General features: G+C 62.4%; 49 protein-coding genes and 1 tRNA gene (1 of these 50 cut by a window edge). 27 read left to right on the forward strand and 23 right to left on the reverse strand.

All coding sequences use genetic code 11. The features are described 5' to 3' along the window. Window positions 1–94 precede the first annotated feature (94 nt). The 4 genes from CEW89_RS08810 to CEW89_RS08825 all read right to left on the reverse strand — a co-directional run bounded on the left by CEW89_RS08810 (window position 95) and on the right by CEW89_RS08825 (window position 4,806). The gene (locus CEW89_RS08810; RefSeq protein WP_066706594.1) at window positions 95–1,027 is read right to left on the reverse strand and encodes a putative B6 ABC transporter permease subunit 1; all 933 of its coding nucleotides are present in this window, start codon (window positions 1,025–1,027) and stop codon (window positions 95–97) included. A gap of 1 nt (window position 1,028) precedes the next feature. Continuing rightward, window positions 1,029–2,096 carry a putative B6 ABC transporter permease subunit 2 gene (locus tag CEW89_RS08815; RefSeq protein WP_198403524.1) on the reverse strand — a complete coding sequence of 356 codons (1,068 nt, stop codon included), beginning with the start codon at window positions 2,094–2,096 and terminating at the stop codon, window positions 1,029–1,031. A gap of 11 nt (window positions 2,097–2,107) precedes the next feature. Further along, window positions 2,108–3,691: a putative B6 ABC transporter ATP-binding protein gene (locus CEW89_RS08820; protein ID WP_096805645.1), complete on the reverse strand. Its 1,584-nt coding sequence runs from the start codon at window positions 3,689–3,691 to the stop codon at window positions 2,108–2,110. Window positions 3,692–3,768: 77 nt separating this feature from the next. Then, entirely contained in the window at window positions 3,769–4,806 is a 1,038-nt protein-coding gene (locus CEW89_RS08825; protein WP_198403525.1) for a putative B6 ABC transporter substrate-binding protein, read from the reverse strand. 105 nt (window positions 4,807–4,911) lie between these two features. Here CEW89_RS08825 and CEW89_RS08830 point away from each other — a divergent pair, with 105 nt between their 5' ends. From CEW89_RS08830 to CEW89_RS08865, 8 genes are all read left to right on the forward strand, one after another. Then, window positions 4,912–5,397, forward strand: coding sequence for a hypothetical protein (locus CEW89_RS08830; protein ID WP_096805646.1), 486 nt, complete (start codon window positions 4,912–4,914; stop codon window positions 5,395–5,397). A 599-nt stretch (window positions 5,398–5,996) separates the two neighbouring features. After that, on the forward strand, window positions 5,997–7,490 hold the full coding sequence (locus CEW89_RS08835) for a 4-hydroxyphenylacetate 3-hydroxylase N-terminal domain-containing protein (protein ID WP_096805647.1): 1,494 nt from the start codon (window positions 5,997–5,999) through the stop codon (window positions 7,488–7,490). 63 nt (window positions 7,491–7,553) lie between these two features. Then, on the forward strand, window positions 7,554–7,955 hold the full coding sequence (locus CEW89_RS08840; protein ID WP_096805648.1) for a nuclear transport factor 2 family protein: 402 nt from the start codon (window positions 7,554–7,556) through the stop codon (window positions 7,953–7,955). A 3-nt stretch (window positions 7,956–7,958) separates the two neighbouring features. Then, window positions 7,959–9,398, forward strand: a complete 1,440-nt coding sequence (locus tag CEW89_RS08845) for an amidase (protein ID WP_096805649.1) — start codon at window positions 7,959–7,961, stop codon at window positions 9,396–9,398. Next, complete coding sequence (locus CEW89_RS08850) at window positions 9,395–10,699, forward strand: amidase (protein WP_096805650.1); 1,305 nt, start codon at window positions 9,395–9,397, stop codon at window positions 10,697–10,699. Before CEW89_RS08845 ends, CEW89_RS08850 begins: the two co-directional genes overlap by 4 nt. Continuing rightward, window positions 10,696–11,817 carry an AbrB family transcriptional regulator gene (locus CEW89_RS08855; RefSeq protein WP_096805651.1) on the forward strand — a complete coding sequence of 374 codons (1,122 nt, stop codon included), beginning with the start codon at window positions 10,696–10,698 and terminating at the stop codon, window positions 11,815–11,817. Before CEW89_RS08850 ends, CEW89_RS08855 begins: the two co-directional genes overlap by 4 nt. Continuing rightward, window positions 11,814–12,332 carry a flavin reductase family protein gene (locus tag CEW89_RS08860; RefSeq protein WP_198403526.1) on the forward strand — a complete coding sequence of 173 codons (519 nt, stop codon included), beginning with the start codon at window positions 11,814–11,816 and terminating at the stop codon, window positions 12,330–12,332. Before CEW89_RS08855 ends, CEW89_RS08860 begins: the two co-directional genes overlap by 4 nt. Before the next feature lie 12 nt (window positions 12,333–12,344). Continuing rightward, on the forward strand, window positions 12,345–13,382 hold the full coding sequence (locus CEW89_RS08865) for a 2,5-dihydroxypyridine 5,6-dioxygenase NicX family protein (protein WP_096805652.1): 1,038 nt from the start codon (window positions 12,345–12,347) through the stop codon (window positions 13,380–13,382). Between the two features lie 64 nt (window positions 13,383–13,446). Here CEW89_RS08865 and ppaT read toward each other — a convergent pair whose 3' ends face one another. Then, window positions 13,447–14,631 carry a pyridoxamine--pyruvate transaminase gene (ppaT, locus tag CEW89_RS08870; RefSeq protein ID WP_096805653.1) on the reverse strand — a complete coding sequence of 395 codons (1,185 nt, stop codon included), beginning with the start codon at window positions 14,629–14,631 and terminating at the stop codon, window positions 13,447–13,449. A gap of 211 nt (window positions 14,632–14,842) precedes the next feature. Between ppaT and CEW89_RS08875 the strand changes: the two genes are divergently transcribed. Next, a complete protein-coding gene (locus tag CEW89_RS08875) occupies window positions 14,843–15,562 on the forward strand; it encodes a FadR/GntR family transcriptional regulator (RefSeq protein WP_198403527.1) in 720 nt (239 codons plus the stop codon). Then, the gene (locus CEW89_RS08880; RefSeq protein ID WP_096805655.1) at window positions 15,552–17,108 is read left to right on the forward strand and encodes a GMC family oxidoreductase; all 1,557 of its coding nucleotides are present in this window, start codon (window positions 15,552–15,554) and stop codon (window positions 17,106–17,108) included. Before CEW89_RS08875 ends, CEW89_RS08880 begins: the two co-directional genes overlap by 11 nt. Window positions 17,109–17,166: 58 nt before the next feature. On the opposite strand, the gene CEW89_RS08885 is transcribed toward CEW89_RS08880, so the two are convergent. After that, window positions 17,167–17,243, reverse strand: a tRNA-Arg gene (locus tag CEW89_RS08885). 71 nt (window positions 17,244–17,314) lie between these two features. After that, entirely contained in the window at window positions 17,315–17,626 is a 312-nt protein-coding gene (locus CEW89_RS08890; protein WP_066706626.1) for an ETC complex I subunit, read from the reverse strand. Between the two features lie 400 nt (window positions 17,627–18,026). Between CEW89_RS08890 and uvrB the strand changes: the two genes are divergently transcribed. Next, entirely contained in the window at window positions 18,027–20,222 is a 2,196-nt protein-coding gene (uvrB, locus tag CEW89_RS08895; protein WP_096805656.1) for an excinuclease ABC subunit UvrB, read from the forward strand. Window positions 20,223–20,236: 14 nt separating this feature from the next. On the opposite strand, the gene CEW89_RS08900 is transcribed toward uvrB, so the two are convergent. The 3 genes from CEW89_RS08900 to CEW89_RS08910 all read right to left on the reverse strand — a co-directional run bounded on the left by CEW89_RS08900 (window position 20,237) and on the right by CEW89_RS08910 (window position 21,805). Further along, entirely contained in the window at window positions 20,237–20,782 is a 546-nt protein-coding gene (locus CEW89_RS08900) for an NYN domain-containing protein (protein ID WP_066706633.1), read from the reverse strand. Between the two features lie 109 nt (window positions 20,783–20,891). Beyond that, window positions 20,892–21,488 (reverse strand): rhodanese-like domain-containing protein, encoded by a 597-nt coding sequence (locus CEW89_RS08905; RefSeq protein WP_096805657.1) that lies wholly within the window; start codon window positions 21,486–21,488, stop codon window positions 20,892–20,894. Further along, complete coding sequence (locus CEW89_RS08910) at window positions 21,488–21,805, reverse strand: antibiotic biosynthesis monooxygenase family protein (RefSeq protein WP_066706639.1); 318 nt, start codon at window positions 21,803–21,805, stop codon at window positions 21,488–21,490. Before CEW89_RS08910 ends, CEW89_RS08905 begins: the two co-directional genes overlap by 1 nt. 419 nt (window positions 21,806–22,224) lie before the next feature. Here CEW89_RS08910 and CEW89_RS08915 point away from each other — a divergent pair, with 419 nt between their 5' ends. The 3 genes from CEW89_RS08915 to CEW89_RS08925 all read left to right on the forward strand — a co-directional run bounded on the left by CEW89_RS08915 (window position 22,225) and on the right by CEW89_RS08925 (window position 24,504). Continuing rightward, the gene (locus tag CEW89_RS08915; protein ID WP_198403528.1) at window positions 22,225–22,917 is read left to right on the forward strand and encodes a response regulator transcription factor; all 693 of its coding nucleotides are present in this window, start codon (window positions 22,225–22,227) and stop codon (window positions 22,915–22,917) included. A 106-nt stretch (window positions 22,918–23,023) separates the two neighbouring features. Then, entirely contained in the window at window positions 23,024–23,908 is an 885-nt protein-coding gene (locus CEW89_RS08920; protein WP_096805659.1) for a type IV pili methyl-accepting chemotaxis transducer N-terminal domain-containing protein, read from the forward strand. 98 nt (window positions 23,909–24,006) lie between these two features. Then, window positions 24,007–24,504 carry a HugZ family pyridoxamine 5'-phosphate oxidase gene (locus CEW89_RS08925; RefSeq protein ID WP_096805660.1) on the forward strand — a complete coding sequence of 166 codons (498 nt, stop codon included), beginning with the start codon at window positions 24,007–24,009 and terminating at the stop codon, window positions 24,502–24,504. A 51-nt stretch (window positions 24,505–24,555) separates the two neighbouring features. Here the strand turns inward: CEW89_RS08925 and CEW89_RS08930 are convergent, their stop codons facing one another. Then, complete coding sequence (locus tag CEW89_RS08930) at window positions 24,556–26,844, reverse strand: glycosyl hydrolase family 28-related protein (RefSeq protein WP_096805661.1); 2,289 nt, start codon at window positions 26,842–26,844, stop codon at window positions 24,556–24,558. Between the two features lie 276 nt (window positions 26,845–27,120). Between CEW89_RS08930 and CEW89_RS08935 the strand changes: the two genes are divergently transcribed. Further along, entirely contained in the window at window positions 27,121–28,008 is an 888-nt protein-coding gene (locus CEW89_RS08935) for a CHAD domain-containing protein (protein WP_157779807.1), read from the forward strand. A 64-nt stretch (window positions 28,009–28,072) separates the two neighbouring features. On the opposite strand, the gene CEW89_RS08940 is transcribed toward CEW89_RS08935, so the two are convergent. Continuing rightward, a complete protein-coding gene (locus CEW89_RS08940) occupies window positions 28,073–29,716 on the reverse strand; it encodes a lysine--tRNA ligase (RefSeq protein WP_096805663.1) in 1,644 nt (547 codons plus the stop codon). A 113-nt stretch (window positions 29,717–29,829) separates the two neighbouring features. Here CEW89_RS08940 and CEW89_RS08945 point away from each other — a divergent pair, with 113 nt between their 5' ends. Both CEW89_RS08945 and CEW89_RS08950 read left to right on the forward strand, forming a co-directional pair. After that, a complete protein-coding gene (locus CEW89_RS08945) occupies window positions 29,830–30,264 on the forward strand; it encodes a tellurite resistance TerB family protein (RefSeq protein ID WP_066706667.1) in 435 nt (144 codons plus the stop codon). An 8-nt stretch (window positions 30,265–30,272) separates the two neighbouring features. Then, entirely contained in the window at window positions 30,273–31,721 is a 1,449-nt protein-coding gene (locus CEW89_RS08950) for a class I adenylate-forming enzyme family protein (protein ID WP_096805664.1), read from the forward strand. Between the two features lie 67 nt (window positions 31,722–31,788). On the opposite strand, the gene CEW89_RS08955 is transcribed toward CEW89_RS08950, so the two are convergent. From CEW89_RS08955 to CEW89_RS08965, 3 genes are all read right to left on the reverse strand, one after another. Then, window positions 31,789–32,403, reverse strand: a complete 615-nt coding sequence (locus CEW89_RS08955; RefSeq protein WP_096805665.1) for an outer membrane protein — start codon at window positions 32,401–32,403, stop codon at window positions 31,789–31,791. Between the two features lie 108 nt (window positions 32,404–32,511). After that, window positions 32,512–34,011: a D-alanyl-D-alanine carboxypeptidase/D-alanyl-D-alanine endopeptidase gene (gene dacB, locus CEW89_RS08960; protein ID WP_096805666.1), complete on the reverse strand. Its 1,500-nt coding sequence runs from the start codon at window positions 34,009–34,011 to the stop codon at window positions 32,512–32,514. Between the two features lie 103 nt (window positions 34,012–34,114). Then, a complete protein-coding gene (locus CEW89_RS08965; RefSeq protein WP_096805667.1) occupies window positions 34,115–34,720 on the reverse strand; it encodes a nicotinate-nucleotide adenylyltransferase in 606 nt (201 codons plus the stop codon). 120 nt (window positions 34,721–34,840) lie between these two features. Here CEW89_RS08965 and CEW89_RS08970 point away from each other — a divergent pair, with 120 nt between their 5' ends. Beyond that, entirely contained in the window at window positions 34,841–35,716 is an 876-nt protein-coding gene (locus tag CEW89_RS08970; protein ID WP_096805668.1) for a helix-turn-helix domain-containing GNAT family N-acetyltransferase, read from the forward strand. 9 nt (window positions 35,717–35,725) lie between these two features. On the opposite strand, the gene CEW89_RS08975 is transcribed toward CEW89_RS08970, so the two are convergent. Continuing rightward, on the reverse strand, window positions 35,726–36,886 hold the full coding sequence (locus CEW89_RS08975) for a hypothetical protein (RefSeq protein ID WP_157779808.1): 1,161 nt from the start codon (window positions 36,884–36,886) through the stop codon (window positions 35,726–35,728). Window positions 36,887–37,025: 139 nt separating this feature from the next. Here CEW89_RS08975 and ettA point away from each other — a divergent pair, with 139 nt between their 5' ends. After that, window positions 37,026–38,681 carry an energy-dependent translational throttle protein EttA gene (ettA, locus tag CEW89_RS08980; protein WP_096805670.1) on the forward strand — a complete coding sequence of 552 codons (1,656 nt, stop codon included), beginning with the start codon at window positions 37,026–37,028 and terminating at the stop codon, window positions 38,679–38,681. A 244-nt stretch (window positions 38,682–38,925) separates the two neighbouring features. Next, on the forward strand, window positions 38,926–39,735 hold the full coding sequence (locus CEW89_RS08985) for a DUF3800 domain-containing protein (protein ID WP_096805671.1): 810 nt from the start codon (window positions 38,926–38,928) through the stop codon (window positions 39,733–39,735). Between the two features lie 141 nt (window positions 39,736–39,876). Here the strand turns inward: CEW89_RS08985 and CEW89_RS21410 are convergent, their stop codons facing one another. Continuing rightward, entirely contained in the window at window positions 39,877–40,254 is a 378-nt protein-coding gene (locus CEW89_RS21410; protein ID WP_096805672.1) for a BrnA antitoxin family protein, read from the reverse strand. 282 nt (window positions 40,255–40,536) lie between these two features. Here CEW89_RS21410 and CEW89_RS08995 point away from each other — a divergent pair, with 282 nt between their 5' ends. Together CEW89_RS08995 and CEW89_RS09000 are read left to right on the forward strand one after the other, a co-directional pair. Next, window positions 40,537–40,743 carry a cold-shock protein gene (locus tag CEW89_RS08995; RefSeq protein ID WP_066708083.1) on the forward strand — a complete coding sequence of 69 codons (207 nt, stop codon included), beginning with the start codon at window positions 40,537–40,539 and terminating at the stop codon, window positions 40,741–40,743. Between the two features lie 130 nt (window positions 40,744–40,873). Beyond that, on the forward strand, window positions 40,874–41,380 hold the full coding sequence (locus CEW89_RS09000) for a hypothetical protein (RefSeq protein ID WP_096805673.1): 507 nt from the start codon (window positions 40,874–40,876) through the stop codon (window positions 41,378–41,380). A 15-nt stretch (window positions 41,381–41,395) separates the two neighbouring features. On the opposite strand, the gene CEW89_RS09005 is transcribed toward CEW89_RS09000, so the two are convergent. Together CEW89_RS09005 and CEW89_RS09010 are read right to left on the reverse strand one after the other, a co-directional pair. Further along, window positions 41,396–42,346 carry a class I SAM-dependent methyltransferase gene (locus CEW89_RS09005; RefSeq protein WP_096805674.1) on the reverse strand — a complete coding sequence of 317 codons (951 nt, stop codon included), beginning with the start codon at window positions 42,344–42,346 and terminating at the stop codon, window positions 41,396–41,398. A 145-nt stretch (window positions 42,347–42,491) separates the two neighbouring features. Further along, entirely contained in the window at window positions 42,492–43,001 is a 510-nt protein-coding gene (locus tag CEW89_RS09010; RefSeq protein WP_096807180.1) for a PhnA domain-containing protein, read from the reverse strand. Between the two features lie 190 nt (window positions 43,002–43,191). Between CEW89_RS09010 and CEW89_RS09015 the strand changes: the two genes are divergently transcribed. From CEW89_RS09015 to CEW89_RS09035, 5 genes are all read left to right on the forward strand, one after another. Further along, a complete protein-coding gene (locus tag CEW89_RS09015) occupies window positions 43,192–44,976 on the forward strand; it encodes an autotransporter assembly complex protein TamA (protein WP_157779809.1) in 1,785 nt (594 codons plus the stop codon). Then, on the forward strand, window positions 44,973–48,281 hold the full coding sequence (locus tag CEW89_RS09020) for a translocation/assembly module TamB domain-containing protein (protein WP_096805676.1): 3,309 nt from the start codon (window positions 44,973–44,975) through the stop codon (window positions 48,279–48,281). The genes CEW89_RS09015 and CEW89_RS09020 overlap by 4 nt, the downstream gene beginning before the upstream one ends. A 73-nt stretch (window positions 48,282–48,354) precedes the next feature. Next, on the forward strand, window positions 48,355–49,062 hold the full coding sequence (locus CEW89_RS09025) for an ABC transporter ATP-binding protein (protein WP_096805677.1): 708 nt from the start codon (window positions 48,355–48,357) through the stop codon (window positions 49,060–49,062). 3 nt (window positions 49,063–49,065) lie between these two features. After that, window positions 49,066–51,432, forward strand: coding sequence for an ABC transporter permease (locus CEW89_RS09030; protein WP_096805678.1), 2,367 nt, complete (start codon window positions 49,066–49,068; stop codon window positions 51,430–51,432). A 4-nt stretch (window positions 51,433–51,436) separates the two neighbouring features. Then, complete coding sequence (locus tag CEW89_RS09035) at window positions 51,437–52,645, forward strand: efflux RND transporter periplasmic adaptor subunit (protein ID WP_096805679.1); 1,209 nt, start codon at window positions 51,437–51,439, stop codon at window positions 52,643–52,645. Between the two features lie 12 nt (window positions 52,646–52,657). Here CEW89_RS09035 and CEW89_RS09040 read toward each other — a convergent pair whose 3' ends face one another. The 4 genes in view from CEW89_RS09040 to CEW89_RS09055 are tightly spaced (at most 1 nt apart) and all read right to left on the reverse strand, a layout consistent with a single transcriptional unit that may run on beyond the window. Then, the gene (locus tag CEW89_RS09040) at window positions 52,658–53,659 is read right to left on the reverse strand and encodes a glycosyltransferase family 2 protein (protein ID WP_157779810.1); all 1,002 of its coding nucleotides are present in this window, start codon (window positions 53,657–53,659) and stop codon (window positions 52,658–52,660) included. Window position 53,660: 1 nt separating this feature from the next. Then, window positions 53,661–55,985, reverse strand: a complete 2,325-nt coding sequence (locus CEW89_RS09045) for a sulfatase-like hydrolase/transferase (protein WP_096805681.1) — start codon at window positions 55,983–55,985, stop codon at window positions 53,661–53,663. After that, complete coding sequence (locus CEW89_RS09050; protein ID WP_096805682.1) at window positions 55,975–56,706, reverse strand: hypothetical protein; 732 nt, start codon at window positions 56,704–56,706, stop codon at window positions 55,975–55,977. Before CEW89_RS09050 ends, CEW89_RS09045 begins: the two co-directional genes overlap by 11 nt. Continuing rightward, window positions 56,706–57,671: the 3' portion of a hypothetical protein gene (locus CEW89_RS09055; protein ID WP_096805683.1), read on the reverse strand. The gene runs 417 nt beyond the window's last position; the window shows 966 of its 1,383 coding nt (coding positions 418–1,383); its start codon lies beyond the right edge, outside the window — the gene reads right to left on this strand; the stop codon is at window positions 56,706–56,708. Before CEW89_RS09055 ends, CEW89_RS09050 begins: the two co-directional genes overlap by 1 nt.

Consider the following 57,671-nt stretch of genomic DNA (forward strand, 5'->3'; position numbering starts at 1 on the left):
TCGCTCAACCTGATGATGTCATAACATGTATCTGTCGCGGAACAATCGTCGCGCCACGCGACAAGACGACACCCGTGCGCCCTCTCCCGGTCTCTTAGCGCTCGCCCCGCACATAGGCCGCCCCCAGAGCGGCGGGCAGTTTGGCGTTGCGCCCGGCGATCAGCAGCACCAGCATGACCGCCACGAAGGGCAGCATCTGCACCACATCTGTCGGAATATCGACACCTGCGACCTGAAGCGCGGTGGCCGCCGACAAGCAGGCGCCGAACAGCACCGCCCCGAACAGCACCCAAAGCGGACGCCCGCGCGCCAGCATCGCCAGAACGATGCCGATGAAGCCATTGCCATGGGTCATGAAGGGCACGAACACCCCGGCCCCGACGATGGACATGAAAGCCCCGCCAAGCCCGACCATCGCGCCACACCCCAGAACGGCAAAGCTGCGAATGGCCAACACGCTCTGGCCTGCAGAATCGAGCGCCGCCGGTTTGTCCCCAGCCGCCTGCACCGCAAGGCCCAGATGGGTGCGACGATAAACATAGACGAGGATCGGCACCAGCGCGACGGCCAGATAGACCACGGGTTCGCGGTCGAACAAGGCCGGGCCGATGATCGGAATATCGGCGAGACCGGGAATGCGCCATGTGGCAACATCGGAGAGGCGCGGGTACAGACGGCTGAACTGCACATGATGCAAAAGCGCCGTCGCCCCCTCGGCCCCGAGCGTCAGCGCGATCCCGATGACGATCTGGTTGAGCCCCATGCGCACGCAAAAGAGCACCATGAGAGAGGCAACCAGCATCCCGCCCAGAATGCCGCCGAGAAACCCGAGCCCGGTGCTCTCCGTCGCCCAGGCGATGTAAAATCCGAGATAGGCACCGCCGAGCATCATGCCTTCGATGCCGACATTGAGCACGCCGGCTTTCTCGGAAAGCTGTTCGCCAAGGCCCGCAAGCAGGAGCGGCACGCCCGCCGCGGCGATCCCTGCGATCAGGGCGATCAGGAAGGTGTCCGTGAACAGGGTCATGTCAGGCTCCCGCTTTCTGGCGCTTGGCGCTGTAATATTCGGAGACCGCGAGCATCACGAGCAGAATGCCGATGGTCACGAGGGTGAAGTAATTCGGCACGCCGGTGCGCCGCGCGGCACTCTCCGCACCGATCGAGAGGATCGAAAACAGGCCGACAAAACCGATGGCGGCAAAGCCGTTGAACCGCGCAAGGAACACCAGCGGCACGATGGACAGCGAATAAGCCGGATTCCAGTCGGCGCGCACATTGCCGTATTGGCCGAGGATCGCGACCCCGCCCGACAGCCCCGCCAGACCGCCCGAAATGGCAAAGACCGCGATGGTCAGGAGCGGCACGGCAAGGCCCGCGTGCACCGCCGCACTGGCATTGCCGCCCACGACCCGAAGGCGCAGCCCGAAAGCCGTGCGGGTCATCATGAAATGCACCACCAGAATGGCGACAAGCCCGATGATCAGCCCGCTCGAAATCGTCGTCCCGAACAGTGTCGGCAAACGGTCCTCGACGGCAAGGGTGCGGGTCTGCGGCACGGTGGTGGCCGGGTCGAGGAAGACGAGTTTGACCAGAACCGAGGCCAGGGAAATGCCGAGGAAGTTCATCATCAGCGTGGTGATGATCTCGTTGAGCCCCTGATAGGCACGCAGGAAAGCGGGCACCAGCGCCCAGAGCGCGCCGAATATGGCCGAAATCGCTGCGCCTGCCAGAAGACCGAGCCAGATCGGCACATGCGGCGCCATCAAAGGCGTGGCCGCGGCACAGAACACCGCACCGACCAGAAATTGCGCGTCCCCGCCGAGGTTCCAGATCCCCGCCCGAAAAGCGACGATCAGCGCCGCAGCGATCAGCAAGAGCGGCCCCATGCGCGTGAGCGTCGCCTGCACACCCGTCGGCGACAAAAGCCCGCGCCCGAAGACATAGCCGTAATAGGAAAACGGGTTCACCTTGAGGATCAGAAGGATGACGCCCGAGAGGAGAAAGGCCATCAGGACCGGCCCGAGGCTCATCATCAAAACGCCGACGATGGCACGCAACCTCTGGCCTGCATCGGTGGTTTGAACTGTGTCTGTCATGCTCTGTGTGCTCATTTTGCAGCCCCGCTCATCAAGGCCCCGATGGTGTGGCGGGCGCCGTCTTCATTCTCGACGATGCCCGCGATCCGGCCCTGATCCATCACGGCGATGCGGTGGCTCAGCGCCAGCAACTCGTCGAGTTCGGTGGAAATCAGGATCACCGCCGCCCCGCTTTTGGCCGCCTCACGGATGCGCATCTGGGTCGCGGCGATATTGGCGAGATCGAGCCCGTAGGTCGGTTTCTCGAAAATCACCACCCGGGAGCTGCCCGCCAGCTCGCGTGCCAAAAGCACCTTCTGGATATTGCCGCCCGACAGCTTGCCCACCGGCGTGTCGATGGAAGGCGTGCGGATGTCGAAGTCCGTCACCTTCCGACGGGCGTTTTCGCGGATCGCCTCGGGCTGCTCAAGACCGCCGCGCCAATAGGGGGCCTGTCCGATTTCCTTGAGCAAGAGATTGATCGACATGGGAAACGTGCCCACGGTTCCCTCGCCCAAGCGGTCGTCGGTCACGTAACGCAACCCCTTTTCCCGGCGCTGACCGATGGTCATCCTGTCGATGTAAGCCCCATCCAGAACGATGCGTCCGTCCGACACCGGCGCCTGCCCGGAAATGGTTTCCGCCAGTTGTTTCTGGCCATTGCCGTCGATCCCGGCGATGCCGAAAATTTCCCCCGGCCAGACCTTGAATTCGAGATTCTGAAGCGGTACGCGCCCGGCTTCGGCATAAACGGCCAGAAGTTCGAGCGTCGGTTTCGCGGCGCGGTCGACGGTCGTGCTGTCGGGGTGCTCCTCCTCCGCGCCCGCGGCGTCGCGCGTGCCGAACATCAGCCGCACCACCTCATTGGTGGCCTCCTGAGGATCGAGCGTTTTGAGCGCGTCAGGGGTGAGCCCACCGACCTTCTTGCCGAGGCGCAGCACAGAGATCCGGTCGCCGTAAGCCACCGCCTCGTTGAGTTTATGGGTGATGAACACCACCGCCATACCCTCCGCTGCCAGACGCCGCATCAGCTCGCCCAAACGGGCGGCATCGTTGGGCGTCAACATCGCGGTGGCTTCGTCGAGAATGAGGAAACGCGCCCCCCGCATCAGGGCGCGGGTGATCTCCGCCTGCTGGCGTTCGCCAAGGGACAGATCGCCGGTCACGGCCATGGGATCGAGGTTCACGCCAATGCGTTCAGCCGCGGCCTTCATTGCCTGTGCCGTGCCCGCACGGTCCGGTCTCTGCCACCATGCCCGCCCAAGCGTGGCATTTTCCACCAAGGTCAGGCTCGGCACCAGCATGGAGTGTTGAAACACCGTCGAAATCCCGATTTCCAGCGCCTCCGACGGCGAACCGACGGGCCGTTCGACACCGTCGATCAGGATGCGCCCGCCGTCGGGCTGTTGCAGGCCTGAGAGCATGGAGACGAGGGTCGATTTGCCCGCGCCGTTCTCGCCCAGAAGCACATGCACCTCGCCCGCGCGGAATTCCATGTCGATGCTGTCATTGGCGATGATGCCCGGATAGCGTTTGGTCACCCCTTCAAAGGCGACAATCGGCGGGGCCTCCGTGCCGGAAGGGCGGGCGGTTGCGCGGGTCTGTGCGTCTAACATATCGGTCTCCAGAGTTCTGGACGGGCCCCGACGGGCCCGCCCGATCATTTCCAAGCGTCGGTTTAAACGCTTACAGGTCACTCTCCGGTGACGAGCGCATGCACCGATTCCGCATCGAAATGCGGCTCAATCACCAGCGCGCCGGACACGATCTCGTCCTGCACGGCCATCACCTCGGCCCAGACATCGTCGGGGATATGCGGCGATTTCAGCAGCGCCACGGACCCGTCGGCCAGGTTGATGCCGTAGTTCCGGGTGCCGAACGCATCGGCGCGGATGTCTTCGATCATCGCCTCATAGACCGGCGTCAGGTTCCAGAGCACGGAAGACAAGAGGTAGCCCTTGTCGATCGGGGTCTTGTCGCCAATCACGTCGATGAACATGACCTTGCCACCATCGGCGGCGGGCGTGGTTTCCACAGCCTGCAACATGCCAAAGGACGAACCGTTGCCCTGACCGAAGATGATGTCCGCCCCTGCAGCAATCAGGGATTCGGTCACGCGCTTGCCGCCCGCAGCGTCGGAGTAAGCAGCCGGGCCAATTACCGCATAACGGATCACCAGCTCCGGGTTGGTCGCCTTGACGCCCTCGGCGAAAGCGGCGGATTGCGAGTTCCATGACGGCGGCTCACCGGAGGTAACGATGCCAACGGTGCCGGACCGGGTCATCTTCGCGGCAAGCACGCCAGCGAGATAGGCGCCTTCGTGCCCGGAGGCGGTGTAATCGACCACCGCACCTTCGCTCAGCGCGCTCGGGCTGTCGACGATGGCGACTTTGACACCGGTTTCGGCACCGATCTCGGGGGCGGCCGTGTTGTAACCGCTGGCATGGGCGATAATCAGGCCCGGCTCTTCTTCCGCCAGTTCGCGCAGGGTCGGACGCACATCGCCATAGCCGAGGTTCTCGGCCACGATCACCTCGACGCCCATCGCCTCTCCGGCGGCTTTCGCGCCGTCGATGCCTTGCTGGTTCCAGCCGTAATCCGTCCCGGTTTCCGGCGTCAGAATGGCCATGGAAGTGATTTCTTCGGCCAGCACGGCGGTGCTCATGCCCGCCGTGAAAGCGAGCGCGGTCATCAGCCGCAATGCCCCTTTCGTCGTCTTTGTCATCGTCATATTTCGCTCCATCTGTTGACAAATTTTATTTTTAGTCTTCCGTTTCCGGCACACTCGCCGTGCTCTTGCACCGCGAATTTCTCTCCCCCAACCGAGGATTCCATCGTGTCCCATCTCCCCCGCACGCTCGCGCCCACAGCTCTTTGCCTGTCGCTTTTCGCCTCTGTTTTCAGTGGCATGTCTGCTAGCGCACAGGGCCACGGCCCGACGCCGAAACGTGGCACCGACGGGCTTTCGCCTGTGGCCTTCAAGATTGCGAACACCGGGGAGATCGCGCTGTCGTGCAGCGTGAAGCTGGCACATTGGTATTCTCTGGAGCTTGGCCAGGCCGCCCATGGCGTCTCGCTCTCTGCGATGCTCTGGTCGAACCCGGAGACCGGCGAGGTCTTCATGCTCAACCCGATCGGCGACCAGATGCCGGTGGAGCGGTTGTGGTGCGGGGTGAGCGGGCGTAGCTGGGACACCCGGTTCGAAATGCCGCTGCTGCGGACCGCCGGGCGCGCCGAACCCGATCTGCGCTTCGATTGCGCCGCCGATCCGCTGGGTGCCGTCCCCGAAGAGGCAAGCGCAACGCTTTGCACAGCGCGGTAATCTGGCCCATCACTTGGCACGGCCCCGTCCGCCTCCCCCAAACGGGGAGGTGACCGGTCCCAAGCGTTTCTACGGTCCACCAGCCTCTGGTTCACCATCGACATCCCTGCCATTCGCGTTCCTGAAAAATCCGGACACCGAGCCATTGGCCAAGCCACCGGAATGTGCGTGGGCTGGCTGTTCTGCCTGTCGCCTCTCTGCGGAGCGATCACGCGCCGGGACAACCCGACCAAAACAACCAATCTCGACTCAACCATAACGCCGATCAAACAGCCGTCAACAAATCTCAACCGTTTTATTGGTTGTTTTATCAACCAAACCAAACCAAACCACCCAAAAGCACAAATTTCAGACGAACGGTGCAAAATTCGCTGTATTTAGGGTATTTTTTCGGCATTTTGCGAAAAAAACACCGCTTATCCCTGCTGATATTCTACGCAGCCCACTCCAAAATTTTTAAAAATATGACTCAACCATTCTTTTTTGGTTGCGCATAGTTGGTTGCGCGATCTAGCGTAACTCATCAGTCGGCGGTCCGAAACATCTCGACTCGGATGACAACGCCAGCAGCCCCACCAACAGGGACTTCAGGAGAAGCAATGACAGTGCAAGATACATCCACCACGGCGAGCAAACCCGCGCACCGGCTCAAGACCGGCGCCGAGTTCAAAGCCTCGCTCGATGACGGTCGCAACATCTGGATCGGCAAGCGCAAGCTCGACAAGGTCACCGACGAACCCGCGCTCGGCGCCGGTGTCGATCTTCTGGCCGAGATGTTCGACGATCAGTTCAAACCGGAATTCGAAGATGCGACCACCTATATCGACCCGCAATCCGGCGAGATCGTCAGCCGCGCCTGGCAGGTGCCGACCACCATCGAAGAGCTGGCCGACCGTCGCAAGATGATCGAATACACCAGCCTCAAAACCGCTGGCACCTTTGGCCGCCCGCCGGACCTTTCGCCCGCAATCGTCGCGGGTCTCATGGCCTATCAGGATGTTTTCAAACAGAAAAAATCCATGATCGACGGCTGCAACCCGGATTTCGCGGAAAATATCGAAGCCTATATGGACTTTGGTCGCAACACCAACCTCACCGCCTCCGAGAGCCTCGCCGGTCCGCAGACCGACCGCTCGAACCCGAAGGCGGCGGAGATGGCCTTCCTGCGTGTGACCAAGGCGCAAGCCGACGGCATCTATGTCTCCGGCGCGAAAACCGTTGGCTCGATCGCGGCGCAGGCCAATGACATTTTCTTCACCAACCTCGGCGGTCTGACCACCACCCCGCCGGAGGCCTGTGTCTGGGGCGCCGTTCCGATCAATGCCGATGGCATCACCATGATCTCGCGCGAGATGGTGTCGCAACCGGGCGCCAACAAGTTCGACCATCCGGTCTCCTCCATGGGCGAAGAGGCCGACCAGTTCATCGTCTTCGACAATGTCTTCGTCCCGAAAGAGCGCATCTTCAACCTCGGCGATCCGGACGGCATGTCCTGGTATGGCCGCGCCACGGTGTTCGCACACTGGCATGTGCTGACCCGCATGGCGGTGAAATCCGAGCTTTTCGTCGGCGCCGGTCAGATGGTGCTCGACGTGCTCGGCACCGGCAAGATCCCCGCCGTACAGCAGATGCTGGGCGAGCTGATCCAATATGCCCAGACGCTCCGCGCTTTCGTGATCGCCGCTGAAGCCAAAGCGACGCAGCTCGCCTCCGGCGTTGTCACCCCCGATGTGTCGATGCTGACCGCCGGTCGCCTCTACTCGATCGAACATTACCCGCGGATCATTCATATCCTTCAGGAAATGTGCGGTCAGGGTCTCGTCATGCGCTTCGGCAAAGACGCGTTTGAGAACCCCGAAATCGGTCATTACCTCAATGACTTGCTGCCGGGTCACGGCGTCTCCGCCATGCAGAAAGAACTGTTGATGAACTTCATCTGGGACATGACCAGCGGGTCGCTTGCGGGTCGCGTGGCGCTCTTCGAGAACGTCAACTCCTCGCCCGCCCCGCGTCTGCGTGCCCGCCTCTTCGACGAAGTGAGCCGCGAGGCCTTCGTCGATCAGGTGAAAACCATCGCCGGCATGGACTGGTAACCCCGTCCCCTACGGGCGCGCCTGCCCTCTTCCGGGCGCGCCCTCCTTCACAAGAGCAGACTGATGACCGATTGCCCCCTCATCGACGCGTTTTACGCCGCCTATAACCGCCACGACGCCGAGGCCGCCACCCGGCTTTATGCGACAGAGGGGCGCCATGACGAAATCGCCATGGGCAAGAGCCGCACGGGGCATGAGGCCCTGCGCGACGGGCTGACCGGGTTCTTCAACATGCTCCCGGATGTGACATGGACCCCGCACCAGACCGTGCGCTCGGCGGATCACATCGCGGTATTCTACCATATGACCGGCACGTTCACGCCGCGCCCCAGCGACAAGGCCCCGGACCCCGCCCCGAAACCGGTGGCGCTCGACGGGATGCATCTTTTCCAGCGCGCGGGCGATGAGATCATGCGGACACAGGACTATTGGGACAAGGACGCGTTCCTGGCCCAGATCGGATAAGACATGCGAGACGAGTACGACAGGCTGGACGCCACCGCGATCGCCGGATTGGTGCAAAGTGGCGAGGTCAGCGCCAAGGAGGTGTTCGACGCCGCCATGACCCGGATCGAGGCGCTTGAGCCACATCTCAACACCATCGTGCATCCGCATTTCGATCTGGCCGAGGCGGATATCGACGCGGGCCTGCCCGACGGTCCGTTCAAGGGTGTGCCCTTTCTGATCAAGAACACCGGCATCGCCGTGCGTGGCATGGAAATGTCCACCGGGTGTCGGCTGTTCAAAGGCCATGTGGATCAGACCGATTGCACGCTTGTGGCGCGTTACCGCGCGGCGGGGCTGGTGATCCTCGGCAAATCCAACACGCCGGAATTCGCGCTGAGTTTCGCCACCGAACCGCGCGACTATGGGGCCACACGCAACCCGTGGGACCTCGATCACGGCCCCGGCGGCTCCTCGGGCGGCTCAGCGGCGGCGGTGGCCGCAGGGCTTGTGCCCTTTGCCAACAGTTCGGACGGTGCGGGGTCGACCCGCCTGCCCGCCGCGCACACCGGACTGTTCGGGTTCAAGCCCAGCCGGATGCGCAACCCGCTTGGCCCCGTCGCCGTTGAGGGCATCGCGGGCATGTCCACGCCCCATGCGCTGACCAAATCCGTGCGCGACAGCGCGGCGCTTCTGGACATTTCCGGCGGTGCGGACATCGGCGATCCCTATGCGCAGCCGGTGAAAACCGAGAGCTATCTCATCTCCGTCGGGCGTGATCCGAAACCGCTCAAAATCGGTCTGACCCTCGCTTCGCCTCTGGGCACGCCGGTCGATCCGGAAATCCTTGCCCACACCGAAGAGGCCGCCAAGCTGATGGAAAGCCTCGGCCATCATGTCGAGATCGTCGAAAACGCGGGATATGACGCCGAGGCGCTCAAGACCGCGTGGCAGGTCATCCCCGGCGTCAACGTCGCCACCGCCGTTCTGGCCCGCGGCAAGGCTTTGGGGATCAAAGATCCGATTGCCGAGTTGGAACCCGCCAACGCGGAATGGATCCGCAAGGCTCTGACCCTCACCGGCATGGATTACCTCGCCTCCGTCAACCAGCTTCACGCCACCGCGCGCGGGCTTGGCCGGTTCTTCGAGCGTTTCGACATTCTGATGAGCCCGACCAGCGCCGAATTGCCGCCGAAACTCGGAACGATGTCGAGCCAGACCCAGAGCCTTGACGCCTTCTACGATCAATTCTGGGCGCACAGCCCTTTTACCTGCGCTTTCAACGCCTCGGGTTTCCCGGCGATGAGCCTGCCCTTTGGCCTCTCGACATCCGGCCTGCCGATCGGCGTCCATTTCGGCGCGGCTCTGGGCGGGGAGAACCTTCTGTTCTCGCTCGCCGGTCAGGTTGAACGCGCCGCCCCCTGGGCCGATCTGCGCCCCGATCTTTCGGAGTTTCTGTCATGAGCGATCTCATTCAATACGATGCGACGGATCTGATCGCGAAAGTCTCCTCCGGAGCCGTGAGCCATCGTGAGGTGGCTGAGGCCTATCTCGACCGGATCGCCGAAAAAGACGGCGAAATCGGCGCCTATATCCATTGCGACCCGGAGCTGGTGCGCCGCACCGCCGATGCCCGCGACAAGGCGGGCGCAGGGCCGCTTGCCGGTCTGCCCGTGGGGGTCAAGGATGTGATCGACACGGTCGACATGCCGACGGGCTATGGCTCCGCGGCCTATGAGGGGTGCCAACCCTATTGGGATGCGCCCTGTGTGACGCAATCCAAAGCCGCCGGTGCGCTGATCATGGGCAAGACGGTTTCGACCGAATTCGCCATGGCCAGCTCCGGCAAGACCCGCAACCCGTGGAACCTTGCCCATACGCCGGGAGGCTCCTCCTCGGGGTCCTGTGCCGCCGTCGCCGCGGGCATGGCGCTGATGGCCTTCGGCACCCAGACCGCAGGCTCGATCATCCGCCCGGCCTCCTATTGCGGCGTGGTTGGTTACAAACCCTCTTTCGGGCTTCTGGAACCCGCCGAGATCAAGGTTCTGGCCCATTCGCTCGACACGCTGGGGCTTGTGACCCGCACTGTGCGTGACGCGGCCCTCACCGCCTCCGTTCTGGCGGGCCGTCCGGGTCTGGCACTGTCGGCCGATCTGCCCAGCGCGCCCAAGGTGGGCCTGTTCCGCACCCCGCCCTTCGATCCTGCCGAGCCTACGACCGTGGCCGCGCTCGACTTGGCCGTGGCCCGGATTGAGGCTGCCGGCGGCACGGTGGTCGAGATCGACGTGCCGGACACTTTCATCACCACGCATGATCTGCATGCCGCCGTGATGGGCTGGGAAGTCACCCGCGCCCTGTCCCATGAGCGCACCGCGCTATGGGACCAACTCACGCCCGTGACTCGTGATTTCCTGACCGAAAAGGCGTGGATCGACGCACCCGCCTATGATGCCGCCCGCGCCGCCCTGCCGAAGGTGGCCGCCGATCTCGCTGCCGCCATGGCCGATGTCGATGTGCTTCTGGCCCCTGCGGCCCCCGGCACCGCCCCCGAGGGCTTTACCAGCACCGGCGCGCCGATGTTCAACACCCCCTGGACGCTTCTTCACATGCCCGCGCTGAACGTGCCCGCCCTCATGCACGACGGCCTTCCCGTCGGCGTTCAGGTCATCGGGCGGGTCGGCGAAGATGCGAAAACCCTCGCCATGGCCGCCTTTATCGAAACCTGTCTCGACACGCCCTTCGATGCCCTGCGAGGCCATCCATGAGGGGACAGAACCCGCTTGAACGCCTGAGCAGTCGCGATGTGCGCCAAAGCCTGCAATGGTCCGCACTTCTCGCGGCGGCCATCGGGCTGGCCTCGCTCCTCGGGCTGATCCATTTCCCCGCCGCCCCGCTTCTGGGCGCGATGATCGCAGGCATCGCCTTTGGCGCCAGCGGCAGCCACCTGCGCGTGCCCCGCCCCGCCTATGTGCTGGCGCAGGGTGCGGCGGGCGTGTTCATCGCCACCTCCATGTCCCCCGCCATTCTCGTCGATGTGGCACAGGACTGGCCGCTGCTTCTGGCGATGACCGGGGCGACGCTTGTCGTCGCCTTCACCATCGGCTGGCTGATGAACCGTGTCACCGGGATTTCCGAGGATGTCGCGGTTTACGGCAGCCTGCCGGGCATGTCCGGCGCCATGGTGATCATCGCCAATGAGCGCGGCGCCGATGCCCGGATCGTGGCGCTGATGCAATATGTGCGCCTCGCGTCGGTGATCCTGTCCGTCGCGCTCTTTGCCTCGCTGCTGCCCGACAGCCCCGAGGCCAGCCTGCCGGCCCGGGACATCTCGCCGCTTTCGCCGATCCTCGCCCCTGCCCTCGCGGCGATCTCCCTCATTGCCGTCAAGCTCAAGCGCCTGCCTGCCGCCGGCATGCTGATCCCGCTGATCCTCTGTGCCGTGATCGAGGCCACCGGCCTCTTGCACCTGCAAATGCCGCATGTCCTGATCCTCGCCACCTTCGGAGTGATCGGGCTTGAGGTCGGGCTCAAATTCACCCGCGAGGTGCTGGGCCACGTGATCCGGCTGATCCCGGCTGTCATGGTTTCGACCATCGCCCTCATCGCGATCAGCGCCGGGCTGGGCCTGATCCTCTATGCGCTCACCGATCTCGATGCAAAAACCGCGCTACTGGCCTCCGCCCCCGGCAGCATCGAAACCGTCGCCCTCGTCGCCATCGCGACCAAGGCCAATGTCGCCGCCGTCATCGCCTTTCAGACCGTGCGGATGTTCACCGTAGTCCTGTTCGGCCCGTTTCTCGTGGACCTGCTGATGCGCCTGCCGATCTGGTCCCCCTCCCTGCGCATAGATGCCGCCAAACCCGCTTCACGGAGTGAAACATGATCATGCCGATGATTTTTCCCCAAGCCGATGCCGTCGAAGGCCTCAAGGCCGCCATGCGGTTCTACCCCGCGGGCGTCACCGTTATCACCGCCGGTCGTGGCGACGCCCGGCGCGGGCTGACCGCCACGGCCTTTACCTCCGTCACGATGGAGCCGCCAACCGTGCTCGTCTGTGTCAATCGCAACGGTGCCGCGCATCGGGCGATCACCGAGAACCGGCATTTCTGCGTCAACATCCTGTGCGAGCAAAGCCGCGATCTCGCCGAGAGCTTTGCCGGTATGACCGGCAAGACCGGCGCCGATCAGTTCGAGGGCTTCGAATGGGTCGAAACCTGTGACGGTGCCCCCGCCTATGCCTTTGCCCAGGCTTCCGTCGCCTGCGACCTCACCCAGGCCGTCGAGGCCGGATCTCACAGCATCTTCATCGGGGAGGTGCGCGAAGCCGCGCTGAACCCCGACCGTCACCCGCTTTTGCATTACAACCGCGGCTTTCACGCCGTCGGTGCAGCCAGATAAACAGGAGCTCCCATGGCGATCAGCAACGCAGATTTCGTCCTCGCGTGGAAAAACGTGTTGGAACAATGCCAACTCAAACCCGGCGAACAGGTCGCGATCCTGACCTCTGACGACAGCAACATGCAGATCGTCGAATGCGCGCGCACGGCGGCGGGGCTTTTGGGCGGGATCATCACCATGATCAACCTGCCGATGATCAATGGCGACAAGGCGCTGTCGCGCGACAAATCGGGCTATGTCGGCCAGACCACGCAGCTTGGCGTCAACACCTCGGCGCTTGCCGCACTGAAGGCCGCCGATCTGGTGATCGACACGCTTCAGCTCCTCTTCTCGCACGAGCAGGAAGAGATCCTGAAAACCGGCACGCGCATGTTGCTCGCCGTCGAACCGCCGGAAACCATGCTGCGGATGATCCCCTCGCCGGAGGCCAAAAACAAAGTCATCGCCGCCAATAAATACATGGACCCCGCCAGGGAAATGACCGTCACCTCGAAAGCCGGGACGGATTTCCGCTGCAAGCTCGGCCAGTACCCGGTGCTCCTGCAATACGGCCTCGCCGATGAGCCGGGGCGCTGGGATCACTGGCCGAGCTGCATGATTGCGCGCTGGCCCGATGAGGGCTCCGCCGAAGGGATCATCGTGATCGACGAGGGCGATATTTTGCTGCCCTTCAAACGCTACGCCGCCGACAAGATCTATCTCACCATCGAGAAGGGCTTTGTCACCAAGATCGAAGGCGGCTGGACCGCCGAATACATGAAGGCCTTCATGGACAGTTTCAACGACCCGGACGCCTATGCCATGGCGCATGTCGGCTGGGGGCTTGAGAACCGCGCGAACTGGACCACGCTCGGGCTTTACGATCGCGAAGCGGCACTGTCGATGGATGCGCGCTGTTTCGCCGGGAACTTCCTGTTCTCCACCGGACCGAACACCGAAGCGGGCGGCACCCGCGACACCCCCTGTCACCTCGACATCCCGCTGCGCGGCTGTTCTCTGTCGCTCGACGGCGCGCCGATGACCCGGGATGGTGTGGTCGTTCACGACTGATCCCTCCTCGTTCACGCACGAAAAAGGCGGCCGATCTGGCCGCCTTTTTTTGGTGATCAAGCTTTTATCCGCGCATCACCGCCTCTGCCGCCGCCACCGCGGCCCCGATGTCGAGCGGCTTGCCAAGCAGCTCACCCATCGCGCCACCCAGCGCAGTCAGCGCCAGAACGGTATAAAGCGGAAAGGCCGTCGGCCCCATATGCCCCACCCGCACCAGCTTGTTGAAGGTCTCCGCCCGGCCCGAGGAAATCACCACGCCGTAGCGCACCTTCATCAGATTGCGCAGCTCGGTCTCGTCCACCCCATCGGGCAATTTGATCGTGGTGCAGGTCGGCGAAGCGATCTCTTCGCGCGCGGCCCAAAGTTCAAGCCCCATGGCCTTCACCCCTGCCCGCATGGCTTCGGCGGTCTTGGCGTGGCGCGCCCAGACATTGGCCGGGCCTTCCGACAAATAGCGGTCGATCCCGGCTTCGAGCCCGTAAATCTCCGACACCGACGGCGTAAACGGAAATCCTTCCGTCGCCCTCCACGCGTCCTTCCAATCGAGAATCGACAGGATCGAGGCGCGCGGCGCCGCCGGATTGGCCGCCATCTTGGCCCAGGCCCTCTCCGACACCGTCAGGATCGACAGCGCAGGCGGGCAGCCAAGGCATTTGTTCGGCCCCGTCACCAGAAGGTCGATGCAGCAGGCCTCGACATCCACCTCGACCCCGGCCCAGGCCGACACACTGTCCACCACGTAAAGCGCGCCGTGTTTGCGCACCACCTCGCCGATCTCCCTGATCGGGTTGATCGTGCCGGAGGGCGTGTCGTGATGACAGACCGCAACCAAACCAACCTCTGGATGGTTGGTCAGGAATTCATCGACCGCAACCGGATCGACCACATCGTTATAGGCCACGCGAATCTCGTGGAATACCCCGGCCCTCGGTTTGAGCCATTCACCGTACCCCGCGCCGTAAACCCCGGAGGCGAGGTTGAGAACCGTGTCCTGCGGCGCGACAAGGGAATAGGCCGCAGCCTCCAGCCCCAGAACTGGCTCGCCCTGCAGGACAATCGGCACATCTGTGGTCCCGAGCGCCACCGCCAGCTTTTTCATAACCTTCTCGTAATAGGCCATAAATGACGGATCATAATCATAAAAAACAGGTTTCCCGAGGGCTGAAAGCACCTCGGGATAACAGTTCACCGGTCCTGTCGTCAGGGTGAAGAGCGCGGGGGCATTCACCGCGGCCGTCTTGTCGTTCATTGTGCTAAGTCCTGTGTTCTTGCGCCGGGGGCAGCCACGGATCGCCGGGCAGCGCCCCTCACTTCAACCATGCAACCACAGGGCGGCAACCGCTTGCAACCAAACTTTGACCATTTTCGATTTTTTGGTTGCATTGCGCATGGGTTTCGCACAAATTCAGGCAAACAGATGTCAGAGTGAGCAGGAGGGCGCGCGGAGAATGAGCGGGGATATGTCATCGGCACAGGGGGCAAAACGCGACGCGGCCCCTCGGACAGACAAGTCGGCCATGGTCGACGACCTGCTGGAGCATCTGCGCGGCCTGCTCAAGACCTCTGATGAATTGCCGCCCGAACGCGTTCTGGCCGACACGCTTCAGGTCTCCCGCCACAGCCTGCGCAAGGCGCTCAAGGTGCTGCGCGACAATGGCGAGCTGACCTCCGCCAAAAGCGGGCGCCGGGCGCATTCCGACACCAATCCCACGCCGCCCAGCAGCGCGCGGCTGGTGCAATCCACCAACCCTCTCGAAGTCATGGAAATGCGCCTGATGATCGAGCCCGCACTGGCCCGTTTGGCCGCGCTCCGTGCCTCGCCGGACGAGATCGCCCAGATCCTGCGCACCGCGCATTCCCCCGCCGATCTGAGCCCCGCGCAGGCCGATCAGGATTTCCACCGTGCCGTCGCCGCAGGCTCGCGCAACAGCCTCGCCTCCGAGCTTCACATCCTGTTGCACCGGGTTCAAAACGACGCCCGCCTGCGCTTCACCGATGCGGACAGCGACGAAAACACCACGGTCGAACGGGTGAAAGCCCGCGACCTTGAACACCAGAAGATCGCCGAAGCCATTGCCTCGCGCGATCCGACCACCGCCGAACGGGCGATGTTCGACCATCTCGAACGCACCCAACGCAAACTCATGGGACTTGGATTGAGACCGGGCGATGCCGCATGACTCTGACGCTTTGAGGAGCGACATCCTCATTCTGGGCGGCGGCTCCGCCGGCTGCATCCTCGCCAACCGCCTGAGTGCCGACCCGAGTGTCAAGGTCACACTCCTCGAAGCCGGCGGATGGGCAAAAGACCCCGACATTGCGAAACCCGACATGTGGCCCTTTATCCAGGGCCGCGAGTTCGACTGGGATTTCGAAACCACACCGCAGGCGGGCACCGCAGGCCGCGTACATCGCTGGGCCCGGGGCCGTGTGCTGGGCGGGTCGAGCAACCTGCACGCCATGTTCCATGTCCGCGGCCATCGCGCGGACTTTGCCCGCTGGGCCGAACTGTCCGGCGATGCGCGCTGGAGCTATGACGGGCTTTTGCCGCATTTCAAGGCGACCGAGACCTGGAACATCCCCGAAGACGCCCTGCACTCCAGTGACGGCCCGATGCCGATCATGTTGCCCGACGAGACCCAGAGCCATCCTTTGGTGAAGGACTATATCAAAGGCTGGGTGGCGCTTGGCATGCCGCGTCTGCGCGACCATTGCGGCGAAGAACTGATCGGCACCGCGCCCAACGCCCTGATGATCCGCGACGGCAAACGCGTGACCACGGCGGATGCCTGGCTGACGCCCGATGTTCTGGCGCGTCCGAACCTCACCATCGTCGAACAGGCCCCCGTGCGGCGTCTGATCCTCGACGGCACGCGCGCGGTCGCCGCCGAAGTGCATCACGGCACGGAGCTTCTGCGCTATGAGGCCGATGAGATCATCCTCTCCCTCGGCGCCATCGGGAGCCCGACGACCCTGATGCGCTCTGGCATTGGAGACCCGGAGCGGCTGGCCGAGGCCGGTGTCGACTGCCTGATCGCACGGCGCGAGATCGGCAAGAACCTGCACGATCACTTGCTCGCTGCGGGCAATATCTACCGCGCCGCCAGGGACATCATCCCGTCCAAGCTGCAAATCTCGGAATCGCTCAGCTATCAGGCCGAGAATCCGACCCAGACCGAAGGCCGCCCCGACATCGTCGTCGGCTGTGTCGTCGCCCCGAGCGCCTCGGAGATGTTCGACAACGCGCCCGAACCGGGCCATGGTTTCACCCTTCTGTTCGGCGTCACCAACCCGACCAGCCGCGGAGAATTGACCATCACCGGGCCGGAGCTTTCCGATCCCGTCACCATCGACCCGAATTACCTCGCAACAGAACGCGACCGGCATCTGTTCCGCGTGGCGCTCGACCGTGCCCGCAAGATCGGTCAAAGCGCCGAGCTTGCTCCCTGGATCGCCGAAGAAGTTCAGCCCACGCCCGGAGACCTGACCGACGAAGCCGCGATGGATGCTTTCATCGCCATGGCCGCGATCACCCATCACCATCCCGTGGCCACCTGCCGGATGGGGGCTGACGGTGCGGCCATTGTCGATTCCAATCTGAAAATGCGCGGCCTCGACAACCTCTGGATCGTCGATGCCTCGATCATCCCGGAAATCACCGCCGGCCCGATCCACGCCGCCGTGATGGCCATCGCGGAAAGCTTCGCCTCGGCGCGTCTCGGCTGACACCGCGACCTGAAAAGACGCAGCTTCAGCGCCGCAAAGTGAAGATTTTCGCGAGAAGTGGCGATCCCTTGAGGACTCGAACCCCAAACCTGCTGATTAGAAGTCAGCTGCTCTATCCAGTTGAGCTAAGGGACCGCGCTTGGGCCGCTCCGGCCATAAAAGAGGCGCCGTAAAACCGGCGCCGTCTCAAAGCGTATCGCGCCGGATCAGTGAGTCCAGGGCGCGCGTCTGTTGGTGGCGAAGTTTTCGCCATAACCGCCCGCACGCACGTTGTGCTGACGTTTGTGCGGCTCTTGCACCACATATTCGATGCCATGCTCCTTGGCATAGGCGATCGCATGTTCCTTGCTGTCGAATTTCAGACGCACCTGCGTTTGCGTGTCATGCGACGAGGTCCAGCCCATCAGCGGATCAATGTCACGCGCGGAGGCCGGCGCATAATCGAGATGCCATTGCTTGGTCTTGCCTTGCCCGGATTGCATGGCATTGCGGGCGGGCTGATAGATACGAGCGCGCATCGGGTGACTCCTTTTTGCCTTGCGCCGGTTATCCCCGTTTCCGCACAGCGTTTCAAGCCCTTCACGCATCCCTGCGGGTCTCAACCATAAGAAAACCCGCCATGTGGATCAAGGCGGGCGGATCGGGATCGTTTAGGGTGACTGCCCGACCGGCTGTGTGGGAGCGAGGGGTGGGGTGGGTGGTACACGGCCAGCCGGGTCAGTCTTTTCTGCTGCTTGCAATGACAGATTAGGCCCGAACACGGTCGCGACACAAGGGGAAATATCGCAATGGTTGTAAAAAATAGAAAATAATTCACCTTAAAGTAGTAACCCTTTGTTAACCCCTGCCCTCTTGCCCGCAAGACTTGAAAGGTGAACAAAAAGGGATCATCTGTTAACCACCCCCAAAGACCAGCCGATGGAAAGAGCCGCCATGGACCCGCGCCTGATGACCGACCCGCCGAAGGAGCTGAAACACCGCCCGAAACTCGAAGGCGGTAAGAAATTTGTCATGCACAGCGCCTTTGAGCCCTCCGGCGACCAGCCGACCGCCATCGCGGAGCTCTCGGCGGCCATTGAGGCGGGCGAGCGCAATCAGGTTCTCTTAGGCGCGACCGGTACGGGCAAAACCTTTACCATGGCCAAGGTGATCGAGGCGACCCAACGCCCCGCCATCATTCTTGCCCCGAACAAAACGCTGGCCGCCCAGCTTTACGGCGAATTCAAAGGCTTTTTCCCGGAAAATGCCGTCGAATATTTCGTCTCCTATTACGATTATTACCAACCCGAGGCCTATGTCCCCCGCTCCGACACCTTCATCGAGAAGGAAAGCCAGATCAACGAACAGATCGACCGGATGCGCCACGCCGCCACGCGGTCTCTGTTGGAGCGTGACGATGTGATCATCGTCGCCTCCGTGTCCTGCATCTACGGCCTCGGCTCGCCCGAGCTTTACATGGCGATGACGATCGACCTGATGATGGGGCAAGACTACGACCAGCGGCAGTTGATGGCCGATCTCGTCGAGCTGCAATATCGCCGCAACGACACGGCTTTTGATCGCGGGTCGTTCCGGGTGCGGGGCGACAGTTTGGAGATTTGGCCCGCGCACATGGAAGACCGGGCGTGGAAGCTTTCGTTCTTTGGCGAAGAGCTTGAAAGCATTACGGAATTCGACCCGCTTACGGGCAAGAAAACCGACACACTCGAACAGGTGCGGGTCTACGCGAACAGCCACTATGTGACGCCCAAGCCGACGATCCGGCAGGCCATTGCGGGGATCAAGAAGGAGCTGAAACAACAGCTCATCAAGTTCACCGACGAGGGCAAACTCCTTGAGGCGCAGCGGCTTGAGCAGCGCACGAATTTCGATCTTGAGATGCTGGAGGCCTCGGGTTTTTGCAACGGGATCGAGAACTATTCGCGCTATCTGACGGGCCGCGCGCCGGGGGAACCGCCCCCCACCCTCTTCGAATTCATCCCCGACAATGCCATTGTGTTTGCCGACGAGAGCCACGTCTCCGTGCCGCAGATCGGCGGCATGTACCGGGGCGACTTTCGGCGCAAATCCACGCTGGCGGAGCATGGCTTTCGCCTGCCGTCCTGTATGGACAACCGGCCTTTGAAATTCGAGGAATGGGACGCGATGCGGCCGCAATCGGTGTTTGTGTCCGCGACGCCGAAGGACTGGGAGCTGGAGCAATCCGGCGGTGTTTTTGTCGAACAGATTATCCGCCCGACGGGCCTTTTGGACCCTGTGGTGGAAATCCGCCCGGTGGACACGCAGGTGGACGACCTGTTGGACGAGGCCAAACGGATGACCGAGCTGGGGCGGCGGATTTTGGTCACCACGCTCACCAAACGCATGGCCGAAGATCTCACCGAATACCTCCACGAACAGGGCGTGCGGGTGCGCTATATGCACTCCGATATTGATACGATTGAACGGATCGAGATCCTGCGCGACCTGCGTCTCGGGGCCTTCGACGTGCTCGTCGGCATCAACCTGTTGCGCGAAGGTTTGGACATCCCGGAATGCGGCCTCGTCGCCATTCTCGACGCCGACAAGGAAGGCTTCCTGCGGTCCGAGACCTCGCTCATCCAGACCATCGGCCGCGCCGCGCGCAACGCCGAGGGGCGGGTGATTTTGTATGCCGACAAGATCACCGGCTCGATGCAGCGCGCTATGGACGAAACCGACCGCCGCCGCGCCAAACAGATGGCCTATAACGAGGAACACGGCATCACGCCGCAGACCGTCAAGAAGAACGTCGATGACATTCTGGCGGGGCTCTATCAGGGCGACGTGGACATGAACCGCGTCACCGCCACCATCGACCGGCCTGCGGCGGGCCAGAACCTTCAGGCCGTGCTCGAAGGCCTCAAAACCGACATGCGCGTGGCCGCCGAAAACCTCGAATTCGAAGAAGCCGCGCGGCTCAGGGACGAGATCAAACGGCTCGAAACCGTCGATTTGGTGCTGCACGACGACCCGCTCGCACGGCAATCGGCGGTGGACGATGCCGTGGCGGATGCGAAGGCGAAAAGCGGGCGGTCGACGGCGGGGAGACCCGGGATGCGGGGCGGCAAGGCTGGTCGGGGGAAGAGGAAGTAGCCCGCCCCTACGACCTACCTCAACGTCGGCAAATCCTTCAACTGAACCCGCCCGCGCGCCCAGTAGCCGCGGACAAGCAAACTGCCTTTTCGCAGGATCGGAAAGTCCTCCTGCCAATCCCGATAGCGGTCGTTGGTCACGATCAGCGCCTTTCGCCGTTGCGCCATGCGCAGAATCAACGGATCGGCGGGCGTGCCGCTCGGCGACACCATGACCTGTTGCGCAGGCAGGCCCAGCGCGCGCGCCAGTCGAACCGGCCCAAGATAGCCGTCCGATACCAGATAACCGACATTCGCATCGAACCAGACAATCGGCGCATAGCCCTTTGCCCGCGCGACGTCGACCGCCGAGCGCACGGTTCTCAGATCCGGCACCTCATTGTTCCAATACAGGATGTTCGAACCATCGAAGACGACAAGCGGTTCGCGCCTGCGAAACAGGTTCAGAGTCCCAGCAAAAAGCAGGGCAGCGAGCAAAAAGGCAAACAGAACCTGCCAATATTCAAGCCCGTATTGTATGAAGAGTTGAAACCATTCCTGAGCGTAAATTTTTTCAAACACCTGAAAACACTTTCGACACCGTCATAATCGCTCAAAATATGAAGACCCGGGGCAATAGAGACAAGTCTCCACGCCCCGAGTCACCAAACAAAATTCTCAGCTTGCGAAACTACTCCGGCACCACCACCGTCAGCCCCAGCATCCGCCAGACCTGCATCCCGCCGCGGTAATAGAAAATCTTCTCCGCCGGAAAGCCCGCCTCGATCATCCGCCGCGCGGCCGTTGGCGACTGGCCGCACCATGGCCCGTTGCAATAAAGCGCCACGGTCTTGACCTGATCGCCCTCGCAGATGAAGCCTTCGAAATCCGGCTCACAGCCCAGCTCGCCCAGCCGGTCCGCCGCTTCTGTGTAGGGCATATGCACCGCGCCGGGGATCGCGCCGCCGTCGAAATCCGGTTTCACCCGGCTGTCGAGCACCATCGCATCCGGGTCCTGCAACATCGCGATCAGCTCAAGCTCGCCGATCGTGGTCACGCCCTCGGCGGGCGTCATCGGCTGGATGCAGAAATTCGGGCAGGGCCGCGAGGTCTGCGCCCAGACGCCGCTCACCTCGTTGGCATTGTCCTGAATCCGCGAAATCTCCACCGGGCCTGCGGGCGTCTCCACCGTCGCCGACATCATATCCGGCGTGATCCCCACCGGATCGGCCAGTGCCGCTCCGCCAAACCCAAAGGCCATCATCGAAAAAACCAAAGCCAAACGCATCAATAGACCCCCTCCACGTCATACATCACCGGTTCGAACGACTTGCACATGCCGTTGATCACCCGGTTGCGTTTGCGCATTTCCTCGGTGCGCAGCATCGCCTGATAATCCTCGCGCCGCTGCCATTGCGAATAATTCGCAATCCTTGTCTGCGCGTCGTTGATATGCAGCGCCGCCGAAATGAACCCCGGCTGTTGCGAGATCACCTCCGCATAGGCCGCCTGCAACGCCTCCATCAGATCCTGCGCCACGCCGGGCGTCGTCTCGAATGTCGTCAGAACCGTCTGACAGGTCGTGTCCTGTGAAATAACCGGCATCGTCTCCTCCCTGATCTGAGCCAATGTCGCCAGTGTAAGACTGTCTCGCATTTTAGCCAGTCCGGATTTGGAGAATCACCTCCGCCCCGCTAGTCCTTTCGCATTCCGCAAAACGCCGCCCGGGGTCTTCCCTCTCCGTTAACCAGAGTTTTTCGGACATTCTCCCAAGTCAAACCGCGCTTTTGCCCAAGCCTCGCCGCATTCTTTTCCGGCGCCCCGAGTCCCTTCGATTTTCTCGCGTTCTCAGGATGTTAACCATAACAAATCCTTGCCAGAGCCCCATCCGGTTTAGCTAAAATTCAATCCATCTCTCATCGAGGCGCAAAAAACGGCGCCCGGACAATGTCCAGAACGGACCCACTCCCCGACCGCAACACAGAGGAATGCCGCGTCGGGGGATGCCCCGAAAGGATATTGAAATGCGTGTGCTGCTTGCCGAAACCAACTGGAACGCCATGATTGCCGCCACCGGCCTGACCGAGGCCGGGATGCTCGTGACCCGGGTCAACGACGGGCGCGAATTGATGGATTTCGCCGATTTCGGCGAACAGAGCGCTGTCGTGCTCGACCTCGACATGCCCGACCTCAATGCGCTCAAACTGATCGCACAACTGCGCCGCAAGGACGCCTTGATGCCGATCTATGCGCTGACCGAAGACGCAAGCTGGGAGCCCCGCAAGAAGGCCTATGACATGGGCGCGGACGATGTGATCTATGGCCCGGTTCAGCCCGCCATGCTGGCCGCCAAGATCAAGGCCGCCGTGCGCCGCACCGGGGGCTATGCCAGCAGGGAACTGCGGGTCGGCACTCTGGTGCTCAACACCGAGACCATCTCCGCCGCGGTCGGGGCCAAGACATTGCAACTGACGCGCAAGGAATATGAAATCCTCGAAATGCTGATGCTGCATCGCGAACGCCTCGTGACCCGAGAGGCGCTGATGAACCATCTTTACGCCTGGGACGACGAGCCCGACGCCCGCATCATCAACGTCTATCTGAGCCGTATCCGGCAACAGATCGAGACCTGCGGCGGCGACCCGGAGCTGGTCGAAACCGTCTGGGGGCTGGGCTACCGCATCGCGGCGGAGCAAACCGCACGACAGGCGGCCTGAGCGGCATGTCCGGGCGCCGCCATTAAGAGGCTGTCAAACCTTTTGACGTAATCTGCCCGCGAGTCATTGCTCTCCAGATCGCACCAAAGACTGAAAAGGCCTCTCCATGCCCCGATTGCTGTCGCGTCTCCTCGGCCTCCTGCTCCTGTTCTTACTGCTCGCCCCTTTGCTGCCGCAGACCGCGCTGGCCGACACGGAATTGCAGGTCAAGCTCGACGTCGCCGGGCGTCAACGCATGCTGAGTCAGCGCATGATGCGGGCCATGTGCAATGCCGGGCTGGGCATCGACGCCATGGCGAACAAGAAAATCCTGCTGACCTCGGAATTTACCTTCAAAAGCTCGCTCAAGGCCCTGAAAGACGGTGGCGGGCCAGCGGAATTCTCGCCGGAGACCGGGACCGAAGCCCTTGCGACCCTCGCCCGGATCGAGGAGATCTGGTCACAGTTCGAGACCGGGATCGACCGGTTCAACACCGGAACACTCACGGACTATGACGATTACGCCGCGCTCTCCGATCTGTCCCTCGAACTGCTCAAGGCCTCCAATGCCTTGGTGCAACAGCTCGATGCCCGCTACAAGGCGCAAGCCACGAACACCGACCCGGCGCTGGGCCGGATGATCGACATCGCCGGACGACAACGCATGCTGATCCAGAAAGCGGGCAAGGAAGTGTGCCTGCTGCAAATGGCGGACACCGCCCCCGACGCTCCGGATCAACTGGCGCAATTGCAACAGACCCTCGCCCTGTTCAACAGCTCCGCTTTCGGCCTGACCTTCTCCTCCACGGAGATGCAGTTGCCGCCGCCCCCCACCGCGGACATCGAGCTGGACAATTTCAATCACTGGCAGGAATGGAGCAGTCTCGTCACCCTGTTCGAAGCGGCGCAGGTCGAGCGGCTCGACCCCATGGAACTGCACGAGATTTCCGTGAGCGTAGAGTTCTTCCTGCAAGAGCTGAACGCCACGGTCGAACGCTACGCCGCACTCTGAGTCCGATGTAGACAGTCCACAGATGGGCCGATACAAATCCTGACTATAAAACTCTGTTTTCTCTGGCCAGCCCGTGCTTTGCCCGCTAACAAAGGGCCATGACAGAGGACAAACCTTCCCCGATCCGCCCGACCGATGCCGAGGCCCGCACCATGGCGCAGGATCTGATCCGCAGCGCGCGCATCGCCGCCCTCGCCGTGCTCGATCCCGACAGCGGCGCCCCGCATGTCACTCGCATCGCCTTCGGCCTCGGGGGCAACAACGGCTGGCTGACGCTGGTCTCCGATCTCTCGGCCCATACCAAAGCGCTGCGCGCCGCGCCGCGCGCCGGGCTTTTGCTGGGCGAAGCGCCCACGAAAGGCGATCCGCTCGCCTTCCCGCGCCTCTCCGTCGCAGTCGAAACCCGCTTCGTCCCGCACGGCACCGAGGAGCATGCCGCACATCGTGCCGCCTGGCTCACGCATCACCCGAAAGCCCAGCTTTACATAGATTTCGCGGATTTCACATTTGTCAGTTTCATGCCCCTGTCCGCCGATCTCAACGGCGGCTTCGGCAAGGCCTATCGCCTCACACCGGACGATCTGAGCCTGACATAAAAAACCGGGCCGCCAAAGCCGCCCGGTTTTCCGCCTCTTCTCTGACAGCCCTCAGATCGGCCGATCCATCCGGGCGATCATGTTGACCGTGCCCTTCACCGCCTGCGGGAAGGTCAGCCGGATCTGGTTGTTCGAACTGCCATAGTTCACCGTCACATAGGGCGTCGCGGACACCGCATTGCCCGAGGCATCGGTCAGCGCATTGCGGAACACCAGGCTCTCCACCACGCGTGCCCAGCCGCCGAACGGCAGATAGGCCGACGGATCGAGCACCCAGTCGGTCGACGCCGTGCTTTGCGAATATTCTGCCGAGACCGGGTTGATCGTAAGCTTGCTCACGCCGTTGAACGTGTTGCCCTCGAAGGTCACGTTGCGCGTCGAATTGTACGCAAGATCGGCAAAGGTGGTGTCCACCTTGTCGACCCGGTCGATGAAACCGTTGAGCGATTTGAACACGTTGTTCTGCACCGCCAGCCCCTGAAGGAAGTGACCCGGCCCATAGGGCTTGATCACGATCCAGGAGAAATAGCTCGCCGCGTCGTTCACCGTGAAGATATTGCCCGTGATGGTCAGCCCGCCAAAGGAATATTCCGACGAGAAATCCGGCGCGGCATCGTGCTCGTTCGTCATCTCGATGAAGGAGTTGTCGATATAATTGCCCGTCACGATGGATTTCACGTTCGGATAGGTGAACACCAGCCCCGCCATGCGCGGGCTGTCGGTGTCCTCGTCGCCCTGGAACCAGTGGTTACCGACGAACATATGCCCGTTGCCAAACACGATGCCAGTGTGACCGAACCGCTGGAACCGGTTGTCGCGGATCTTGCAGTCGTTCGAGTTGATGTTGAACGCCACCGACTGCCGATCCTCCGCCCGCACCGTCTGTTCGTTCGACACGAAAGAACAGCGGTCGATGTGCAGATCCTGACAGCCGCCGCCGATCGAGGTCACGCCGCGATTGAGCGGCGATTTGATGTGACAGTCGCGGAGCTGGAAATTGTTGCCGCCCGGCGAGAGCATCACCCCGGAGGCGCGCCCATTGCACAGGAGCTCCACGTCAGAAAGCTGAAACTGCGACAGTTTCGAGAGACCCGAAAAATCGAACACGTATTTAAACCGCGTGAACGTATAGGTCTGGCTCGAATTCGGCGCGTAAAGCGGCTGGCTGAGCGTCAGCGACTGGTTGCCGACATTCACCGCCTGAACATAGACCTCGCGCCCGACGCCGGTGCCGGTCACCAGACTGCCGACCTTGATATTGGCGATATTCACCACATTGCTCAGCGTCTTGGACGAGGCCGCGCTATAGCTCGCCGTAGAGGTCGCCACCTCATTGTCCCAGTTGCCCGACGCAACCGTGGTGATCTGGCCGTTGCGGATCACCCGGCGCACCTCAAGCGACGTCGCCCCGGTGATCTCCGCCACATCCAGCGGCTGATCCAGTTCGACCCGCCGCCCGCGCATGTCGAGACTGTCGTGATCGGTATAGTAGAACATCGCCTGAATGGCGCGTTTCAGCCCTTCGACCTCGTCGCCAAAGGCGTCGATATAGGCGTTCAGGTGGAAATTCTTGCGCAGCACGAGGCGGTTCGCCGCCGGCATGGTCACCGTGCCGTCAAAAGTCACCTCTTCGGTGAAAGAAACCGTATCGCCGAGATAATACACGCCTTCCGGCACGATCACCCGACGCCCTGCGGCGGCGGTATTGGCGGCGTTGAACGCCTCGTGATCGTCGGTCACCCCATCGCCCAGAGCGCCGTAATCGCGCACGTCGATCGAGCCGGAACTGTCGGCCAGAAACCATTCGGAGACATCCTCGATTACGATATCGTCGATCCGCACCGTGCCACCGTTGGCGCCCGTCAGATCGAGCCCGAAATGACCGTAGACCGGCTCAAGCCCCCAGGGCATGTCGACCCCGCCGCGGTGACCGGAGCCGACGATGGCCGTCACCTCGACCACCTCGCCATAGGCGGTGAGCACCGTCTCCGCGCCGATCTCGGTCAGCCCGGCGACATGAGCGAGCGAGCTGTTCCCGGCCCAACCGGCGATCCGCACCGACGGCAGGTTGCCGGCAATCGCCTTCACCTTCGCCCTGATCTGAAGATACATCCCCGGCACGAGCGGCGTCTCGCCCATGTAGCGCAGCTTGGTCAGAGTGTCGTTCTTGACGATCTCGAGACAACTGCCGAACTCCGCATCCGCCACCACAAGAGAGGCATTCGCCGCCCCGTCATAGGTCGCCGAGCCGGGTGTGCCGTCTTCGCTGGACCAAACGTCCAGACCGTTCTCGAACGCCGGCGGCATCAGCACCAGCCCATCTGTTATGGCCTTGTTCATCCGAACCCCTTTCAATCCTTCAATCCGATGCGCACCGATCTGCATGACGGCACCCCGCGCCTCCGGAGCCCCGGACGCGCTCAATCGCAATGTCTCGTCATGGAAACCCAAGGCGCGCGCATATGCCCTGAGATGCGAAATATCTATCTCAGGGGGCTAACGACGCTGTTAACCCTGCGGACGCCCACCGCCCTCTACGCGCAACATCGCCTGTCAAGACGCAGGTGTCATAGACGGGTCACATATCCTGTCCTATTGTCGGCGAGAGAGGTGATCATGAGCTACCGCATCCGCCCGAAAGACCCCGACATGAGCGCCGCGCTCCGGCGCATCGCCGAGGATCGTCTGACCCGCGCCATCGAAGCAACCAGAGCTGTAACGCCCGAAGCCCGGATGCTGGCCGTGCACGACATTCGCAAGCGTCTCAAGGAGATGCGCGGTTTGATCCGTCTCGTGCGTCCGGATTTCGACGGCTTCAAACCCGCCGATCAGGCCCTGCGCGACATCGGGCGCGGGTTGTCCGCCCTGCGCGACATCAAGGTGCGCTGTGACACACTCGGTCATGTCGCGGATTATGCCGCCCTGCCCGACGATCCTCTGGGGCCTTACCTCACGGAGTTGGGGATGCGCCGCGATGCCGCCTATGGCGATCCGTCCGTGACCCTTCTGCGCGACACCGGCGCGGCGCTTACTGCGCTCCGGGACAGTTCCGCCCAGTGGTCCCTGCGGCACAGCGGGCGCAGGGCGATCTTTCCCGGCCTGTCAAAGACCTATGCCGAGGCCCGCGACGCGATGGAGCACGCCCGCGAAACCCGCGCGCCGGAGGATTTTCACGCCTGGCGCAAACATGTGAAATACCATTTCTACCATGCCCAGATCCTTTCCCCGATCTGGCCGGAGGCCATGGCCGCGCATATCGCCGCCGCCGAAGCCTTGGGCGAGCTTTTGGGGAAACATCACGACCTGCATGTTCTGGGCGAAGAGGCCCGCGCCGCAGGTCTTGCCAAAGCGCCGCTCAAGGTGTTGGAGCAGGGTCTGACCGACCGCATCGAGATGCTTGAGAAACAGGCCTTCCTCGATGGCGCACGGCTTCTGGCCGACACGCCCGAGACCCTGTCGCGCCGCTGGTCGATCTGGTACCGGCTCTGGCGCAATTCCAACTGAAACCCCGCATATGAAAAGGGCCACCCCGGAGGGCAGCCCTTTGAAAACACCTCTGAAACAAGGCTTACGAAAGTTCGCCCGACAGCCCCTTGTCGATCAGCGCGATGGTCTCGGTCACGCCGTAAAGCGCCGCGAAGGACCCGAAACGCGGACCTTGGCTTTGGCCCAAAAGCACCTCGTAGAGCGCTTTGAACCAGTCGCGCAGGTTCTCGAACCCGTGGTTCTTGCCGACCGCGAAAACGATGCTCTGGAGGAAATCGCCATCCGCGAAATCCGCCTCCGGCAGCGCCTCGTCGTTGCCCATATCCGCGTTCTTCCTGGCAATCGCGGCCAAAGCCACCTCGGACGAACCGAATGCCGCCTTGAGATCTTCCATCGCCGCACGTTCCTGAGCGGTCGGTGCGCGGAACACTTTCTCCGGCTTCACGAAGTCATTGTAATAGCGCACCGCATAGCCCGCCGCCGCATCGAGCTGCGGGTTGGCCTCGGGCGACGCCTCCGGCGCATAACGCTGGATAAAGCCCCAAAGCTGCTCTTTCTCTTCCGCACCCGCGACAGACGCGAGGTTCAGAAGCATCGAGAACGGCACCACCATGTCGGACAGCGGCACATCCGCGCCGTGGATGTGGAACACCGGGTTCGCCGCCTTCTGCGCCGCATCCTGCCCCGGATAGGCGCGAAGCTGCTGATGATATTCGTCCATCATCCGCGGGATGACGTCGAAATGCAGCCGTTTCGCGGTTTTCGGCTTCTGGTACATGAAATAGGCGAGGCTCTCGGTCGAGGCATAGGTCAGCCATTCGTCGATCGACAGACCGTTGCCCTTCGACTTCGAGATTTTCTCGCCATTGGCGTCAAGGAACAGCTCATAGGTGAAATGCTCCGGCTTCTTGCCGCCGAGGATCTCGCAAATCCGGTCATAGATCGGCGTGTTGGTCGAGTGATCCTTGCCATACATCTCGAAATCGACATCGAGCGCGGCCCAGCGTGCCCCGAAGTCCGGTTTCCATTGCAGTTTCACCGCCCCGCCCGTGACCGGCAGCGTCCATTCGCGACCGTCCTCGTCGTCGAACGTGATCGTATAATCGTCCTTGTTCACCGATTTCATCGGCACATAAAGCACACGCCCCGTCTCCGGGTGGATCGGCAGGAAGATCGAATAGGTCTGCTGCCGCTCTTCGCGCAGGGATTTCAGCATCACTTTCATCACGTCGTCGTATTTCTCGACGGCGCGTTTCAGGATCTCGTCGAACTGGCCGGTTTTGTAAAACTCGGTCGCCGAATAGAATTCATACTCGAACCCGAACGTGTCGAGGAACCGGCGCAGCATGGCGTTGTTGTGATGGCCGAAGCTCTCGAACTCCTCGAACGGGTCCGGCACCGAGGTCAGCGGTTTATGCAGGTTCTCGTGCAACAGCTCCTGGTTCGGCACGTTCGACGGCACTTTGCGCATCCCGTCCATATCGTCCGAAAAACAGATCAGCCGCGTCGGCACATCCGAGATCACCTCGAACGCGCGGCGGATCATCGTCGTGCGCAGCACCTCGCCAAAGGTCCCGATATGCGGAAGACCCGACGGACCGTAGCCGGTCTCAAAGAGCACATAGCCCTTCTTGTCCTTGGATGCCTCATACCGCTTGAGAACAGTCCGGGCCTCTTCAAAGGGCCAGGCTTTCGAGCTCATACCGGCATCACGCAGGTCCGTCATTTTCAGCAATCCTTTTAACACGCGGGTCTCTCCCGCAAGGCGCAACTCCTATTGCCCCTCCCCCCTTCCGTCAATATTGTTTGACCGCACATGCCCCATGAGGAGCCAAGAAAATGAACGATATTCCCCATTCGCTGACCCCGCAGGACTGTCTCGTCGCCGTGATGATCGCCCAGTCCATGTCCGACGAGAACATCCGCACCGCGGAGCTTGTCACCATCGAGAATATCGTCAATCACCTGCCGGTGTTCGGAGAATACGACACCGACCGGATCAAGGTGGTCTCCTCCACCGTCTTCGACCTGTTCTCCGAAGAGGACGGGCTCGACGCGCTCTTCGGCCTCATTCGCGACAACCTGCCGGAGTATCTCCACGAGACCGCTTATGCGCTGGCCTGCGATGTCGCCGCCGCCGATGGCCACACCTACGAGGCCGAGCTGCGTCTCTTGGAAGAGATTCGCTATGAGTTGAACATCGACCGGCTGCACGCCGCCGCGATTGAGCGCGGCGCGCGAGCCCGGTATATGCTGGTGCATCCCATCAACTGAGGCCCGCCATGAGCCTGATGTCGGACCTTGCGGAGATCGCCGCCGAGCAGCCGCAGAAGATCGCCCTGATCACCGAAACCAGCCAGATGAGCTATGCCGATCTGCTGGACCTGATCCAGCGGCTCGACGGACCGCTGGCGATGAAGGGCCTGCGCCCCGGCCACACCCTTGCTCTCGACACCAGCCGCGCCGAATTCGTCATCGCGGCGATCTTCCTCGCCAGCCTGCGCGGGCTGACCCTCGCGGTCGCCCCCACGCTGCGCTGCCGGGACGCCGGTCTGATCCCCGATTTCAGCCTCGTGCACAAACCCGATCCCGCCCTGCCCCGCGACACGCAAATCGTGGTCGAACCGGGTTGGTTCTCCACCCCGCTGCGTCAACGCGCCGACTATCGCGGCTTGGGCAAGGACAACGCCCGCTACGCTTTCCAGTCCTCCGGCTCCACCGGCCAGCCGAAACTCGTCATCGCCGAAGAGACCGAATGGCGCGTCGCCATGGCCCATGCCATGAGCCTCGGCACCGATCCCCAACGCGGACAACGCCTGCTCTCCACTCTCGCACCGACCACCAACTGGGCGGCGGGATGCAATATCGAGACCCTGCTCAGCGGCGGCAGCGTCGTCAGCCTCGGCGCCCAAAGCGACAGGCTGCTGCAATATATCGACCTCTATCGCATCGACACACTGGCCACCGCGCCGGGCATGGTGCCGAAGATCCTCGAGATGCCCCAGGCCGGGCAATATCTCGCCTCCCTGCGCGATGCGATCTTTGCCGGTGCGGTGGTCAGCCCTGCCCTGCTCGATCGCTTCGCAAAGCTCACCACCGCGCGGCTCCATATCGACTACGGTTCGACCGAGGTCGGCGTTTGTTTCCGCGCCGTCTATCGTCCCGGTACGCCGCAAGCACCGGGCCATGTCGGTCGGTTGGTGCGCCCCGATCTCGAGGTCCTGTTCTGCGACGACAGCCTTACCCCCAACCCCGAGGCCACCGAGGGCCGTATCGCCTTTCGCCGCCCCGCCGGGCAGATGCGCAGCTATCTCCGACAGAGCGGGCCGGATGCGTCCGGCGCGGGTTTCACCCATGACGGGCTGTTCCTGCCCGGCGATCTGATGCGGCGCGAGGGGGAGGAGTATTTCATCCTCGGTCGGGTCAAGAACATCGTCAATTGCGGTGGCAACAAATACCGGCTCGAAGACATTGCCGAATTGCTTGAACGGGCCTTCCCGGACAGCCAGATGGTACCGCTGATCGACACCGGCGCCGATGGGCTCGAAGCCATCGCACTGGCCTATCGCGCACCTGAAGAGATCGCCCCCGCCGCAATCGCCGCGGCCCTCAAACCGCGGTTTCGCGGCCTCGCGCTTCTGCGCGCCCAGCGCCTCGACGCTTTCCCGCTAACCCCGACCGGCAAGATCGACCGCCGCACCCTTACGGAGCTGCTTGCGGCGAACACCTGATCAAAACCTGGCCCCGACACCAAAACGGGCCCCTGAAGGGCCCGTTCAAGTCGAAATTTCGTCCCGCTCAGAACCGGAAGCCGACCCGCACGGAGGCCGTGGTCAGCTTGTCGATCCCGACATAATAGGGATCGGCGTCGCCACCATAGACCGTACCGCCCACCTCGAGATCGCGGCTGAGCAATTCCAGACCGACGAAGGCATTGCCTTTCAGCATCGTCTCGACGCCGAGACCGTAGTTCATACCTTCCGCATCGACGCCCTTGGCATAATCGCCGTAGATCCCCGTGTTCGGATCGCCCTTGCTGTAGCCCAGAATGCCGTAGACATAGGCATTGCCGAAGACACGACCGAATTTCGCCTTCAGGTCGACCATGTTGTCGATGCCCGCACCGTCGATGTCGTCGAGATCCATGCCCCCGTTGAACGCCACTTCGGCGCCGATGATCCAGCCGCCGAGATCGGTGTTGTAGCCGGTGAAGAAGCCCGGCGCGACGCCGGACAGGTCATCCGTCTGGTTGTAATTGTAGGTCATTTCCGAATCAAACGGCAAAGCCCCGGACAGACCGGCATAGAACCCTGTGAAATCCTGCGCCATTGCCGGCGCGGCAAACCCCAACATCGTGGCCCCGCTCGCGAAAACCACGCTACCGATGGCCGTACTGACCGCCTTGTTCACCATGATGCACCCCCTTTATGAAATAAATTTCAATGGGTCCATTTTACCGCCGAAACCGCCTTTCGGGCAAGCTCTGTCGCAACGTAAGGCGCGGGGAGGTGTTGCGCCTTCTCACCCCGCATAAACCCCCGCCCAGCGCTCGATCAGCGCCTGCTGGAGTTTCTTCGCGCGGGTGTTGAACGTCCGCGCGCCCTGTGGACGCTCTTCCGCCCCCGCCGCCTTCGCCGCTTCACGGCGCGGCACATCGGCGGCGAAGATCGCAAAGGCCATCCGCGCGCCGCCCGGCGCATCGACATAGCCCGCCAGAGCCGAAACGAAATCCAGCGTCCCGGTCTTGGCATGCACGCTCACCGGGCTGTTCTGGATCACATTGCCTTTCGCATCGCGCATCGGGATCGGCTTCATCAACGGGGCAAGCGTCGCCTCCACCCCCGGGGCGCTCAGCATATGCACCATATCCACCGTGGTCACTTTCGACGCGCCGCCAAGCCCGGAGTGATCCACCAGCGCCACATGCCGCATGCCCAGCGCCGATTGCGCCCACTCACTCATCGCCATAGCCGACCCCGCAAGCGTGGCGGGCGCCAGCCCCCGCGCCTTGCTCGCTGTCAGCCCGATCGCCTCCGCCGTCAGGTTGGTCGAATATTTCAGCATGTCGCGCACCACGACACTGAGCGGCGCGCTCTCGATCCGTGCCAGTTCCGTGCCGCTCCCCATGCCATTCACCGTCCCGCGCTGCCCCTGCGGCAGGCGCACCCCCTGTGCGTTCGCCACCGCCTGAAACACCTCCGCCGCATAAAGCCCCGGCAGCCGCACCGGCAACCACCGCGCGCCGCCATTGCCCAAGGCCCCCCGCGCCACGGTCCATTCGTCCCGCCCCTGCCCCGCGACATGATCGAATACCGGCAGATCGCGCGCGGCCACGCTGATCCGCGCGATCCGCACATCCGGCGCATAGCGTTCCGCGCGCGCGTCCATCTTGAGGTTGTAGTCCTCGCCCTGCCGCTTCCACTCGAAATGCACCCGGTTGTAATTCAGGTTCAGCCCGGAAATCGTCGGATTATACCCCGCGTATTCCACCTGCTCGCCGTCGATCTGCGCAATCCGCGGCAGCGCCGTATCGTCGACATAGAACTGCCCTTTGACCCCGGTGACCCCCGCCTCGCACAGCTTGCCCGCAAGCACCCCGAGCCCGTCTGTGTCGAGCGTCGGATCGCCGCCGCCGACCAGCACCAGATCGCCTTGCACCACGCCGTTCACGACCGGCCCGCTCGCCAGCACCCGCGTCACGAACCGGTGCTCCGCCCCCAGATGATGCAGCGCATATAGCGCCGTCACCGTCTTCGCCACCGAGGCAGGCGGCAGGCGCAGCAACGGCTCATGCACCTCATGCAGGTCTCCCGTCGCACTCCCCGCCACGGCATAGCTTACCTCCCCCGAAAGCCCCGCCGCCGCGATCAGCGCCTCCCCCGTGGGGATCGAGCGCCGATAAAGATCCGCCGGGCGCGGTTTCGGGATCGCGGAGGCGACCAGCCCCTCCGCCCCCGCCGCCTGCGCCACGACCTGAGCCGCGCCGCCCAACAAGAGCCCAAGCGCCTTACGTCGGTTCATTCGAGAAAAATCATGTCCAGTCATGGCCGCGAGTTAAGCGCGGCTTGGCGATCCGGGCAAGACGGGAAATCATGGCGTTCGCTCCCCGCAACACTTTCGAGGATCAGCCCCGCACCCAACCGCCCCGCGCCCGGATCTCCGTCGAGGAGGCATCCGACATCGGCACGTTGATGAAACACCAGCACGGCGCACCGCAGCGCCCCAGGAGCCGCGAAGCGCCGGGCGCCAGTTTTGCATGGGCAAAGCTCTGCGCCGCCACCGAATTGCGCGCCGCCCCACGCTTGCCGGGCCGGGCAATCACGCCGACGGGTGTCGTCGCCATGATCTCGCGCCAGTCCTGCCAGAGATGAAACTGCGCAAGGTTATCCGCCCCCATCAGCCACACGAAGGTCACACCGGGATAAAGCCGTTTGATCGCCTTAAGCGTCGCCGCCGTATAGCGCGTGCCGGTCCTGGCCTCCAGATCCGTGACTTCGACACGCGGGTGCTGCATGATCTGCCGCGCATGGGACAGCCGCCGCTCCATCGACGCAGGCCCCTGTTCTTTCAGCGGATTTCCGGGGCTCACAAGCCACCACACCCGATCCAGGCCGAACCGTTTCAGCGCCATCTTGGTGATATGCACATGGCCTTCGTGAGCGGGATCGAACGATCCCCCCAGAAGCCCGATCACCTGACCGGGGCGGGCATAAGGCAGCTCATATCGCATGGGTCTTTGCATGGCGTTCTGCATGGCGGCAAGCCGGACGGCTGTCAATCGCTCTTGCTTGACTTCAAATTTCACCTGACTAAAGTCAGAAGAAATAACAGACCTCAGTCAGACATCACCATGACCCTTTCGCCCATCGCCCGCATCCGCCGCTTCAACCGCGCCGTGACCACCGAAACCGGCGTGTTGGACCAGAGCTTTCTCGGCCGCGGCCGCCCGCTCGGCGCCGCCCGCGTGCTCAATACCATCGGCCCCTCCGGCCGCGCCGTCTCCGACATCCGCGCCTTCCTCGATCTCGACACCGGCCTTCTGTCGCGCCTGTTGCGCAGTCTTGAGGACGAAGGCCTCGCCACCGTCACCGAAGACCCCGCCGACAAACGCCGCCGCATCGCGCACCTGACACCCGAGGGCCTGCGTGAATACGCCGCTTACGAGAGCCTCTCCGACACCCGCGCGCAGGCGCTTCTGGACCGTCATCCGCATCCCGAAGCGCTCCTCGCCGCCATGGACCTGATCGCCTCCGCACTCGGCCGCGACCGGATCGAGATTGTGGAAAGCGATCCGCACAGCGCCCCCGCCATCTTTTGTCTCGAAAGCTACTACGCCGAACTGGCCGCGCGCTTTGCCATGGGGTTCGACCCCGCCAAAGCCGCCCGCCTCGACAGCGACGACATGCGCCCGCCGCGTGGCGTGTTCCTCGTGGCCTTGTCCGATGGGCTGCCCTCCGGCTGCGTCGGCCTCAAGGGCACAGATAAAGGCTACGCCGAAATCAAACGCCTCTGGGTCGCGCCTTCTGCAAGGGGGCTGGGATTGGCAAAACGCCTGATGTCCGAAGCCGAAAGCCACGCGCGGGCAATGGGCATCACCACGCTCCGGCTCGACACCAACTCAGCGCTGCCGGAAGCGGCGGGATTGTATCAGCGGTTGGGATGGAGAGAGATCGAGCGCTTCAATGACGATCCCTACCCGGATTTGTTTTTTGAGAAGCGGGTGTGAGGCTGAACCTCATTCAAAATCTTCGCAAAACTTCTTAACCAAACGCTCAACGCTATCAACATAAACAGTAATGTCTTTATGAAGTGCAGCTATGATCTCAGATTGAGTTGAAAATACTGGCAAAGAAGTGAATTGGCTCTCAAATACGGCATTCGTAGAAATAACAATCTCACGCAGGCTCAACAAGCTATCCAACATCCCCCTCGCGCCATCAAAGACACCCTCATCAGGAACTTCTTGCTCCAAACCGTTTTCTCGCCGAATTAACAATGCCCTCTGTAGACTCAGCATGGATGCTTCAAACTCTGATCGCATCTTTGGAATAAGCCTGAAAAGATCTTTTCTGTAGCTCTTTAGAGCATCAAAAAACTCTAAATGCGCATTTTCTGCGAGCTTCACTTTGCCTTGTTTGGCGGCGTTATTAAGCTTCCGTGTTGCACTCCCTATTTTTCTGGTAAGAAGTTCCGCTGACTTGGTAATGTCTTTCAGACAAGAAGTATGGCTTTCTAGGTGCTGCACCGCGCGCTCAACCAACAACTCAACTGCTACTCGTGCATTCTCTGCAATAAGAGTCTCGTAGTTGGGCAAAAGCAAAGCCGACTGATCTGGGGCAGCACCGATTTCTGCACCCGTTTCCTTGTCCCGCGTTATCTCAATGATAGATTGCGTTAATTGCCGATGTAAATCCAGCATCAAGCCAGTTTGATCATCATACTGCCAGTAGTAAACGCCCAACTCTCCCAACTCTTTCCTAAAAGCGGAAACTTTAGCGAGTTGCTCAGCGTCAACATCTCTCAAAGATGTAACAGCATTAGAGAAATAAAACATAATGTCTGGGAAACCGTTTGCCTTATGGCTTTCAAAGGCAATCCTAAATTCTTCTTCTGTCCCCGACCCCCAATTCGGCGTGGGAGTGCCAAAATATGTACCCATCATTCCGACAAAAATATCTATGTCTTTTGGAAACTGTTCATTGATAACAGCTTGGGAATATTCACCAACGGAAGGGCGAGTATGCGTTTCCCATGTAATAAGCTCAGCGTGGAACTTTTCTCGCGCTCCACTATCCAAATTGATATTATCAACAACTTTGCACACGACATCTCTATCGGCAGACAAATTTCCTGGAGACGATAGGAGAATACGGATTCTGTAAATACGATTGTCCAACGCTGCCCCCAATCCATAAAGTTATTTACGTCTTAGTAAGCGATTATTGTCGAGCAGCATAGCAGAGTCTCTAATTGCCATCCCCCCTCTTCCCACGCTAAACCACCGCCCAAACCATTCCCCCCAAAGGAGCCCCCAAATGGCAGCCTATCAATACGTCTACCACATGGACGGCGTGTCCAAGACCTACCCCGGCGGCAAGAAGGTGTTCGAAAACATCCGCCTCTCCTTCCTCCCGGGCGTGAAAATCGGCGTCGTCGGTGTCAACGGCACCGGTAAATCGACCCTCATGCGCATCATGGCGGGCATGGACAAGGACTTCCAGGGCGAAGCATGGGCCGCCGAGGGCGCCAAAGTCGGCTACCTGCCGCAGGAGCCGGAACTTGATCCCTCGCTCGACGTGCGCGGCAACGTCATGCTGGGCGTGGCCGCCAAGAAAGCGATCCTCGACCGTTACAACGAGCTTGCCATGAACTATTCCGACGAGACCGCCGACGAGATGGCCAGACTGCAAGACGAGATCGACGCCCAGAACCTCTGGGATCTCGACAGCCAGATCGACGTCTCGATGGAGGCGCTGCGTTGCCCCCCCGATGACGCCGATGTCACCACGCTCTCGGGCGGTGAGAAACGCCGTGTCGCGCTGTGCAAACTGCTGCTCGAAGCCCCCGACATGCTGCTCCTCGACGAACCGACCAACCACCTCGACGCCGAGACCATCGCCTGGCTGCAACAGCACCTCATCGAGTACAAAGGCACGATCCTGATCGTCACCCACGACCGCTACTTCCTCGATGACATCACCGGCTGGATTCTCGAGTTGGACCGTGGCCGCGGCATTCCCTACGAGGGCAACTATTCCGCATGGCTCGAACAAAAAGCCAAGCGCCTCGAACAGGAAGCCAAAGAAGACAAGACCCGTCAGAAAACCCTTGAGCGCGAACTTGAGTGGATGCGGCAGGGCCAGAAAGCCCGTCAGGCCAAGCAAAAGGCCCGGATCGACCGCTACAACGACCTCGCCTCGCAATCCGAGCGCGACAAGATCACCCGCGCCCAGATCGTCATCCCCAACGGCCCGCGCCTCGGCTCCAAGGTCATCGAAGTGCATGGCCTGTCGAAACACATGGGCGACAAGCAACTGATCGAAGGCCTCGACTTCTCCTTGCCGCCGGGCGGCATCGTCGGCGTCATCGGCCCGAACGGCGCCGGTAAATCGACGCTCTTCCGCATGCTCACCGGCCAGCTCGAACCCGACGCCGGCACGGTCGAATATGGCGACACGGTCAAACTCAGCTACGTCGACCAGTCCCGCGACGATCTCGACCCGAACGAAACCGTGTTCGAAGCCATCTCCGACGGCCAACAGATCATCGCGCTTGGCGACGCCGAAATGAACGGCCGCGCCTATTGCTCCGCCTTCAACTTCAAAGGCGGCGATCAACAAAAGAAAGTCGGCGTCCTCTCCGGCGGTGAACGCAACCGCGTCCACATGGCGCGCCTGTTGAAATCGGGCGGCAACGTGCTTCTGCTTGACGAACCGACCAACGACCTCGACGTCGAAACCCTCCGCGCTTTGGAAGACGCCCTCACCGAATTCGCAGGCTGCGCCGTGGTCATCTCCCACGACCGTTTCTTCCTCGACCGGATATGTACCCACATTCTGGCGTTTGAAGGCGACGCCCATGTGGAATGGTTCGAAGGCAACTTCGAGGATTATGAGGAAGACAAGAAGCGCCGGTTGGGGCCGGATGCCTTGGAGCCGAAGCGGCTGAAGTATAAGAAGTTTAGTCGGTAAGCAGGGGCAAATCTTTGCAGGGCAACGTGAGATCGTGATCATGCAAAAAGGCGGCATCTCTCACGCACCTGAAGCATGATATTTGGGCTTGCATGGCCCCATGAATGTCATAAAAATGCCCACCAATCGGGTAAGTAATACTATTGAAAGGTATTAGCACTAATGCTAAATACACTTCAGGAGATGCGGAAACACATCCGCGCTCATTCCAGGGCCCGCACATTTAGTGCGGGCTTCTGAGTTTATGTATTTCGCATATTTAGATGAATTTGGTCACATTGGTCCATATATCAGCCGCTCATCCAAGAAACATAACGAAAGTCCTGTTTTCGGGCTTGCTGGAATCATTTTGCCTGAAAACGCGATTCGGCCTTTCGCGACATATTTTCTAAAGCAAAAAGAATTTGCCTTCTCTTTCGAGATAGAAAAGTCTGGCAAAATGGCCGCCAAGTGGGAAAAGAAGGGCACCAGTTTCATACGCCCAAAACCTCTTCAAGAATATGTTGAAATGAGAAGGTTGCTCCACCGCATCCTTAACAAGGTCGATGATCTGGGCGGCAACGTGTTCTACTATGGACGTGAAAAGAAACGTGGTTATCACGAAAACCTAAACCCGACTGGTCTGTATACCACTTGTTTTGCTCATGCCCTTAGGCGTCTTGATAAATTTTGTGAAGCACGAGACACTTCATTTATTACAATCGTCGATCAACATTCGGCACGCAAAGAACTTCTTGAAACCGCAGCAAAAACAATGTTTGGCAAACAACCATGCAACCGTCTTGCGAGCCCGCCTTTTGAAGTTGAAAGTTACATCAATCAGAATATTCAGGCAGCGGATTGGATCGCTACCTTGGTTGGTCGACTAAAGGCATTCGAGGTCGAGCCGGAGCAATATTCTGATTTTGAATATATAAAAACGCTCTTTGCTAACCGCATTGGTGAGCTTGCAAAAAATAGTTTGGTGGAAAAACGGCCTCGTCGAGAAATTGAGGCCTTCAATTCCGGTCACATCAAAACGCTATCTGAGCTACGAGCGAAGATGACAAAGTGAACATAAGCGCCTTGCGCTCCGTTTCACTCCGCGCGTTCGGGCGGAAAACAGTCCCCCGGACTGTTTTCTTATAGCCCTCGCCCTCTCACACCTCGCTTCGCAAGGTCCTGCCGGGTGACGCGCACGGCTACGCCGCCCGCATCACTCCGCCTCCCGCCAAGCCGCCATCTGCTCCTCCTCACTCAACCCCGCCTTCCGTGCCCGCACCAGAGCCTCCACCTTGCGCTCCGTCACCGCCACCTCCGCGATCTTCATCTGCGCATAGGTGCCGAGCACATGGTTGATCCGCGCCTGATAGCCCGGCCCCTGCGCCCGGAAAAATTTCGCGACACTCTCATCCAATCGTAACGTCACCTTCATCTTCTTCTCGGTGACATCCAGATCCTGTTCCAGCGTCGCCCAGGCCTCCGGCACGATCTGCGCCACGTCCCAGTCGAACGTATCGAGCCGGCCCAGCGCCTCCGCGTGGCGTTGCAGGCGCTCCTGTGCGAGGCGTTGGGTCTTGGTCAGCCGTCTCATGGCACTCTCCTCGAAAGCGATGCGCTCACCCTGACACAGCCCGGTTAATCCCGCCTGATCCCACCGCGCGCGGGGTCCGACAGAAGTCCGACGCAAAGCCGACGCTTTGCCGACAGCGCAAAATCCCCCTATTCAACCCCCTGAAAACCTGTCATAAGGGCCGCGCTAAGTTACCTCTTTCGACCCTTCTGTTCTCCCTAACCGGCCACAGTCATCGAACGATTACGACGACGCCGGGTCGCTGCACTTTCGCGAGCGACAAGACAAACAGGAGTACACACGATGGCCAATGGCACCGTGAAATGGTTCAATTCCACCAAAGGTTTCGGCTTCATTCAGCCGGAAGGCGGCAGCAAAGACGTGTTCGTGCACATCTCTGCCGTTGAGCGCTCTGGCCTCACCGGCCTGGCCGATGGCGCGAAGGTCACCTTCGACATCGAAGCCGGCCGTGACGGTCGCGAATCTGCGGTGAACCTCGTTCTCGCCTAAGTTTAGGCATACGCAGAACAAATCGGCCCGGACGCTACGCGCGCCCGGGCCTTTTTCATGCGTGAAGAACAGGAAAGTGGACAGGTCACGCAAAGCCGTTACACTGTTCTAGCCCTCGTCGGAGACCGCCATGCTCCTGCCCCTGCTCCTCACGCTCGCCTGCTTCGCCAGTCCCGTTTTTGCGGAGACGCTCGAAGGCACGCTGTCGCTGACCGGTTATTCCAATGCCAGCCTCCTTGCGGAGATCGACAGGCATCTCGACCGCCCTGTCACGCTCGACCTGACGCTGGACGCGAGCCAGTCGACCGCGGTTCAGCAGATTTTTACCGAGGTCAATTATCCCGGAGAGGACCCCGGGTTCCTCTCCGGCGAGATTTACAACACGCCCCTCTCGATCACCGATAAAACCCAATGCGAAGAACGGGTTATCACATATTTCGACGAGAACGGCCCGGACCCTGCGGCGGATGAGTCCTGTCTTGGCCGGGTGGTCGTGACCTTCACAAACACGGCGGAGCGGCAGGACCCGACCCATGGCGGCACCGGGGTCATCCAGTACCATCTGGGCGGCGCGTACATCGTCATCCGCGAGATCGGCGCCGGGATGCGTTTTTACACCTTCACCCCGACCGAATAATCTCAGGCGAAGATTTCAGGCAAACGCCATCAGATCGCCATCGCCTTCCCGGTCATGGCGCAGCCTCAGACCGCCCGCCACGACGGCCAGCCCGTCGATCGGTACGCTGCGGTCTTCACGGATCACACAGGGCATCAGGCGCACGGAACCGAACCCCGCCTCGTGCAGAAGCGCTTCGACATACCCCTGCGAATGAGCAAAGCGTCGGCTCTCGCGCAGGTGCACCGGCCTCTCGCCAAGTTCCACGGTAAAAGCCAAAACGCCCTCCTCTGATAGCGATCCGGCGCACCAGCCGATCACGCGCTCCAGCGCGCCCAGATAGATGAACACGTCGGCCGCAACGATCAGTTCATAGCGCCGCTCGCTCACATCGAGCCGGGCGATGTCGCGTTTCTCGAGCACATCGTAGATGCCCTTGCGATCCGCCTCGACCAGCATGCCGTCGGAAATGTCATAGCCTTCAAGCCACGCCGAGATCGGGCGCAGAGCCGCCCCCATAAGCCCGGTGCCACAGCCGAGATCGAGCACGGACCCGAACTGCGTCCGTCCGGCAAGCCTCAGTGCCTCCACAAGAATTTCCGGCCCGCGATAGCCAAGCTTTTCGACCAGAGAGCGTTCGAACCGTGGCGCGTATTGATCGAACAACAGCTCGATGAAGGCGGATGGCATCGCCTCCGCCACCGGCACCCGCCGCGCCAGATCGCGTTTCAACCCGGCTCCCAGAGAGTCCGCGGGATCGGCCAGAACCGCCTTATCCCAGGCGTCACAGGCCGCCTCCTCCGCGCCCGCAAGCTCCATGAACTCGCCCAAACGAAACCAGCCAGCGGCCCAACCCGGCGCCAGCTCGAGCGCTCCCGACAGGGTTTCGATCGCCCCGGCGAGATCGCCCAGATGCGCAAGGGTTTCGGCGAAAGAGGCCCGACGGTCCGCCGTCAGGTCTCCCGAGGAAAACACGCTCCCCGCCATGATCCGGATCTTTCAAAAGGGCCCGCTCATTTGCCGTGTCGAAAATGTCGACCGGCCACGCGACGGGCGGCACGCTGCATCCAAGTGCATCATGCGCCCGATACGCCACCTTTGAAACCCTGTCAATTTTCCCGTTAACCTGGGTTCAGCGCTTTTTCACGAACTCGGTCAGGATCACGATGCGCTGACCTTCGACACGGCCTTCGATATGGCCCGCGTTGTCCGGCACCAGGGAAATCCCGCGCACCGCCGTGCCGCGTTTTGCGGTAAACCCGCCGCCCTTGACCGGCAGATCCTTGATCAGAACCACCGTATCACCCGAGGACAACACCGCGCCCACGCTGTCGCGGTGGATCACTTCGGGACCGGCGGCCTTGGCCCACTCCTCGACCTCCGGTTCGAGATAGAGCATCTCGAGCGCATCCGCCGCCCAGGCCTCGTCGCGGAACCGGTTGAGCAGACGCCAGGACACAACCTTGACCGCATCGCGCTCAGACCACATGGAGCCCGTCAACGCCTGCCAATGGCCCTCAGGCACCGGCTCACCCTTGAGCCCCGCCGCACAGGTCTCGCACAGGGCGACCACATCCGTCCGCGGGCTCATCGCCACTTCGGTCAGAGGCCCCGACGCCCCACAAATCTCACATTCGGCCATCTCGCCCTCCATTTTTCGCGGACCCTAAGGCCCGGGGCACAACGGAGCAAGCGACAAACTGCCGCTCGCCGGAAACACGGAAGGAAACGGGGAGAAAATCCACCCGGAGCCCCTTTCCTCCGGCGCGCAAAATCCGCATAGTCGCAGCGACGGGGGAACCGTCCGGAGGAATTCCGAGGGAAACTCGACCGTGCCGAACGCCACAAGATCAACTGCTCTATCCGCCATTTTGCTGCTTTGCGCGACCACGGCGCAGGCCTTTGACGCACGTCTGGAGACCACTGCGGGCGACGATCTCAAGGCCCAGATCAAAGCCGCCTCCGCGGTGCTAGAAGCCGCCGACACCGATGTCACCGCACCCGAGGAGATCATCGCCGCCGTCCAGAGCGATTATCGCAACCTGATCGGCGCGCTCTATCGCGAAGGCTATTACGGCCCGAGCATTTCGATCCGCGTGGACGGTCAGGAAGGCGCCGCCATGTCGCTGATTTCCCTGCCGTCTTCCATTCAGAACGTGGTCATCAGCGTCACTCCGGGACCGCGTTTCGTCTTCGGCACTGCGCGTATCGCACCGCTTGCTCCCGGCACCGAATTGCCGGAGGGGTTCGTGAGCGGCGAGGTGGCCCATTCCAATCTCATCGCCGACGCCTCCGATGCCGCCATCGACAGCTGGCGCGCCGCCTCGCACGCCAAGGCGGAACTCGCCGACCAGTCCATCGTCGCCGATCACCGCGATGAGACGCTCGACGCCGAACTGACCATCGACCCCGGCCCCGCCGTCACCTTTGGCGAGTTGCATTTCGCGGGCAAAACGACCGTGCGCGACGACCGGCTGCGGCGCATCGCCAACCTGCCGACCGGCAGCGACTACAGCCCGGAAAAGCTCGCCCTCGTCACAAAGCGGCTGCAAAAAACCGGCACGTTCCGCTCGATCACCCTGCGTGAGGCCGCCGAGCTGAACTCCGACAACAGTCTCGACATCACCGCCACGCTGGTCGATGAAAAGACCCGCCGCCTCGGCTTTGGCGCCGAGCTGTCCTCGCTCGAGGGCGGCACGCTGAGCGCCTACTGGATGCATCGCAACATCACCGACAATGCCGACCGGCTGCGTTTCGAGGGCGAGGTCGCGGGGCTCGGCAGCACCACCGGCGTGGACGCGACCCTGTCGGCCAGCTATCGTCGTCCGGCCACCGTGACGCGCAAGACCACGCTGGTTCTGGGCGCCACGATCGAACATCTCGACGAACCGGATTACCTGTCCGACAGCGGACAGTTCACTCTGGGTTTTGAGGTCGAGACCTCGCCCAATTCGACGTTTTCCGCCGGGCTGGGCTATCGCTATTCCGAGGTCGAGGACGATCTCGGTTCGCGCAGTTTCTCGCATGTCATCCTGCCCATCGACGGCAGCCGCGACACGCGTGACAATGCGTTGAACCCGACTTCCGGAAGCTATTTCGAGGCCGAAATCCTGCCCTTCATCGGGGTCGGCGACTCCGCCTCCGGCACACGGCTTTTCGCCGACGGGCGCGCCTATCGCGCCTTTGGCGGGGACGACCGCTTCACCCTTGCCGCGCGGTTGCAGCTCGGCTCGATCGTCTGGGCCGATTACACCGAAGTGCCGCCCGACATGCTGTTCTTCTCCGGTGGCGGCGGGACGGTGCGGGGGCAACCCTATCAATCGCTCGGCGTCGATCTGGGCGGTGGCGATGAAACCGGAGGCGCGAGCTTCCTCGGCTTCTCCGGCGAGCTGCGCACCAAGGTCAAAGGTAATATTTCTGTCGTGGGGTTCTACGATCTCGGCGGCATCGGCACCTCCGCCCTGCCCGGCGAAGACGCCGAATGGCATGCGGGGGCGGGGCTTGGCCTGCGTTACAACACCGGCTTCGGCCCGATCCGCTTCGACCTCGCGGGCCCCGTGTCCGGCGACACCGGCGACGGGGTGCAAATCTACATCGGGATCGGACAGGCGTTTTGAAAAAGCTTCTCCCCATCACCCTCGCCGCCACCCTGCCGCTTACACTTGCCGCGCAGGACAGTGTGAACGAAGCGGACAACACCGCCGAGACCGCGCGCGACCGTTCTATGATCGTCGGCTTTCTCGAAGACAACCTGTCGGGTGCCGGGCGCGACATTCGCATCGAAGGCTTCAAGGGGCTTCTGTCTTCTACCGCGACGATGGACGAACTCACCATCGCCGACGCCGACGGCGTCTGGTTCACGCTCCGCGATGCCGAGCTGAACTGGAGCCGCAAAGCGCTGTTGGCCGGGCGGCTCGAGGTGACGCGGATCGCCGCAGGGGAGATCGTCTTCGACCGCCTGCCCGTCGCGGGCGAGGATGCTGGCGTCGATCTGCCCGACCCGGAGGCCAAACCGTTTTCCCTGCCCGATCTGCCGGTGTCCATCGACATCGGCGCCATCGAGGCGGAGCGCGTGCATCTCGGTGCACCGGTGCTCAAGCTCGGTGAAGCAGTGGAAATCAGCCTCACCGGTTCGGCGAAACTCAAAGACGGCTCCGGCGACACTGCGCTCGAGATCACCCGCATCGACGGCACGGAGGGTGCATTCTCCCTCACCGCCGCCTTCGACAACACCTCCGAAGAGCTGTCGCTCGACCTTTCGCTCGCCGAAGGGCCCGGTGGTATCGTCTCAACGCTTGCGAACCTCCCCGGCTCCCCCTCTCTGGCGCTCACCGCCAAAGGCTCCGGCCCGCTCGACGGCTTTGCCACCGACATCACGCTTGCGACACAGGGCGAAGAGCGGCTCACGGGTCGTGTGGCGCTCACCGCAGAACCCGATGAGGAGGCACCCGACGCCCCCGCGCCGCGCCGGTTTTCCGCCGATCTCTCGGGCGATCTGACCCCGCTCTTTAGCGCCGAATACGCCCGGTTCTTCGGTCCGTCCTCGACGCTCACCGCGCAGGGCGTCTCCTATCCCGAAGGCGGTTTCGACCTCGAACGCTTCGCGCTCTCGACCCGGACCCTGTCGCTCGTGGGTGCTACGACCATCGCCGCCGATGGCTGGCCCTCCGCCTTCTCGCTCTCCGGCACGCTTGAGAGCCCGGATGACCGGCCCGTGCTTCTGCCCTTCGGCGCGGCGCGCTCCATGGTCGAACATGCCGAGATTCTCGCCAATTATGACGTCACACGCGGCCAGAGCTGGTCGGCCTCGGTCGATATGGCGGGCTATGCGCAGGACGGGCTCGACATCGGGTCGGCACGTTTGGGCGCACAGGGCACGATCACCCAAAATCGCGATGATGCAGGTACGGTTCTGGGCGCGATCAAAGCCCGGTTCGGCCTGACGGTTCAGGGGTTTGCCTCCGACGACCCCGCCTTGCAAGAAGCCGTCGGCACCGCCCCCACGCTCACCGGTCAGGTGTTCTGGCGCGAAGGCGAGCCCTTTGTGATCGAAAGCCTAGAAGCCCGCACCGACGCCACCCGCGCCACCGCATCGGGCAGCATCGACGGGCTCGATGCCGGGTTCGAATTCACCGGACGCATGAGCCTCGACACACCGCGGCTTGCGCGCTTTGCGGCCCTGTCGGGACAGAACCTTTCCGGCGCGTTGAGCGCCACGGCGAAAGGTAGTCTTTCCCCCCTGAACGGCACGTTCGACATCGACATGGAGGCAACCGGCACCGATCTCAAAATCGGGACCGACCAGATCGACGCGCTCACCGGCGGCGAAAGCGTGCTGAATGTCGGGGTGAAGCGCGATGCGACCGGCCTCACCTTGCGCCCGACGCGTTTGAAAACCCGAGCGCTCGACGTGGCGGCCGAGGGGCAACTGGCCACGGAAAGCGGCGCGCTGTCGCTCACCGCGCAGCTCGACGATGTGGCTCGGCTCGGTGTCGCGCTGAGCGGCCCGCTGAACCTCAAGACCGAGATGCGTCACACCGGTACGGAGACACCATGGACGGCGCAAGCCGACATGACCGGGCCGGGCGGATCGACCGCCGCGCTCTCCGGTACGCTGACACAGGATTTCGCGACAGCAGCCCTCGCCCTCACGGGATCGGCCCCGCTGGGCCTGTCGAACCGGCTGACCAGCGCGGCGCTGACACAAGGCACCACCCGTTTCGATCTGGCGGTGAACGGACCTTTGGCCCTGTCCTCGGTCAGCGGCCAGGTGCAGGTCAATTCCGGGGCGCGCGTGGTGATCTCCTCCGCCGGGCTGGCGTTGACCGTCGATCGCGGCGTGGTGTCGCTCGATGGCGATCAGGCGCAGCTCGATTTCGCGGCCAGAGCCGACACCGGCGGCAGTCTCACCACCAGCGGGCAGATCGGCCTCACCGGCACGTTGCCCGCCAATCTCGACATCGGTCTGAACGGGCTGGGTCTCTCCGATCCGCAGCTTTACAGCACCACGATCGACGGCGATCTGAGCTTTAACGGCGGGCTTGCGGGCGGCGGAAATATCGCAGGCACGCTGACTCTCGGGCGCACCGATGTCACGGTTTCGCCCTCGGCCCTTGGCAGTGGCGGCGACATTCCCGAGATCGCCCATGTCGGGGCCTCCTCCGCCGTCACCACGACCCGCGACCGCGCGGGTCTGATCGCGAGCGCCAATGGTGGTGACGGCACGATCGCCTACGGGCTCGACCTGACGCTCCGCGCGCCGAACCAGATCTTCATCCGCGGGCGCGGCCTCGATGCCGAGCTGGGTGGCCAGCTCCGCCTGCGCGGCACCACGGCGGATGCCATCCCGGTCGGGCAGTTCTCCCTCATCCGCGGGCGGCTGTCGATCCTTGGCAAACGCATCACCATGAAGGAAGGCGCCGTCACGCTTCAGGGCGAGCTGGACCCGACGATGCGGCTTGTGGCGGAGACCGAGACCGAGACGATGACTGTGCAGTTGATCACCGAAGGCCCGCTCAGTTCGCCCGAACTGACGCTCAGCTCCTCGCCCACCCTGCCCCAGGACGAAATCCTCGCCCAACTGCTCTTCGGCAAGGATCTCACCGAAATCTCGGCCTTTCAGGCGGCACAGATGGCCGATGCGGTGGCGACCCTCACCGGCGGCGGCAGCGGGCTTGTGGGCTCGATCCGTGACAGTTTCGGGCTGGACGATCTCGATCTGCAAACCTCCGAGGAGGGGGGCAGTTCACTCAAGCTCGGCAAGTATATTTCCGACAAGATCTACACCGATGTGACCATCGACAATGCCGGCCAGTCGGTGATCAACCTCAACCTCGATGCCTCGCGCCACGTGACGGTCAAGGGGTCGGCAAGCTCGGACGGCGACACCGGGGTTGGCGTGTTCTTCGAACGGGATTACTGAGCCGGGCTTGACCCGTCTCAAGGCGATGAGGTGAAATGGGGTTAGTCTGGCGCCATGAGGGGGGGGGCACGCCATGGCCGAGACGGTCTTTCATACCGAAAAGCTTGTGAAAACCTATCACACCGGCGGCACTGAGGTGCACGCCCTGAGCGGTGTCGACCTCGATCTCTACGCGTCCGAACTGACCGTGCTGCTGGGACCGTCCGGCTCGGGCAAGTCCACGCTTCTGAACATCCTGGGCGGGCTCGATCATGCGACCTCGGGCCTTGTGGAGTTCCGTGGCCGCAATCTGACCACGCTCTCGGACCGGGCGCTGACGCGCTACCGGCGCGATCATGTCGGGTTCGTCTTTCAGTTCTACAATCTGGTGCCGTCTCTCACCGCGCGCGAAAATGTCCAGATGGTCACAGACATCGCCCCTAACCCGATGAGTGCCGAGGAGGCCTTGGCCCGCGTCGACATGAGCGACCGGATCGACCATTTCCCCGCCGAGCTGTCCGGCGGGCAGCAACAGCGTGTCGCCATCGCCCGCGCCATCGCCAAACGGCCCGAAGTGCTGCTCTGCGACGAACCCACCGGCGCGCTCGACAGCACCACCGGGGTGCAGGTTCTGGAGGCGATCCGGGAGATCAACGAGGATCTCGGCACCACCGCCATCGTCATCACCCACAACGCCGCCATTCAGGCCATGGCGCATCGCGTCGTGCGGTTTCAGGACGGCAATATTTCCTCGGTCGCCACCAACGCCACCCGGATCAAACCTTCCGAGATCGTGTGGTAAGCCATGCATGCGCTCGACAAGAAACTCCTGCGCGACTTCCGGCGGCTCTGGGGCCAGTCGCTTGCCATCGCTTTGGTTTTGGCCTGCGGGGTGATGATCCTTTTGACGGCTTTCGGCATGTACCGCGCGCTCGACGACACGCTTGAGGCCTTCTATGAGCGCAATGAGTTTGCCGATGTCTGGGCCACCGCCGAGAAAGCCCCGCGTCCGCTTCTGAGCGAGATCGTCGCCATCGAGGGCGTCCAGAGCGCGGAGGTACGGGTGCAGGAATATCTCATGCTCGACATTCCGGGCCGGGTGAAATCTGCCACCGGGCTGGCGCTCAGCCTGCCGGAGAATGGCGAAATGCCCGTGCTCAACGTGCCGATCCTGCGTTCCGGTCGCCTGCCCGATCCGCAGGCGACCGACGAGGTTCTGGTCACCGAACCTTTTGCGCAGGCGAACGGCTTTGCCCTTGGCGACAGGTTCGATGCGCTGATGTCGGGGCAGAAACGGACGCTCACCATCACCGGCACGGCGCTCTCGCCCGAGTTCGTCTATGCGATCGGCCCCGGCACGCTCATGCCCGACGATGCGAGCTTCGGCGTCATGTGGATGCCCGAGCACATGCTCGCCGCCGCGTTCGACATGTCGGGCGCGTTCAACACGGTCACGCTGTCGCTGTCGCGCGACGCGAGCGAGGATCGGGTGATCGACGCGCTCGATGACCTCTTGTCGCCCTATGGCGGCACTGGCGCTTATGGCCGGGTCGACCAAGCCTCGCATGCGTTCGTCTCCACGGAGATCAAGCAGCTCAAGAATATGGCGACCATCCTGCCGCCGGTGTTCTTTGGCATTTCCGCCTTTCTCGTCAACATGGTAATCGGGCGGATCATCGCACTTGAACGCGCCGAGATCGGATTGCTGAAAGCGCTCGGCTATACCGATCTCCACATTGCCGCGCATTACGTTTTGATGGCCGGGCTGACCGCCATTCTCGGCATCGCCATCGGCTGGATCACCGGCGGCATGTCGGCGCGCTGGATGGCGGGGGAATATGCGCAGTATTTCAAATTCCCCTATCTCATTTTCAACGTCTCCTATGACGCCTATGCGATCTCCGGTTTTCTTGCGCTTTTGACCGCCGCCCTAGGCGCGCTGCGCTCCGCCATGGGGGCCGCGCGCCTGCCCCCCGCCGTTGCCATGTCGCCGCCCGCACCGCCGCGCTACAAACGCTCGCTCTTCGACCGGATGCTGGCCGCGGCCCGCCTCAGCCAGCCCTCCATGATGATCTGGCGCTCGATCTTTCGCTGGCCGCTCCGCGCCGCCATGTCGGCGCTTGGTCTGTCTCTGGCCGTGGCGATCATGATCGCGGTCGGGTTCTTTTCCTATTCGATGAACGAGATTTCCGATGTCGCCTTCAACCAGTCGAACCGCGAGGACACGGTGCTTTTGTTCACCAAGGACCGTGCGCTCTCCGCACTTGAGGATGTGCGCAAGCTGCCGGGCGTGATGGAGGTCGAGGGCGAGCTTTACACTCCCGCAAAACTGCGCCACGGGCATCTGGAGAAACAGCTCTCCATCGTCACCCGTGGGCCGGGCGCAACACTTGCGCGCTCGATTGACGAGACCGGCCATGTGGTCGAGGCGGAAGGCACCGGCTTGCTGATCACCACGCGTGTCGCCGAGGTGCTGAACCTCTCTCCCGGCGACACGGTCGAGGTCGAATTCATGACCGGACGACGGGAAACCCACATCCTGCGCGTCGCCGCCATCACCGAACAGTTCTTCGGCCTCGGAGCCTATATGACCCGCGACGAAATGGCCGGGCTCACCCGCAGCCAACCGCAAATCTCGGTGGCGAATATCACGCATGACCCAAGCCAGGACATGGCCTTCAACATGGCGATCAAGGACACGCCAATGATCTCGGGCGCGGTGCGGGTCACCGATATGAAGGCCTCTTTTGCGGCCACGCTGGACGAGAATATCTCGATCATGAACGGGTTGTTCATCATCGTCGCCGTGCTGATCACCGTCGGGCTGACCTATAACAGCGCCCGCATCCAACTGTCCGAGCGCGCCCGCGAACTGGCCTCCCTGCGCATTCTGGGCTTCTCGAACTGGGAAGTGTCCTATGTGCTGGTCGGGGAAATCATGCTGATCGCGGCTCTTGCCCAGCCTCTGGGCTGGCTGATCGGTTTCGGGCTCGGGCATCTCATGGCCGCGAGTTTCACCTCCGATCTCTACAACATTCCGATGGTTCTGCCGCCCGCCGCCTATGCCCTGGCCTCGCTTGTGGTCTTGGCGACCGCATTCACCTCCGTCATGGTGGTGCGGCAACGCGTGGACCGTCTCGACCTTGTCTCCGTGATGAAAACCCGGGAGTGACCTGATGACTTCGAAATCCCGCAAATCGCTCTTGAGCCTCATTGTCCTGGCCCTCGTGGCAGCGCTCCTGTTCATCGCCTTCCGCCCGCATCCGGTGGCGGTCGATCTCACGGAGGTGACGCGGGGCCATATGGCCGTGACGATCAACGCCGACGGCAAGACCCGCATCCGCAATGTCTATGAGGTCTCCTCCCCCATCGCGGGCACGGCGCTGCGCTCACCGGTCGAGGAGGGCGATGCGGTGACGGCGGGCGATACGGTTGCCCGCGTCGAACCCCTCAGCCCGTCCTTGATCGACGCCCGGAGCCGGGTTCAGCTTGAGGCCGCCGTCCGCGAAGCCGCCGCTGCGGCCGATCTCGCGCAGGCTCAGTTGCGGCAATCCGAAGAAGAGCTGTCCTACGCCCAAAGCCAGTTCGAGCGGACCAGGGCGCTTGTGACCCGCGGCGTTTCCTCCGTGACAACGCTGGAAGACGCGCAACAGCTCCTCTCTGTCCGCAACGCTGCCCGCGACGCCGCCGTGTCGAATGTCCAGATGGCCCAGTCTTCCCTGGCCCGCGCCAAGGCAGCGCTGATCGAGCCGGGAACCGAGGAGAGCACAGGCGAGAGCTGTTGCATCGCTCTCACCGCCCCGATTTCCGGCAGGGTCCTGTCGATCACCCAGGTCTCCGAACATGCGGTCGCGGTCGGCTCATCCTTGTTGTCGCTGGGCGATGTGACGGATCTCGAAATCGAAGCGGATCTGCTCTCCTCCGACGCCGTCGGCCTCGAGATCGGGGCCCGCGCCATGGTCGAACGCTGGGGCGGCACGCCCGCACTCGAAGCCCGCCTCAAGAGCCTCGCGCCCAAGGCCGAGACCCACACCTCGTCTCTGGGCATCGAGGAACAGCGCGTCTCCGCCGTCTTCGACCTCATTACCCCCGCTACGGATCGCCCCGGCCTCGGGCATCAATATGCCGTGTTTCTCAAGGTGGTGGAATGGGAGGCCGAGGATGTGCTCATGATGCCGGTCTCGGCGATGTTCCGCGACGGCGACGGCTGGGCGGTCTTCGTCAACGACGGCGGCGTGGCCCGGCAGAAGGCGGTCGAGATTGGCCACCAGTCGGATCGCATGGTCGAACTGCTCTCCGGGCTCAGTGAGGGAGATCAGGTCATCCCGCATCCCGCCGACACGATTGCGGACGGGGTGCGCATCGTGGATCGCGAGAGCCTCTGACCTGCGCAGCGCCTAGGAGAAATAGCCGATTTTCTCGGCAATCATCCGGCCCTCTTCGGTCCCGAGGATCTGCGCCACCTTGGCCTTATGCGCCGCCACCGCGAACGCGTGCCATTCCGCAAGTTCCGGATCGCGGGCAAACCCGGCGCGGATCTTGCGCGTCAAAGGAGACGGCGTGACATAGCGCAGGTCCACATCCCCCGGGGTATTATAGCCTTTCCAATAGTTCACAGAGGCCCCCAGTCGCTCCGTCAACACCGCATCGCCGCGATCCACCTTGACCAGAAACGCCTCCATGCTGCGGATGGCATAATGGTTGAGCTGGGCGAATTGCACGGTGCTCACCGCGTCAATCGCCTTGGCCCCGCCATCGGTATAGTCCGCGTCGAGCACGCTGCCGGAGCCGTCCCGCCAGACAAACCCGGTCTGCGAGAACTCCGCCAACAGAGGCCGATGATTGCGCCGCCGCGTGAACGGGACTTCGTTGCGGAACATCGTCTTCACCGCGTTCGACAGAGTTTTCCCCACCGCCCGCGCCGCCTCATAGCCCTTGTTGCGCTCGGTGAACTGCCCGACCAGCGGCGCATCGACGAAAGCCTTCTGGCCATTGCTGTTATAGGGAATCGAGGTGAAGGAGATCACATCCGTCTTGCCCACCCGATCGAGAAACCCGTCGAGGGTTTTCGTCCGGGTGTTGACCTGGAGATATTCGTCCACGTCGGAGAACATGATCCAGTCCGCATCGCGGTAGATGTTGAACAGCGCAGCATAGCGCAACGCCATGACATGCCACGCGCCCTGGCTGCGTTTGAGCATGCGCGGATTGGGCACATGGGTGACATGACCCATCTCGGCCAGCCGGTCGAGGATACGGTCGGTGCCATCGTCGCAATCGTTGGTCACGACAAAGAAATGATCGAACCCCAGCGCCATGTGATGCGCAACCCAATCGAGAATATAGGGTCCCTCGTTCTTCATCGGCGTCACGATCATGTAACGGCTTTTCTTCGCCATATCAGCGCCCCTTGTCCATGGTGCCCCGTACCGTTCCGACAATGGCTCCGACATCCGCCGCCCCTTCGAGGATCACGACGGAGGCCCCCAGCCGGATTTCGACACCCGCAGCACTCCCGCCGATCTCCGGCACCCCCGGCCAATCCGTGAGATCGAGCGTCACGCCCGGATGCCAGTCGGTGATCCGGCTCAGCCCGCCCCAAGCGATGACATAGGTGGTCTTTCCCGGCCCGCCGGTGAGCGTGTTCTCCCCGGTGCCGACGCGGATCGTGTCGTCGCCCTCTTCCGAAATCACCCGGTTGCGCCCCGGCCCTGTATCGATCTCCGAAGACCCCGGCCCGTCGGTGATCAGATCGTTGCCATGCCCGCCGAAGATCGTGTTGTGGCCTTCGTTGCCGTGAATCTCATCGTCGCCCGTGCCCCCATCCAAATGGTCGTGCCCGCCGCCGCCCCAGAGGTAATCGTTGCCCGCGCCGCCAAAGAAGCGGTTGCGGTCCTTGCGCCGTTTCGAGCGCGCGATCAGCCGGTCGTTCCCCGCCCCACCATGGAATTCCGCACCCGCGTATTTCGGCCCGATCATCACATCGTCGCCCAGCGAGCCCTGCACCTCGATCGTCACCCGCTCCGAGGTTTCAAACTCGATCGGGCTGTCGGGATGGGCCACAATGCGCAGGCGTTTGCCATCGCGCGAGCCGTCCGCATTGGCTTTCTCATTGCGAGACACCACCGTGGCGATGCGGATTTTTTCAATGTTGGCAGGGGCATGCAAAACATAATCGTCCGGCCCCGCCATATACCAAAGCGTGTCCGTGCCGCCGTCCTTGTTCTCAACGATCTTCTCGGCGTCCGAGCCATAGGCCCAATAATCATTGTCGCCCCGGCCCCCGGCCATCACCACCGTGCCATCGACCGCCATCATCGCGTTCACACCATCGGCCGGGTTCTCAAATCCGCGCAGGTCCAGCCCGAGGTTCAAAGCGCCTTTGACAAGCTCCTCGCGCAGCCGTTCCAAAGGTGCCGTATCGGCGAGGTTCGTGGTCTCGCCCGGATCGGCGACCACGTCATAAACATGCTCCTCGCCATTCGGGTAGCGGAAATAGCGATACTGGCTCAGCCCCTCGACCGAAGGCCGCACAGAGAGCGTGCCGAATACGCAGGTGATCGGCGATTTCGTCGTGTCGAACGTGCCAAAGCTCGCGTCGATCAGCGGCAAAAGGCTCTGCCCCGACACCCAGTCGGGCCGATAAGGCAGCCCCGCCAGATCCATGATCGTCTTGGGCACATTGTGCAGCGACACCGGCAGCGTGACCTCCGTCCCCGCCTCCATCCGCGGCGACCAGACGCAAAGCGGCACATGGGCGGCGCTGTCCCATTGGCTCATCTTATGGAAACTGTCGTGATTGCCGAGGTTGAAGCCGTTGTCCGACAGCAAAAGCACCGTGGTTTTATCGCCGATCTCCGAGGCCTCCAGCGCGTCGAGGAACCGCCCGATCTCGTGATCCACATGCGAACAGGCTGCGAAATAGGCCCGCACCACCTGCCGCCAGCCCTCGTCCCCCGCCCGCTCCGGCGTCCATTGACCATTGACGATATAGGCCAGCTCATAGACAGCCATGCCCGGCTGCGGCCCATGATAATCCGCCTCGGCGGCAATTTCCGGCCATGTGATCTTGTCGACGTCATACATCTGATAAAACCGGTCCGGCGTCACCAGATTGTAATGCGGATGCTTGAACCCGAGCTGGATGAGATGCCGCCGCTCCGGGTCGATTTTCGCCAGATGGTCGATGGCATTCTGCGCCACCCAAAAATCGAAAAACCGGTCGTCCTGCGAGCCGTCGTCATTCGGGTGATTGACCCCCGCAACCCCCGGCCCCTTGCCGTCGAGGTAATCCTTGACGCCCTTGCGCCCGCCCTTGTCATTGGCCTCCACGTCGTGGTGGAACAACAGGCGTTTGTACTCCTCCGGCATGGCTTTGTAATTGCCATCGGTCTTGCCGGTGGTGAAGGTCTCGAACCCGGCACGGCGCAGATCGTATTGCCACGCCGCCGTCGGCGGCAAAAGATCGCGCCAGAGCCGATTGAGATCGACAAGCCCGGTGCGAAACGGCGAAAGCCCCGTCGCCAGTTCGGCGCGGCAGGGCGCGCAGAGCGGCACGGTGGCATAGGCATTCGCAAAGCGCGCGCCCCTGGCCATCAGCCGGTCGATATTGGGCGTCTTGATCTCGATCCCGAAGGCGTTGCGCCATGTGAAAATGTCGATCATGTCATCAATCCAGATGACACAAAGATTGTCGCCCCGGATACTCTCGCGATCAAAGCCCATAGGCCGCCTCCTTTTGCCAAAGCGCCGTCAGCTTGCCATAGGCCTCCCCCGCAAACACATCCTCGCCCGGCCAGATCCAAAGCCGCGCGATCTGCGCCTCGCCCAGCGTCTTTTTGATCCCCGCCCGGTCGCTGCGACAGCCGATGAACAGGTCATGAAACCCGGCCTCCAGCCCCGAAGGCACGGCCAGCCCGCTCGGCGTCTCGCCATTGACCGCCAATTTCATCTTGCCGCCCTCGACCGAGGCACAGACCAGCGAGAAACACCCCTCCGAATGCGCCGTCGGTCGGGTCAGACCCGCCACGCCATCGCGGAATTTCAGCTCAACCACCCCGTCGGCTTCCGAGAGGAAAAGATAATCGCGCCCCTCGCGCGGGTTCAGCGTCATCAGCGTACTGGCCCGCCCCATCGGAGAGGCAAACATCACCGCCACACTGAACCGGGGCGCCTGAAGCGCCAGTTCTTCAAGGGCAAATCCGCAATTCACCCCATCGCGCAGCCGCAAGACGGGCCGGGCACCAAGGGTTTCTTGCCGCGCATGGCCCTCATTCGGGGTCGCCGGGCGCGCAACCCGGGTGCCCGACAGGTCGCGCCAACCGCTAACACGTCCGTCCTCGATCACCAGACCAGCCGCATCGAACACGATCCCCCCGGGGTTTTCTTGCGCGTCGGCAGCAGGCAGCAACGCGCCTTGGGGCAGGTCCATATCGACATATAACATCAGCCATGCACCTCAAGTCGGGCGGGCAAGGCCCAGCGTTTCACATCGGGTGCAAGCGAAGACGTCCAACTGTCACGCAAGGCACCGGGGCCGTCCCAAGCATAGCTCAGCATCAGCCCCTTGCGCGGGGCGTTCTCGGCCATTTCGATCAAAACATCGCGCGGCTCGTCCGCATCCACCGTGACCGAAGCAATCGCAATCGCACCCTCCGGCCCCGCGATCCGCAACCCGCCATCGACGGCCCCAAACGGATTGTCAGCCTCCAGCACCAGAGGCGTCGCCGCATCGGTGCGCAGGCGGATCGCGCGCTTGCCCTCCCATTCGGCCAACAAGACCCTCGGACAATGCCATCCCCGCCCGGCTTCGATCTCCATCAATGCCGCCGCCTCCGTGCGGGCGCGCAGGCGCATCGCCGCTTCGGTCGGACGCAGCGCCTCGTCCAGCTCAAGCGCATAGCTCGGAAGCGTAAAGACCGGCCCCATCTCGCCACCATAAACCGCCAGCTCCCATTGTGCCGCCCGCCGGTCGCGCCCCGGCTCGGAGGCCGTGGTGTCGAACACCATCAGCGCCGGCACTGGGCGCAAGTCTATCTGCCAGAACGCCTTCGCAAGAGTTTCAAGCAAAGCGCGCATCGCAGGCGCAAACTCGGCCTCCGGCGTCAAAATATCTTCGAGCGCGAAATCGACACTCAGCGCGGCAAGCTTTGCGGGTTTGTTCAGGGTCTCGGCCAGCGCCTTGAGATTGGCGGCGGCGCGCATCAGATTGTCAAAGGCCTTGCCCGATGCCAGATCGGCCAGAGACGCCGAGCGGTCGGTCTCGCAACGTGCAAGGATCAGGGGCAGCCCCCGCCCTGAAACCTGCCGCAGCCGCAGCATTTCCTCGGCCAAAAGCGCGTCCTGTGTCTGTTCGCGCAGGCCCTCGGCGCGATGCGTTTCGGGCGCGTCCTCGATCCCGGCCATGCCGAC

Origin of the sequence: Celeribacter ethanolicus, from assembly GCF_002407265.1 — a bacterium.
Lineage (GTDB): Bacteria > Pseudomonadota > Alphaproteobacteria > Rhodobacterales > Rhodobacteraceae > Celeribacter > Celeribacter ethanolicus.

Coding starts and splice junctions, on each gene's coding strand:
- CEW89_RS08930 (WP_096805661.1), bottom strand. CDS start 26,844: ATGAACAAGGCCATAACAGATGGGCTGGTGCTGATGCCGCCGGCGTTC.
- CEW89_RS08905 (WP_096805657.1), bottom strand. CDS start 21,488: ATGCGTTTGGCTTTGGTTTTTTCGATGATGGCCTTTGGGTTTGGCGGA.
- CEW89_RS09050 (WP_096805682.1), bottom strand. CDS start 56,706: ATGTTATATGTCGATATGGACCTGCCCCAAGGCGCGTTGCTGCCTGCT.
- CEW89_RS08950 (WP_096805664.1), top strand. CDS start 30,273: ATGAGCCTGATGTCGGACCTTGCGGAGATCGCCGCCGAGCAGCCGCAG.
- CEW89_RS08820 (WP_096805645.1), bottom strand. CDS start 3,691: ATGTTAGACGCACAGACCCGCGCAACCGCCCGCCCTTCCGGCACGGAG.
- CEW89_RS08995 (WP_066708083.1), top strand. CDS start 40,537: ATGGCCAATGGCACCGTGAAATGGTTCAATTCCACCAAAGGTTTCGGC.
- CEW89_RS09045 (WP_096805681.1), bottom strand. CDS start 55,985: ATGGGCTTTGATCGCGAGAGTATCCGGGGCGACAATCTTTGTGTCATC.
- CEW89_RS08985 (WP_096805671.1), top strand. CDS start 38,926: ATGTATTTCGCATATTTAGATGAATTTGGTCACATTGGTCCATATATC.
- CEW89_RS09035 (WP_096805679.1), top strand. CDS start 51,437: ATGACTTCGAAATCCCGCAAATCGCTCTTGAGCCTCATTGTCCTGGCC.
- ppaT (WP_096805653.1), bottom strand. CDS start 14,631: ATGAACGACAAGACGGCCGCGGTGAATGCCCCCGCGCTCTTCACCCTG.
- CEW89_RS08940 (WP_096805663.1), bottom strand. CDS start 29,716: ATGACGGACCTGCGTGATGCCGGTATGAGCTCGAAAGCCTGGCCCTTT.
- CEW89_RS09030 (WP_096805678.1), top strand. CDS start 49,066: ATGCATGCGCTCGACAAGAAACTCCTGCGCGACTTCCGGCGGCTCTGG.
- CEW89_RS09000 (WP_096805673.1), top strand. CDS start 40,874: ATGCTCCTGCCCCTGCTCCTCACGCTCGCCTGCTTCGCCAGTCCCGTT.
- uvrB (WP_096805656.1), top strand. CDS start 18,027: ATGGAAAGAGCCGCCATGGACCCGCGCCTGATGACCGACCCGCCGAAG.
- CEW89_RS09025 (WP_096805677.1), top strand. CDS start 48,355: ATGGCCGAGACGGTCTTTCATACCGAAAAGCTTGTGAAAACCTATCAC.
- CEW89_RS08840 (WP_096805648.1), top strand. CDS start 7,554: ATGACCGATTGCCCCCTCATCGACGCGTTTTACGCCGCCTATAACCGC.
- CEW89_RS21410 (WP_096805672.1), bottom strand. CDS start 40,254: ATGAGACGGCTGACCAAGACCCAACGCCTCGCACAGGAGCGCCTGCAA.
- ettA (WP_096805670.1), top strand. CDS start 37,026: ATGGCAGCCTATCAATACGTCTACCACATGGACGGCGTGTCCAAGACC.
- CEW89_RS09010 (WP_096807180.1), bottom strand. CDS start 43,001: ATGGCCGAATGTGAGATTTGTGGGGCGTCGGGGCCTCTGACCGAAGTG.
- CEW89_RS08810 (WP_066706594.1), bottom strand. CDS start 1,027: ATGACCCTGTTCACGGACACCTTCCTGATCGCCCTGATCGCAGGGATC.
- CEW89_RS08890 (WP_066706626.1), bottom strand. CDS start 17,626: ATGCGCGCTCGTATCTATCAGCCCGCCCGCAATGCCATGCAATCCGGG.
- CEW89_RS08875 (WP_198403527.1), top strand. CDS start 14,843: ATGTCATCGGCACAGGGGGCAAAACGCGACGCGGCCCCTCGGACAGAC.
- CEW89_RS09040 (WP_157779810.1), bottom strand. CDS start 53,659: ATGGCGAAGAAAAGCCGTTACATGATCGTGACGCCGATGAAGAACGAG.
- CEW89_RS08925 (WP_096805660.1), top strand. CDS start 24,007: ATGACAGAGGACAAACCTTCCCCGATCCGCCCGACCGATGCCGAGGCC.
- dacB (WP_096805666.1), bottom strand. CDS start 34,011: ATGAACCGACGTAAGGCGCTTGGGCTCTTGTTGGGCGGCGCGGCTCAG.
- CEW89_RS08835 (WP_096805647.1), top strand. CDS start 5,997: ATGACAGTGCAAGATACATCCACCACGGCGAGCAAACCCGCGCACCGG.
- CEW89_RS09005 (WP_096805674.1), bottom strand. CDS start 42,346: ATGGCGGGGAGCGTGTTTTCCTCGGGAGACCTGACGGCGGACCGTCGG.
- CEW89_RS08815 (WP_198403524.1), bottom strand. CDS start 2,096: ATGACAGACACAGTTCAAACCACCGATGCAGGCCAGAGGTTGCGTGCC.
- CEW89_RS08825 (WP_198403525.1), bottom strand. CDS start 4,806: ATGACGATGACAAAGACGACGAAAGGGGCATTGCGGCTGATGACCGCG.
- CEW89_RS08915 (WP_198403528.1), top strand. CDS start 22,225: ATGCGTGTGCTGCTTGCCGAAACCAACTGGAACGCCATGATTGCCGCC.
- CEW89_RS08845 (WP_096805649.1), top strand. CDS start 7,959: ATGCGAGACGAGTACGACAGGCTGGACGCCACCGCGATCGCCGGATTG.
- CEW89_RS08945 (WP_066706667.1), top strand. CDS start 29,830: ATGAACGATATTCCCCATTCGCTGACCCCGCAGGACTGTCTCGTCGCC.
- CEW89_RS08955 (WP_096805665.1), bottom strand. CDS start 32,403: ATGGTGAACAAGGCGGTCAGTACGGCCATCGGTAGCGTGGTTTTCGCG.
- CEW89_RS08965 (WP_096805667.1), bottom strand. CDS start 34,720: ATGCGATATGAGCTGCCTTATGCCCGCCCCGGTCAGGTGATCGGGCTT.
- CEW89_RS08880 (WP_096805655.1), top strand. CDS start 15,552: ATGCCGCATGACTCTGACGCTTTGAGGAGCGACATCCTCATTCTGGGC.
- CEW89_RS08855 (WP_096805651.1), top strand. CDS start 10,696: ATGAGGGGACAGAACCCGCTTGAACGCCTGAGCAGTCGCGATGTGCGC.
- CEW89_RS08970 (WP_096805668.1), top strand. CDS start 34,841: ATGACCCTTTCGCCCATCGCCCGCATCCGCCGCTTCAACCGCGCCGTG.
- CEW89_RS08865 (WP_096805652.1), top strand. CDS start 12,345: ATGGCGATCAGCAACGCAGATTTCGTCCTCGCGTGGAAAAACGTGTTG.
- CEW89_RS08910 (WP_066706639.1), bottom strand. CDS start 21,805: ATGCCGGTTATTTCACAGGACACGACCTGTCAGACGGTTCTGACGACA.
- CEW89_RS08860 (WP_198403526.1), top strand. CDS start 11,814: ATGATCATGCCGATGATTTTTCCCCAAGCCGATGCCGTCGAAGGCCTC.
- CEW89_RS08935 (WP_157779807.1), top strand. CDS start 27,121: ATGAGCTACCGCATCCGCCCGAAAGACCCCGACATGAGCGCCGCGCTC.
- CEW89_RS08850 (WP_096805650.1), top strand. CDS start 9,395: ATGAGCGATCTCATTCAATACGATGCGACGGATCTGATCGCGAAAGTC.
- CEW89_RS08920 (WP_096805659.1), top strand. CDS start 23,024: ATGCCCCGATTGCTGTCGCGTCTCCTCGGCCTCCTGCTCCTGTTCTTA.